This window comes from Undibacterium hunanense (assembly GCF_014284335.1).
Taxonomy (GTDB): Bacteria; Pseudomonadota; Gammaproteobacteria; order Burkholderiales; family Burkholderiaceae_D; genus Undibacterium; species Undibacterium hunanense.
In genome coordinates this window covers 1-57,671 of sequence record NZ_JACOGF010000008.1, presented here as the reverse complement: position 1 = coordinate 57,671, position 57,671 = coordinate 1, and the positions used below count along the sequence as shown (strand labels likewise).

At 51.5% G+C, this 57,671-nt stretch carries 42 protein-coding genes (1 of these 42 running past the window's edge); 20 read left to right on the top strand and 22 right to left on the bottom strand.

Going from position 1 to position 57,671, the window contains the following annotated elements; all coding sequences use genetic code 11:
• From hutH to H8L32_RS15855, 4 genes are all read left to right on the top strand, one after another.
• Positions 1-1,309: the 3' portion of a histidine ammonia-lyase gene (gene hutH / locus H8L32_RS15870; RefSeq protein ID WP_186948242.1), read on the top strand. 233 nt of this gene lie to the left of the window's left edge; the window shows 1,309 of its 1,542 coding nt (coding positions 234-1,542); its start codon lies beyond the left edge, outside the window; it ends in the stop codon at positions 1,307-1,309.
• Positions 1,310-1,423: 114 nt separating this feature from the next.
• On the top strand, positions 1,424-2,032 hold the full coding sequence (locus H8L32_RS15865) for a HutD/Ves family protein (RefSeq protein WP_186948241.1): 609 nt from the start codon (positions 1,424-1,426) through the stop codon (positions 2,030-2,032).
• Positions 2,032-3,252 (top strand): imidazolonepropionase, encoded by a 1,221-nt coding sequence (gene hutI, locus H8L32_RS15860; RefSeq protein ID WP_186948240.1) that lies wholly within the window; start codon positions 2,032-2,034, stop codon positions 3,250-3,252. Before H8L32_RS15865 ends, hutI begins: the two co-directional genes overlap by 1 nt.
• 297 nt (positions 3,253-3,549) lie before the next feature.
• Complete coding sequence (locus H8L32_RS15855; RefSeq protein WP_186948239.1) at positions 3,550-7,383, top strand: DUF748 domain-containing protein; 3,834 nt, start codon at positions 3,550-3,552, stop codon at positions 7,381-7,383.
• 60 nt (positions 7,384-7,443) lie between these two features.
• Here the strand turns inward: H8L32_RS15855 and H8L32_RS15850 are convergent, their stop codons facing one another.
• Complete coding sequence (locus H8L32_RS15850; RefSeq protein ID WP_186948238.1) at positions 7,444-9,084, bottom strand: M28 family peptidase; 1,641 nt, start codon at positions 9,082-9,084, stop codon at positions 7,444-7,446.
• 412 nt (positions 9,085-9,496) lie between these two features.
• Here H8L32_RS15850 and H8L32_RS15845 point away from each other — a divergent pair, with 412 nt between their 5' ends.
• From H8L32_RS15845 to H8L32_RS15830, 4 genes are all read left to right on the top strand, one after another.
• Positions 9,497-9,889 (top strand): response regulator, encoded by a 393-nt coding sequence (locus H8L32_RS15845; RefSeq protein ID WP_186948237.1) that lies wholly within the window; start codon positions 9,497-9,499, stop codon positions 9,887-9,889.
• The gene (locus H8L32_RS15840) at positions 9,890-11,533 is read left to right on the top strand and encodes a diguanylate cyclase (protein ID WP_186948236.1); all 1,644 of its coding nucleotides are present in this window, start codon (positions 9,890-9,892) and stop codon (positions 11,531-11,533) included.
• 173 nt (positions 11,534-11,706) lie between these two features.
• Positions 11,707-12,588, top strand: a complete 882-nt coding sequence (locus tag H8L32_RS15835; protein ID WP_186948235.1) for a phosphatidate cytidylyltransferase — start codon at positions 11,707-11,709, stop codon at positions 12,586-12,588.
• A gap of 43 nt (positions 12,589-12,631) precedes the next feature.
• Positions 12,632-14,452 (top strand): bifunctional alpha/beta hydrolase/class I SAM-dependent methyltransferase, encoded by a 1,821-nt coding sequence (locus H8L32_RS15830; RefSeq protein ID WP_186948234.1) that lies wholly within the window; start codon positions 12,632-12,634, stop codon positions 14,450-14,452.
• Here H8L32_RS15830 and H8L32_RS15825 read toward each other — a convergent pair.
• Complete coding sequence (locus H8L32_RS15825) at positions 14,400-15,020, bottom strand: CDP-alcohol phosphatidyltransferase family protein (RefSeq protein ID WP_186948233.1); 621 nt, start codon at positions 15,018-15,020, stop codon at positions 14,400-14,402. The genes H8L32_RS15830 and H8L32_RS15825 overlap by 53 nt on opposite strands.
• Positions 15,021-15,060: 40 nt before the next feature.
• The gene (locus H8L32_RS15820) at positions 15,061-16,254 is read right to left on the bottom strand and encodes a phosphatase PAP2 family protein (protein WP_186948232.1); all 1,194 of its coding nucleotides are present in this window, start codon (positions 16,252-16,254) and stop codon (positions 15,061-15,063) included.
• Between the two features lie 41 nt (positions 16,255-16,295).
• Between H8L32_RS15820 and H8L32_RS15815 the strand changes: the two genes are divergently transcribed.
• Both H8L32_RS15815 and H8L32_RS15810 read left to right on the top strand, forming a co-directional pair.
• Positions 16,296-17,390 (top strand): patatin-like phospholipase domain-containing protein, encoded by a 1,095-nt coding sequence (locus tag H8L32_RS15815; RefSeq protein ID WP_186948231.1) that lies wholly within the window; start codon positions 16,296-16,298, stop codon positions 17,388-17,390.
• The gene (locus H8L32_RS15810; protein WP_186948230.1) at positions 17,387-18,115 is read left to right on the top strand and encodes an SDR family NAD(P)-dependent oxidoreductase; all 729 of its coding nucleotides are present in this window, start codon (positions 17,387-17,389) and stop codon (positions 18,113-18,115) included. The genes H8L32_RS15815 and H8L32_RS15810 overlap by 4 nt, the downstream gene beginning before the upstream one ends.
• Before the next feature lie 501 nt (positions 18,116-18,616).
• Here the strand turns inward: H8L32_RS15810 and H8L32_RS27995 are convergent.
• The 8 genes from H8L32_RS27995 to H8L32_RS15775 all read right to left on the bottom strand — a co-directional run bounded on the left by H8L32_RS27995 (position 18,617) and on the right by H8L32_RS15775 (position 31,084).
• The gene (locus H8L32_RS27995) at positions 18,617-18,739 is read right to left on the bottom strand and encodes a hypothetical protein (RefSeq protein ID WP_268977637.1); all 123 of its coding nucleotides are present in this window, start codon (positions 18,737-18,739) and stop codon (positions 18,617-18,619) included.
• Between the two features lie 800 nt (positions 18,740-19,539).
• The gene (locus H8L32_RS15805; RefSeq protein ID WP_186948229.1) at positions 19,540-20,295 is read right to left on the bottom strand and encodes a carbonic anhydrase; all 756 of its coding nucleotides are present in this window, start codon (positions 20,293-20,295) and stop codon (positions 19,540-19,542) included.
• 95 nt (positions 20,296-20,390) lie between these two features.
• Entirely contained in the window at positions 20,391-22,109 is a 1,719-nt protein-coding gene (locus H8L32_RS28180) for a methyl-accepting chemotaxis protein (RefSeq protein ID WP_186948228.1), read from the bottom strand.
• Between the two features lie 112 nt (positions 22,110-22,221).
• A complete protein-coding gene (locus tag H8L32_RS15795) occupies positions 22,222-22,617 on the bottom strand; it encodes a response regulator transcription factor (protein ID WP_230412259.1) in 396 nt (131 codons plus the stop codon).
• Positions 22,618-22,816: 199 nt separating this feature from the next.
• A complete protein-coding gene (locus tag H8L32_RS15790) occupies positions 22,817-23,437 on the bottom strand; it encodes a response regulator transcription factor (RefSeq protein ID WP_186948227.1) in 621 nt (206 codons plus the stop codon).
• Positions 23,434-26,478, bottom strand: coding sequence for a PAS domain-containing sensor histidine kinase (locus tag H8L32_RS15785; protein WP_186948226.1), 3,045 nt, complete (start codon positions 26,476-26,478; stop codon positions 23,434-23,436). The genes H8L32_RS15790 and H8L32_RS15785 overlap by 4 nt, the downstream gene beginning before the upstream one ends.
• Before the next feature lie 229 nt (positions 26,479-26,707).
• Entirely contained in the window at positions 26,708-29,035 is a 2,328-nt protein-coding gene (parC, locus tag H8L32_RS15780; protein ID WP_186948225.1) for a DNA topoisomerase IV subunit A, read from the bottom strand.
• Between the two features lie 57 nt (positions 29,036-29,092).
• Entirely contained in the window at positions 29,093-31,084 is a 1,992-nt protein-coding gene (locus H8L32_RS15775; protein ID WP_186948224.1) for a DNA topoisomerase IV subunit B, read from the bottom strand.
• A gap of 149 nt (positions 31,085-31,233) precedes the next feature.
• On the opposite strand from H8L32_RS15775, the gene H8L32_RS15770 reads away from it, so the two are divergent.
• A complete protein-coding gene (locus H8L32_RS15770) occupies positions 31,234-32,061 on the top strand; it encodes a response regulator (RefSeq protein WP_186948223.1) in 828 nt (275 codons plus the stop codon).
• An 802-nt stretch (positions 32,062-32,863) separates the two neighbouring features.
• Here H8L32_RS15770 and H8L32_RS15765 read toward each other — a convergent pair.
• On the bottom strand, positions 32,864-34,033 hold the full coding sequence (locus tag H8L32_RS15765; protein ID WP_186948222.1) for a vWA domain-containing protein: 1,170 nt from the start codon (positions 34,031-34,033) through the stop codon (positions 32,864-32,866).
• A 46-nt stretch (positions 34,034-34,079) separates the two neighbouring features.
• On the bottom strand, positions 34,080-34,673 hold the full coding sequence (locus H8L32_RS15760; protein WP_186948221.1) for a GNAT family N-acetyltransferase: 594 nt from the start codon (positions 34,671-34,673) through the stop codon (positions 34,080-34,082).
• Positions 34,674-34,974: 301 nt separating this feature from the next.
• Between H8L32_RS15760 and rpsT the strand changes: the two genes are divergently transcribed.
• Entirely contained in the window at positions 34,975-35,241 is a 267-nt protein-coding gene (gene rpsT / locus H8L32_RS15755; RefSeq protein WP_186948220.1) for a 30S ribosomal protein S20, read from the top strand.
• A 253-nt stretch (positions 35,242-35,494) separates the two neighbouring features.
• Here the strand turns inward: rpsT and H8L32_RS15750 are convergent, their stop codons facing one another.
• The 3 genes from H8L32_RS15750 to H8L32_RS15740 form a co-directional block, all read right to left on the bottom strand.
• On the bottom strand, positions 35,495-35,698 hold the full coding sequence (locus tag H8L32_RS15750; RefSeq protein ID WP_186948467.1) for a hypothetical protein: 204 nt from the start codon (positions 35,696-35,698) through the stop codon (positions 35,495-35,497).
• A gap of 207 nt (positions 35,699-35,905) precedes the next feature.
• Positions 35,906-36,457: a pseudouridine synthase gene (locus H8L32_RS15745; RefSeq protein WP_186948219.1), complete on the bottom strand. Its 552-nt coding sequence runs from the start codon at positions 36,455-36,457 to the stop codon at positions 35,906-35,908.
• A 69-nt stretch (positions 36,458-36,526) separates the two neighbouring features.
• Positions 36,527-37,510 carry a DUF1028 domain-containing protein gene (locus H8L32_RS15740; protein ID WP_186948218.1) on the bottom strand — a complete coding sequence of 328 codons (984 nt, stop codon included), beginning with the start codon at positions 37,508-37,510 and terminating at the stop codon, positions 36,527-36,529.
• A 620-nt stretch (positions 37,511-38,130) separates the two neighbouring features.
• Here H8L32_RS15740 and icd point away from each other — a divergent pair.
• From icd to H8L32_RS15725, 3 genes are all read left to right on the top strand, one after another.
• The gene (gene icd / locus H8L32_RS15735; RefSeq protein WP_186948217.1) at positions 38,131-39,384 is read left to right on the top strand and encodes an NADP-dependent isocitrate dehydrogenase; all 1,254 of its coding nucleotides are present in this window, start codon (positions 38,131-38,133) and stop codon (positions 39,382-39,384) included.
• Between the two features lie 473 nt (positions 39,385-39,857).
• Complete coding sequence (locus H8L32_RS15730; protein ID WP_186948216.1) at positions 39,858-42,626, top strand: DUF3857 domain-containing transglutaminase family protein; 2,769 nt, start codon at positions 39,858-39,860, stop codon at positions 42,624-42,626.
• A 75-nt stretch (positions 42,627-42,701) separates the two neighbouring features.
• On the top strand, positions 42,702-43,958 hold the full coding sequence (locus H8L32_RS15725; protein WP_186948215.1) for a hypothetical protein: 1,257 nt from the start codon (positions 42,702-42,704) through the stop codon (positions 43,956-43,958).
• Between the two features lie 96 nt (positions 43,959-44,054).
• On the opposite strand, the gene H8L32_RS15720 is transcribed toward H8L32_RS15725, so the two are convergent.
• From H8L32_RS15720 to H8L32_RS15710, 3 genes are all read right to left on the bottom strand, one after another.
• Complete coding sequence (locus H8L32_RS15720) at positions 44,055-44,735, bottom strand: response regulator transcription factor (RefSeq protein ID WP_186948214.1); 681 nt, start codon at positions 44,733-44,735, stop codon at positions 44,055-44,057.
• Entirely contained in the window at positions 44,732-46,099 is a 1,368-nt protein-coding gene (locus H8L32_RS15715; RefSeq protein WP_186948213.1) for a cache domain-containing protein, read from the bottom strand. Before H8L32_RS15715 ends, H8L32_RS15720 begins: the two co-directional genes overlap by 4 nt.
• Before the next feature lie 146 nt (positions 46,100-46,245).
• A complete protein-coding gene (locus H8L32_RS15710) occupies positions 46,246-46,449 on the bottom strand; it encodes a cold-shock protein (RefSeq protein WP_162021162.1) in 204 nt (67 codons plus the stop codon).
• Positions 46,450-46,846: 397 nt separating this feature from the next.
• Between H8L32_RS15710 and clpS the strand changes: the two genes are divergently transcribed.
• The 3 genes from clpS to H8L32_RS15695 all read left to right on the top strand — a co-directional run bounded on the left by clpS (position 46,847) and on the right by H8L32_RS15695 (position 49,968).
• On the top strand, positions 46,847-47,155 hold the full coding sequence (clpS, locus tag H8L32_RS15705; protein WP_186948212.1) for an ATP-dependent Clp protease adapter ClpS: 309 nt from the start codon (positions 46,847-46,849) through the stop codon (positions 47,153-47,155).
• Positions 47,152-49,452 (top strand): ATP-dependent Clp protease ATP-binding subunit ClpA, encoded by a 2,301-nt coding sequence (gene clpA, locus H8L32_RS15700; protein ID WP_186948211.1) that lies wholly within the window; start codon positions 47,152-47,154, stop codon positions 49,450-49,452. The genes clpS and clpA overlap by 4 nt, the downstream gene beginning before the upstream one ends.
• 237 nt (positions 49,453-49,689) lie before the next feature.
• Positions 49,690-49,968 (top strand): hypothetical protein, encoded by a 279-nt coding sequence (locus H8L32_RS15695; protein WP_186948210.1) that lies wholly within the window; start codon positions 49,690-49,692, stop codon positions 49,966-49,968.
• 135 nt (positions 49,969-50,103) lie between these two features.
• Here the strand turns inward: H8L32_RS15695 and H8L32_RS15690 are convergent, their stop codons facing one another.
• A complete protein-coding gene (locus tag H8L32_RS15690) occupies positions 50,104-50,508 on the bottom strand; it encodes an OsmC family protein (RefSeq protein WP_186948208.1) in 405 nt (134 codons plus the stop codon).
• Positions 50,509-50,537: 29 nt separating this feature from the next.
• On the bottom strand, positions 50,538-51,404 hold the full coding sequence (locus tag H8L32_RS15685; protein WP_186948466.1) for a pirin family protein: 867 nt from the start codon (positions 51,402-51,404) through the stop codon (positions 50,538-50,540).
• 307 nt (positions 51,405-51,711) lie between these two features.
• Here H8L32_RS15685 and H8L32_RS15680 point away from each other — a divergent pair, with 307 nt between their 5' ends.
• Together H8L32_RS15680 and H8L32_RS15675 are read left to right on the top strand one after the other, a co-directional pair.
• Positions 51,712-53,745, top strand: coding sequence for a lipase family alpha/beta hydrolase (locus tag H8L32_RS15680; protein WP_186948206.1), 2,034 nt, complete (start codon positions 51,712-51,714; stop codon positions 53,743-53,745).
• 31 nt (positions 53,746-53,776) lie between these two features.
• Positions 53,777-54,301: an NADPH-dependent FMN reductase gene (locus H8L32_RS15675; RefSeq protein ID WP_186948205.1), complete on the top strand. Its 525-nt coding sequence runs from the start codon at positions 53,777-53,779 to the stop codon at positions 54,299-54,301.
• Between the two features lie 1,230 nt (positions 54,302-55,531).
• Here the strand turns inward: H8L32_RS15675 and H8L32_RS15670 are convergent.
• Positions 55,532-57,043, bottom strand: coding sequence for an ankyrin repeat domain-containing protein (locus H8L32_RS15670; protein WP_186948203.1), 1,512 nt, complete (start codon positions 57,041-57,043; stop codon positions 55,532-55,534).
• Between the last annotated feature and the right edge of the window lie 628 nt (positions 57,044-57,671).

Below are 57,671 nucleotides of genomic sequence, written 5' to 3'. Positions count from 1 at the left end.
GCGCAATCTCATCCTGTCGCATTCCGTCGGTTCTGGTGAACTGATTGCTGATGAAGTTGTGCGGCTGATACTGGCGATGAAAATCGGTAGTCTGGCACGTGGCTATTCAGGCATACGTGCATCAGTCATCGACAGCATGATCGCCATGTATAACGCAGGCATCATGCCGACTATCCCGGTCAAGGGGTCGGTCGGTGCATCTGGTGATCTGGCACCCTTGTCGCATATGACCCTGGCTTTGCTGGGGGAAGGCGATGCCCGTGTTAACGGTAAACTGGTGCCAGCCAAAGAAGCACTGGCCGCAGCGGGTATCCAGCCTGTGGTGCTGGCCGCCAAGGAAGGTCTGGCACTTATCAACGGTACACAGGTATCGAATGCACTGGCCCTGAATGGCCTGTTTTTGGCAGAACGCCTGCTGGAAGCAGCCACCATTACCGGTGCGTTGTCGGTCGATGCGGCCAAGGGAAGTGACGCGCCATTTGATCCGCGTATCCATGCCAGCCGTTGCCAGCCCGGCCAGATTGCGACGGCACAGATTTATCGCAGCCTGTTACAGGGTAGTGAAATCCGCCAGTCTCATCTCGTCAATGATGAACGCGTGCAAGACCCGTATTGTCTGCGCTGCCAGCCGCAAGTCATGGGTGCCTGTCTTGACATCATCAATAATGCAGCCCGTACCTTGCTGATCGAAGCCAATGCGGTGACCGATAATCCACTGGTGTTTGTGGAAACCGGTGAAGTCATTTCTGGCGGTAACTTCCATGCAGAACCTGTGGCTTTTGCAGCAGATACCCTGGCGCTGGCGATTGCAGAAATCGGCTCCATTTCCGAACGCCGCATTGCCTTGTTGATAGATGCCTCGATTTCTGGCTTGCCACCTTTCCTGGTGCCTTCGTCAGGCTTGAATTCCGGCTTCATGATTGCCCATGTGACGGCAGCGGCACTGGCGTCCGAAAACAAATCACACGCCCATCCTTCCAGCGTCGATACCATACCGACATCGGCCAACCAGGAAGACCATGTCAGCATGGCCACCTTTGGTGCCCGCCGCCTGCATGAAATGGCGCACAATACTGCCACCATCGTCGGCATAGAATTGCTGGCTGCGGCTCAGGGCATAGATTTTCATGCCCCCTTGCAAACCTCAGGTATGCTGAAGCAGGTACACCAGCTGTTGCGTGACAAGGTGGCTTTCTATGACAAAGACCGTTTCTTTGCGCCGGATATCGAAGCTGCGAAAACACTGGTGGTAGAGGGGCAATTGAGCGCACAATGTCAGCAGTTGTATCAGAATCTATACTTATTTTGAACTTGTATTTGAGCCTCTATTTGGGGCGAAATAAGATAGTGGCTTCTTCAGTTTGAAGAAGCCACCCTGTGCATTCTGTTGCGCTGCCAATTTGCCTCACCATTTTTGAAAACTATGCGTAAGTGGACAAGACAGGATTATCAAACCATGCCATGGAAAAATGGCGGTGGCAGCACGACTGAGCTGGCGATTTTTCCATCTGGTGCCAGCCTGGATCATTTTGTCTGGCGCTTGAGTACGGCTGAAGTCAGCAGCAATGGCCCGTTTTCTCATTTCAGCCAGATTGACCGGACGCTGGCGATATTGTCAGGCGATGGCCTGATTTTGCATGGCGATAGCGAGCAAAGCCATGGCGGCAGCATATTCCTGAAAAAAGACAGCCTGCCGCATCAGTTTCAAGGCGAAACCCCGATCAATGCCGAACTCTTACATGGCACAGTGCTGGATTTGAACATGATGACGCGGCGTGATGTCTGCACCCACCACATGCAAAGACTGGAAGCCGGCAGCCATTTCATCGAAGCCAATGATGCCCAGCAGCTCTTGCTGTTTTGTGCAGAGGGCAGTGCCCGTCTGTCCACGGGTGAAGTCTTGCAAGATTATGATTGCTGCCTGTTTGATGAAGAGCATGAACACGGCGGCATACGCCTGAACCTGCATGCTAGTGAAGGGGCAGTGCTGTATATGATGCGTATACAATTTCTGAATATGGGTGACAGCTGATGGCGCAAATAGAATCATCCTGGGACAGTTTGTGGATCAATGTGCACCTGGCCTGCATGACTGATGGCTATGCAGAAATCAAAGATGCAGCCATTGCCGTCAAGGATGGCAGGATTGCTTGGCTGGGTTTGCAGGCTGAACTGCCAGCGGGCTATGCCACGACCAAAACTCATGATGGCAAAGGCTGCTGGCTGACACCCGGTCTGATTGATTGCCATACCCATCTGGTCTACGCAGGCAATCGCAGTAATGAATTTGAAGCACGCCTGAACGGCGTCGCCTATGAAGACATCGCCAGGCAGGGCGGCGGCATCAATGCCACCGTGCGCGCCACCCGTGCCGCAACCGAAGATGAATTGCTGGCAGCCAGCCTGCCACGTCTGCATGCCATGCTGGCCGAAGGCGTGACCACGCTGGAAATCAAATCCGGCTATGGCCTGGATCTTGAAACCGAGGCACGCATACTGCGGGTGGCCAGACGCATAGGGCGTGAATTTCCGGTGCGTGTCAAAACCACGTTTTTAGGCGCACATGCCTTGCCTCCAGAATATGCAGGCAGGGCCGACGATTACATCGACCTGGTATGTACACTGATGTTGTCGGCCCTGGTGGCCGAGGGCCTGGTCGATGCCGTTGATGTGTTTTGTGAAAAGATAGGTTTCACTCCAGCCCAGACTGAACGCGTGTTCCAGGCGGCACAGGCACTGGGCCTGCCAGTCAAACTGCATGCCGAGCAGTTGTCTGATCAGGGCGGGGCAGCCTTGACAGCAAAGTACCAGGGCCTGTCTGCCGACCATCTCGAATACCTGTCGGATGAGGGCATTGCCGCCATGGCCGCGAGTGGCACGGTGGCTGTGCTCTTGCCAGGGGCTTTTTATTTTTTGCGCGAGACCAAATATCCGCCACTGGCTGCATTGCGTACGGCTGCAGTACCCATTGCGCTGGCAACGGATTGCAATCCCGGTACTTCCCCCATGACTTCATTGTTGCTGACCATGAATATGGCATGCACCCTGTTTCGCATGACCCCGCTGGAAGCCTTGCAGGGCGTAACCTGTCATGCCGCCCGTGCGCTGGGTGTAGGCACAGAAATTGGCAGCCTGGAAGTTGGCAAGGCAGCCGATTTTGCCTTGTGGGCCATCGCCAGACCTGCCGATCTGGCTTACCACATCGCAGGCAATCCGGCGCAGGCCAAGGTTTTTGCTGGCATGGTGTGTTAGAACCTGTTCACGATCTTACTGCGCGGGCGCAATCAGAGATCACGCGAGGCTCATGCGCTGCTCAAAATGCTCATGTACTTAGAGTACATTCCGCTTTTTGCGCTGCTCTTAGTTACCCTGACCCCGCTGATCCCGTTGACGCGGGCTCGCTACAGATCGTAAACAGGTTCTTAGAAATTTCTTTGCTGATTGACATTCTTTAACCCCGTTCAGACGGGGTTTTCTCTTGCTTCCCTGCCTATCATTGCCCGTGGCGACTATAATGTTGTTCAGGTAGACACAAGCAAAGAATTGATCATGACAACAGTAAAGCAAAAAATCACGAATGCCAATCAGCGCTGGCATCTGGGCCGTTGGGCAATGGGTTTCTTTGGTTTGCTGTTATTGCTGGCGGTGTTGAGCTGGGCCTTCCTGCCGGGTGTGGTCAAACGCATTGCGACTGAAGAAGTGCAGCAGCAGATCGGTCGCAAGCTGGAGATGACCGATATCCGCTTTTCACCTTTCCGCCTGGCACTGACGATAGAAGGCTTGAGTCTGTATGAAGCCGACCAGCGCACCCCCGCAGTCAAAGTCAAAGAACTGGTGTTGAACCTGTCGCTGGCATCCCTGTTCCGTCAGGCGCTGATTGTTGATGAAGTCAGGGTTACCGAGCCTTATGTACACATCATTCGCACCTCGGGTGAAGGCTATGGTCGGTATAACTTCAGCGATATTCTCGATAAAATCGCGGCTATGCCCAAGAGCGATTCCCAGGCACGCTTTTCACTGGCCAACCTGCAGGTGGCAGACGGCAAGATCGATATCGACGACAAGGTCGTCAAGGAACAATTCAAGGTTGAAGCGCTACAGATCGGCGTGCCCTTTGTGTCCAATTTCCCGAATCAGGTGGAAAGCTTTGTCGAACCCATGCTGTCGGCCAAAGTAAATGGATCGAATTTTGTCCTGAAGGGCAGGGCCAGGCCATTTACCAACAGCCTGGATACCTCTCTGGCGATAGACCTGGATAAACTGGACCTGACCCAGTACCTGCCGTATGTGCCGGTGGCGCTGCCGGTACAAATCCAGAGCGCAAAATTGTCGACCAAACTGGATCTGATTTTCAGTCGCAAAAATGCCCATTCAGAATTATTGCTGGCAGGCGATGTACATCTGGATGAAGTACACGTCAATGACAAGACTGATGCACCTTTGCTGAAACTGGCCAGCCTGCATGCGCAGCTCAAGCAAGTCAATGTCATGACGGCCGCAGCCAGCATCAGCAAGCTGGAATTGTCAGCACCGGAAATCTGGCTGGATATCAATCAGCAGGGCCAGTTGAACTGGGCCAGCCTGGCGACTCCTGCTAATGCCAGCACACCAGCCATCCCAGCCAAAGACAGCAAATCAAATAATAAGAGTGCCATAGCGCCAGCGGTGGCTGCTGTTTCAGCATCGTCCACAGCTGTGAGCGTAGCAAAGCCGGTCGCTGCCGTGCAGCAATTGGCAGAACTGCAGCTGTCAAAAGGGATGTTGCATTTCCGTGATGCCAGGCACGCCAATCCTGCACAGACCGTCAACCTGAAAGATATCAGCCTGACAGCGCGTGGTTTGTCGTCTGCAACTGACGCCAAGGCTGCCGTGTTCAAGTTTGCACTCAACGGCGAAAATGATGAAAGCCTGAAACTGGAAGGCGAGATGCAGCCGCTGATTGGCACGGCAAAAGCACAACTGGCTTTAAGTTCATGGTCCTTGGCTACTTATCAGCCTTTGCTGAGCAATTATTTACTCGCGAGCGTCAGCGGGAAATTTGATGTGAATGCACAATTGCAAGTGCAAAAAGGCCTGGTGCAAGTCGATGATCTGGGTATGAAACTCAGCCAGTTCGCTATCAAACCCAAGTCTGTCGACGATGGCAGTTTCAACCTGAAAGCATTGACGGTAGATAAACTGACCCTGAACATGGAAAGCAAGCAAGTCAATATAGGCAGCGTACTGTTTGACGGCCTGGTGACGGATGTGCGACGGGATGAGCAAGCCGTATTGAATCTGAAGAAATGGCTGAAATCCAGCGCTGGCACCAGCAGTATCAGCAGCAGTGCCAGTGGTACTAGCAATAGTAGTACCAGCGTCACCCCAACTGCACCTGTAGCAGATATTGCTACAGCCAGCAAGGCTGGCACGACAGCTACGGCTGTCTGGAAAGTTAATCTTGCCAGCCTGGATTTCAAGGACAGTGCTGTCAGCTTCAACGATAAATTCATGTCACCAGAAGTAAAGATAAAACTGGATGCCTTTAATCTGCATGTAGAAAAACTCAGTAGTGATATGTCGCAGCCGGTCAAAATGAATCTGGTGACGAATATAGGAAAAAAATCCAGACTCAGTCTGGATGCGACAGCTTCCGCCCAGTTGAAAAGTATCAGTTTGAACCTGGATGGGCAGGGTTTGCCGGTATCCGCCTTGTTCCCTTATGTATCGCCGTATGTGAATGCGGCTCTGACACGCGGGCGTGCAGATATCAAAGGCAAACTGAATCTGAATAATGTGCTCGACAATAGCAGGCAGATCAATTATGAGGGTATGCTGGCGCTGAATGATTTCCACCTGCTGGAAAACGGTGCCGATGAAGATTTCCTCGAATGGAAAAACATCGCCATGGAAGGCATCAGTGCCCAGATTGGTGGCGACAAACAACTGGTGACCCTGAAAAAACTGGCACTCAATGATTTCTATGCACGCGCCATCCTGTCTGCCAAAGGCAAACTGAATATCCAGACCATACTCAGCACCAAGAAGGCTGATGCGGAAGAGGGTGACGCCGCATTGTCAGCAGTATCAGCAGTGCCAGCAACGCCCGTGGCACAAGCAGATGATGCTGCAGCCAAACCCGTCACCAGCAAGACGGCGACCACGACGATTGTCACCGTACCTTTGCCAGCCAAGCCGGAAAAAGCCAATCCTGTCGTGATACGCATAGCCCAGACCACGTTAAAGGGCGGCAATGTCAACTTCACCGACAACTTCGTCAAGCCCAACTACAGCGCCAACCTGACCGGGGTTGCCGGCACCATTGGTGCAATTGCCTCTGACAATCCACAACCCGCCACCATAGAATTGACTGGCAAGGTGGATGATGATGCCCCGCTGGTGATTTCCGGCACTCTGAATCCACTATCCAATCCTGTCTTCATGGATGTCAAAGCCAGCACCAACGGGCTGGAACTGACCCGGCTGACACCGTATGCCGCCAAGTATGCTGGCTATGTCATCGAAAAAGGCAAGCTGTCCATGCAGGTAGCCTATCGCATAGAAAATCAGCAATTGCAGGCAGAAAATGATGTGCGGCTTGACCAGTTGACCTTTGGTGAACGGGTAGAAAGCCCGACGGCGACCAAGCTGCCAGTCATGCTGGCAGTAGCCCTGTTGCGTGATAACCAGGGTCGCATTGCGATTAACCTGCCGATCACCGGTTCTTTGTCTGATCCGCAGTTTTCCGTCGGCGGAATTATCTTCAAGGTGTTTGTCAACATCATCACCAAGGCGGTGACATCGCCGTTTGCCTTGCTGGGTTCTATGTTTGGCGGCGGCGAAGAACTGGCCTATACCGAATTTTTACCTGGACAAACCAGCCTGACCCCTGCCGCTACCGCCAAGCTCGACAATCTGGCCAAGGCACTCAAAAACCGCAGCGGCCTGAAGCTGGACATCATAGGCCGCGTCGAACCGGCAACGGATTCCGATGGCATACGCCAGATCTTGTTGTTGCAAAAAATGCGTGAACTGAAATGGAAAGACGTGCACCAGAAAGACCGCACCGTCAAGAAAGACGATATCGTCATCACGGACGCAGAAAAAGCCAGGTATGTAGAAGAAGTCTATCAGGCAGAAAAATTCACCAAGCCACGCAATGCCATAGGCATGGCTAAGACCCTGCCAACCGCAGAAGCTGAAAAAATGATACTCGCCAACACCCAGGTCACCCCGGATGCCTTGCGCAGCCTGGCACAGAAACGTGCCGATGCCGTGCGTGATTATTTGGAAGATGTATCAGGTGTCGAGCGTGAAAGACTGTTCCTGATCGCCCCTAAACTGAGTGCAGATGGCATCAAGGACAAAGGCAGTCCGAACCGGGTGGATTTTAGTTTGAAGTAGGGGGGCACTTGCAGCAATGCGGGGGTGCTGTCGATAGTCATCGCCCCCGCTGCACGCCAGTCACCGCGCTACACGCCTGTACGTCCCTTTCTTATTCCAGACTGGCAATGCGGCATCGTTAGCAACCGCATAGCCCAGATTCAAGGTAAATTGCGCCTGTTGTACCATGCCGCTTAAATCCCATGCCGGGTTGTAACGATCGCGCGGGGTATGGTAGTCTTTTTTGAACGCTTTCATTTGTGCTGCTTCTTGTTCTGCGTCGTGATCGAAGGCAAACGATCCATCACCAGAAAACACGGCAGAGCCGACATTAAATGCTGGCACACCCGCCCGCACAAAGTTGAAATGATCGGCGCGAAAGAAGGCTCCACCTAAATCGGGAACAGATGGCGCAATGCGTAAGCCCATTTTCTTTGCAATGGATGTGGCACTGTTAAACAGGCTGCTGTGTTCACTGCCTGCTACGCCGATGTCCTGCGTTTTACCGACAAAATTCATGCTGTCCAGATTGAGATCAGCCGCAGTTTTTGCCAGTGGCCATAATGGGTATTGAACGTAAAATGCGCTGCCAAGCAAGCCCTGTTCTTCCGCAGCAGGCCATAAGAAAATCTGCGTGCGTTTCGCCGGGTGGGTCACCGCAGCCTGCGCCATGGCCAGCAAAGCAGCTGCACCGGAAGCATTATCCACCGCGCCATTCCAGATTTGTGCAGGTTTGCCGGGTTCTTGCACGATGCCCAGATGATCCCAGTGTGCGGAATACAGCACTGCCTGATCTTTCAGTTTTGCGTCCTTGCCAGGTACCATACCGATGACGTTTTGCTGCTCCACTTTACGTACGCTACTGCGCAAGCTGACATGAATCCTTGCATCGATTGCGACAGGTTTAAATTCACGGGTTTCAGCCTGTGCGCGCAAGGCATCCAAATCCTGTCCTGCCGCAGCGAACAAGGCTTTGGCACTATCTTCCTGTATCCAGCCTTCCAGTGCATTGCCGCTATTGTCGTTGTTGCCATCCTTGCCAAGACTAAAGCGTTCGTGGCTGAAAGATGTCTGTGGCACGTTCCAGGCATAGCTCGCTGACGGCGTAGTGTGTATCAATAGCACACCTGCGGCACCTTGCCGTGCGGCTTCTTCAAACTTGTAAGTCCAGCGGCCATAATAGGTGAGCGCCTTTCCGCCAAAGCGATTGGGTTCCGCCAGGCTCGGCTGCGGGTCGTTGACCATCATGATCAGCAATTTGCCTTTAAGATCGATTCCTTTGAAATCATCCCAGTGTTCTTCTGGCGCGCGCACACCGTAGCCGACAAACACCAGCGGCGCATCGAAATCATTGTCAGCTTTGCCGTTGGACGAGCCATACACAATGTCGGTCCCCAGAACTGGCGTGAGTGCGGCCTTGTTTGTTTCAAAACGGAGTTGACTACTGCCAAGCGTCTGGCTGCCGACCAGCGTCACAGTTTGGCGATAGCCATTTGCGCCCGGCATCTGTACCAGACCCATTGCTGCCGCTTGTGTTTCGAGGTAGCGCACTGCAATATCACCGCCGCGCTGCCCGGTACCGCGTCCTTCCAACAAGTCGTCAGATAAAAATGCCAGATGCGCACGCAAGGGTGCTTCTTGTACTTGCTGCGCCTGAGCCACATGGCTGGCTACAGCAAAATTCAAAACCATACTGGATATGGCGATCAGCATGAGACGCATCAGAACTCCTATAAAATCATTTAATTTGACGCCAGATCATATTACAAAGGCGGTGTTTTTTTAAACAACGACATCAAGTCCCCACAAAAACAGGAAAACAGTTATTTTGTAGTATTGGCCATTTTGGCTTGCGCGCTACAGATCATCAACATGCCCAAAAAGCGATGCTGCTGTTTATTTACTGCTTACCTTGCGGCAATCATAATTTTGATTGCTTGGCGAACAAGTGAATAATTATTTCAAAAAATACATTTATTTTGGAAACAAAAAGAAGGATTTAAGCCCTGACTTGTTGCCGATGGCTCGTTGAATGATGATTATCCTGATAATGAACAGGATTTATTGTTGTTTTGCGAGTAATCTTGATTTATCCTGAGACCATCCGTTTTACCTATCGCAATAAGGAGTAGCAATGACTTCTGCAACGCTCGCCAACATTCTGTATGTGGAAGACGATGCTGACATACAAACCGTGGCCCAGATAGCGCTGGAGGTTGTTGGTGGTTTCAGCCTGAAAACCTGCAGTTCGGGTGCCCAGGCCATTACTGAAGTCAGTGGTGGATTCGTACCTGACCTGCTGCTGCTGGATGTCATGATGCCAAACATGGATGGACCGACCACGCTGGCTGAATTGCGCAAGCTGGCAGGGACCCAGGCCACGCCCGTGATCTTCATGACCGCCAAAGTACAGTCAACCGAGATGGAATTTTACAAGTCACTGGGTGCCATAGGCGTGATTGCCAAGCCATTTGACCCCATGGAACTATCGACGCAGGTGCGTAAGTTATGGCAGGAGAAGCCGTAGATGTCAGACAAAAATGATAGCCTGCAAGAAAAGCTGCGTGCCCTTGAAGCCGTTTTCTTGCAGAAACTACCGTCAAAAATACAAGAAATCCTGAGCACCCTGCAGGCTGTGCAAGACCGTCCGGACGACAAGGAAGCCATGATCGTCCTGCACCGGCACTTGCATACCATGGCCGGTTCTGCCGGGACATTCGGTTTTGCCGAAATCGGCTCGCAAGCCCGGGTTTTTGAATCCGTGCTCAAGCCGCATCTGGAAGGCAAGCCCTGGACGGTGGGAGAGCTGAATGCCTATTCCGCCGACATGAACCGTTATTTTGACTATGCCCTGAAGCATGACACCACACCAGTGAATGGTGTGGCAGAGAGCGTGCAGGAAGAAGACCGGCATGTCAGCGACCCCCACCTGATTTATCTGGTGGATGAGGACGAAGCGCAAAATCAGGAAATTACTGATCAGCTTGAACATTTCGGCTATGAAGTCGTACGTATGAACCATTTGCGGGCATTGGCGGCGGCAGTGGCCACCAGACGCCCGCACGTGATCGTGATTGAACTCAGCTTCCCTGAAGGCAAGGTCGCTGGCGCAGAAGAAATCGCCCGTATCAAGCAGATAGAACGTTTCCGCATTCCTACCGTGTTCGTTTCGCGTTCCAGCAGTTTTGATTCGCGTTTGCTGGCCGTACGTGCCAGCGGTGACGGTTATTTTACCAAACCGGTCGATGTGGTAGCCCTGACCGAACGCATAGAAGGCATCCTGCAGCTCAATGAAAACAAGAGCTACCGCGTGCTAATCATTGATGATGACGCCGTTACCTCGAAGTTTTACGGTGCAATTCTGCGTGATGCAGGCATGAACGTTTACTTGCTGAACGACCCTACCCAGCTATTGACGGTGATGACTGATTTTCGTCCCGAACTGGTGTTGATGGATGTCTATATGCCGGTCTGTAACGGGGTTGAATTGTCGCGCATGATACGTCAGGATAATTCCTATGTTGATGTCCCCATTGTGTTCTTGTCCAGCGAGGCTGATCGTACCAAGCAGCTGGATGCCGTACGTGCCGGTGCCGATGATTTCATCACCAAGCCGGTCGCGCCAGAATATCTGAAATCATCATTGTCCAGCCGGGCAGAGCGCTATCGTTCCCTGCGCGCCCTGATCATGCGCGATGGTTTGACTGGTCTCTACAACCATACTGCCATCAAGGAGCAACTGGCCGCCGAGATATCGCAAGCCGGTCGCAATGGCGCACCATTGGCGCTGGCGATGATAGACCTTGATCACTTCAAGGAAATCAATGATACCTATGGCCATCCAGCCGGTGACCAGGTTTTGCGCACGCTGGCACGCCTGCTGCGCCAACGCCTGCGCCGCAGTGATATCGTTGGACGTTACGGCGGCGAAGAATTTGCCGTGATCTTCCCTGACACCACTGCGACCATGGCGCGCAAGGTACTGGATCAGGTACGGGTCGCATTTACCAAGATACAGCAGCATTGTGAAAATGGTCATTTCGGAGTCAGTTTTTCTGGCGGTGTAGCTGATCTGGAATCAACCACCGATGCCGACGAATTGATTGATGCCGCCGATGCAGCCATGTATGTATCCAAGCAAAGTGGCCGCAATCGCATCAGCATGGCTTAAATCTTTGCGGCGGAATAAAAAGGGCTACGGGCTACCATCGCGGTAGCCCTTTTAGTATGAAATGTGCGTGCAATAGCATTTAATATTTGTTTCTTCTGCTTACATATTAAAAAAGCAAGTGCGGCCTGCGTCGGTGTACACTGGGGCATCTTTATCGTTGTCCAGGTTGATGCGTGTTTTCCAATTTTCTTGCCGGCAATCCTACCGTAGGTGCCATGTTGATGCTGTACCTGTTGCTGGCTTTCGCGAGTGTAGGCGTTGGCAGACATAGCGCGCCCCAGAGCCAGTTGCGCAAGCAGGTGAATGCCTGGTGGTTTATTTTTCCGGTAGTCAGCCTGAGTCTGTTTTTATATCCCGTTGGGCCTTTGCTGATGGCACTGCTGATCGTGGTGCTGGCGGTGCGTGAATTGTCGCTGCACTATACGGGGCCACGCTGGCGCTTCCTGCTGTCTTGCCTGGTGCTGGTGTTGCTGCAAGTCGGCCTGCAGTATGTGAATGCCTTTGATGCCAGCCTGATTTTACCTGCCTTGTTATGCCTGCAAGCCTTGCAGTTCTTCATCTGGCGGCAGCGCAATCAATTGTTGCTGATGCTGTTTCTGCTGCTGTGCTACGGTCTTAGTTTCATGCTGAATTTATTGACCCTGCCATTTTCAAATGAAGTCCGGCTGGCCTGGTTTTTTTATCTGTTTGTTGTCACCGCCCTGAATGATATCGCGCAGTTTGTCAGCGGAAAAATATTTGGCAAACAGACCATCGCGCCCACCATCAGCCCGAATAAAACCCTGCAAGGCTTACTGGGTGGTGTGGTGGTGTCCATGCTGGTATCGACCGGCCTGGGCAGCTACCTGCATCTGGCGACCCCCTTATATCTACTGTTGATGGGCATCTTGCTGTCGGTTGGCGGTTTTGCCGGTGACCTGATTTTTTCAGCAGCCAAACGCTATCTGAAAATCAAGGATTTCTCTGAACTGATACCAGGCCATGGCGGCATACTGGACCGGGTAGATAGCTTGGTACTGACTGCGCCATTGCTGTATCTGGGCTTGCTGTTTTAAAAAACAGCACTTACAAAAAATTATAGCTAATGAAGGACAAGGCATGACAACACAACTACAAACCAAATGGCTATGCAGTGAATCCGGCTTTGATAGTCACAGCAGCCACGATGGCACGCGTCTGTTTTATCGCATCTGGAAGCCCCTGGCGATTCCCGCAGAGCAGTCACAGAAACCACAGAAAGCACTGATATTTTTACACCGTGGCCATGAGCATTCTGGCCGCATAGGCCCGCTGGTTGAACAGTTTGGTTTTGTGAATGACTGGGCCTTTGCCTGGGATGCACGTGGCCATGGCAATTCGCCGGGCGAGCGCGGTGATGCGCCTGATTTTCAAACCATGGTACGTGATTTTGACAATTTCATTAATCACCTCAGCAGTCACTATGGCATCGCCAAAGAAAACATGCTTATCGTCGCCAACAGTGTGGGCGCGGTAATCGCTGCAACATGGCTGCATGATTATGCCCCGCGTGTGCGTGGTGTGGTCATGGCGGCAGCGGCATTCGACATCAACCTGTATGTGCCGCTGGCAAAGCCGGCGCTGCGTTTTGCCACCTGCTTCAAGCCGGATCTGTTTGTTACCAGCTACATACGTTCGTCCATGCTCACCCATTCGGCAGAGCAGGCAAAAGCTTATGATGCTGACCCGCTGATCACCAAGAATATTTCTGCCCGTGTTTTGCTGGACCTGGCCGATACTGCCAAGCGCGTGGTGCAGGATGCACAGGCAATAGATGTACCCGTACTGATGCTGGTTGCGGACAAGGATTATGTCGTCAAACAGGCACCGCAAAAGCAGTTTTATGACAGCATTTCTTCGACCTTGAAGCGCTATGTCGTAATAAAAAATTGCCACCATGCGATTTTTTACGAAAGCGACGCCCAGGTGCAGCAAGCCATACAGGAAGCCAGGGATTTTATCGTCGCATGTTATGCACGTGATTTACCGCCTTTGCAGCAATACTTTAAAGCCGATACACAAAGCCAGAGTGCACAGCAATATCTGGCGCTACAGCAGGGCAAGCTGGGTGGCGCGCTGGAAAATGCTTTTTATGGCCTGCAAAAATTCATGCTGAGCCATCTGGGCAAACTCAGCAATGGCATGACTATCGGTCTGCAGCATGGTTTTGACTCTGGTGCCTCGCTCGATTATGTCTATCGCAACCAGGCCGGTGGACGCTTGCTGATAGGCGGTATGATAGATCGTGGCTATCTTGATGCCATCGGTTGGCGTGGCATACGTCAACGCAAAATGCAGATGCAGCAGACATTGTCTGATCTGATACAGCAATGCCCGGCAGACCAGCCTGTGCGCATACTCGATATTGCTGCCGGTGGTGGCCGCTATGTGCTGGAAACTATCAAGCGTTTTCAGAACCGCGATATAGAAATCAGCCTGCGGGATTTTGACCAGGCCAATATGGATCAGGCGCGTCAACTGGCGGAACGTCTGCAATTAAAAAACAAGATCAGCTACCAATGTCGCGACGCCTTTGCCGGTACCAGCTATCCGGCAGAAGAAGGGCCATATGACATCGTCATCGTATCCGGCCTGCATGAATTATTCAGCGACAATGTACTGGTGCTGGCGTCATTGCGGGGCATACAGCAGCAATTGAAAATGGGTGGTCATCTGGTCTATACCGGCCAGCCCTGGCATCCGCAACTGCTGATGATCGCCAAAACCCTGAATAATCACCGGGGGCAGTCGTGGCAGATGCGACCACGGCCACAGGCAGAAATGGATGCCCTGGTGGCCAGCATAGGTTGCCGCAAAGTGGCGACCAAGTTAGGTATTGCCGGGATATTCAGCGTGTCGGTGGCACAGCGGGATGCAGCAATGCCCGTTTTATCCGATTGAACAAAGTCCATAGCAAGAGCAACAGGACTATACCTAATACGGCATTCAGCCAGACGGCAGTTATTTGAAAGGCTACCAGCAGGGCCAGCACGCCAAAGGCAAAAGCGCGGTCGCTTTTGCCCATGGGTCCATCAAAGCGACGGCTTGACCCTGCCAGCAAAGCCGCCACGCCGGCAAATTCCACCAGCAGCGCCAGCATGGCAACAGCAACAAGCAGGGGCAGGTGGATGCCGCTTACCAGCGCAAAAGGCAGGACCAGAGCTGCATCTGATACCTGGTCAGCCACTTCATTCAGGATGGCACCAAAGGGCGTTTTTTGCTGGGTAAAATTGGCCAGCATGCCGTCTATTGCATTCAGGGCCATGCGCACAAACATGAATACCGGCAGACCCAGCCACAATCCCGCATTTTGCGGGAAACAGGCCAGCGCAATGCCATAGGCGATGGATAGCAACATCGCCAGCAGTGTGATCTGGTTTGGCGTGATCTGTCGTTTTGCCAGACCGTTCAGTACAGGTTGCAGCAGTTGCTGGAAACGGGGTTTCAGTTGGTAGATGGAAAAGCTCATTGTCTGCTCATTGCTTGCTTGTTGCCTGCTTGTTGCCTGCTTATGGCCTTATCAAGGTCCCTTGTGACATATACAGTTTGGCCAGCACTATACATCGGCTGTAGCCCATGGCGCAATGCAGGTAAACAGTCTTGCCGCCATCCATTTCCGCACGCATGTGTAGCAATATCTCGCGCACGGTATCAGGTGGTGGTGTCTGTAAATCCATCAGTGGAAAATACCGATAAGTGTGAGCACGCAAAGCCCTGGTTTCGCTTAGTTCATTGGCCAGGTCTATGATGCTGCAATCGGCCGGTAACTGGCTGGCTTCCGCATTGCTGAGACGGCGGCCCACCCATAATTGTTCTGTCAGCTTGATGACCACCGGTTTGCGCCGTTCACGCCAGACCACCGCATGCCAGGTCAGCCAGTAGCCCAGCAAATAAGGCGCATACATGAGCCAGATCCACCAGGCGTGCAAGCCATTGCGCTTGTGTAAAAAGTTGCAGTCACGCCGGAAATACGCCAGGCTGACCAGCAGCAAACTGCACATCAGGTACAAGGCCAGCGGTAAATGCCAGGCCAGCACGCCGGTAGACAATAGTGCACATGCTGCCACCAGGTAGTAAAAAGCCACATGCGGCTCGGTTTTTCTGGGGGTAATCATGATGATGCAGAAAAACGCCAGCAAGGCACCACCCACCAGATCCAACACATGGTGCTGATAAGTGAACAGGGTAGAGAGCGCCGTCAATATTAGCCAGCCGGCTAGCAAGCTACGGGCCGGGCCGGGTTGTATCTGTGGGCGCAAGGCGCTCCAGAAAAGGATGCAATAACTTACATGCAGTGAGGGTAACTGGTTATACGGTTTGTCCATCAGCGTCAGCGACGCATACAGATAGGCCCACCAGGGTGATTCGATGACAGGCCTGGGCCAGCTGAATTGCAGCGGGTAGATTACAAACAGGATAGCTGCCACCACCGTTGCCAGCAACAGGCGCTGGCTGATGACGCGCAACTCATCCTGCGTCTTTACCATGAAAAACACCAGGCAAAAAAACACACTGGAACTCAGATAAGGCAGGATCATCCATTGCAAAAATGGAATGCTGCTTTCAAATGGCAAGGCGGCATGACGCACTATACCCTGCTGTTGAGCCAGCAAATTGGCGGTCAGGTAGCACAGCGCAAACGTCAAGGCATTCAGCAGCAAATGACGCAAGCGGTGTTGCACAGTTGCAGGTAGGGACGGCATTTAAGGTGCGAATAGTCTTAACAGTGTGCTATTTTAGCAGTATGAATCAAGTTAAAAAATATAAACGCTGCATGGTATTGGCAGGCGGTGGGTTTCGTTTTGGCATTTATCTGGGAATGTACGCCGCTGCCGTTGAAGCAGGCCGGGCACCCGACATCCTGCTGGCAAGCTGCGGCGGCGCACTCGCGGCCAGCATTATTGCGGGTTTGCCAGACGATGCACAACGCAAGGCCTGGCTCAGTTCCAAAGACATGTACCATTACTGGGGTGGTCTGACATCATCACCCAGGGCAGGCATCGTCCGTACACTGGCCATGGCTGCCAAGCGCGGTTTCATCCGCGATTCAGCCACCGTCATTCCCGATCTGTTCAATGAATACCTGTTTGAAATCCCGCCCAGGCTGCCATTGCCGGAGGTCGCTGCCGGTGAACAGTCTGTCGCTACTGCCATCATTGGTGGCAAGCTGTTGTTTGATGAAAGCGAAGCAGGGCAGCTACGCGGCCAGCGTAAACTGTTTGCCGAAACCGTGTTTTGTGAACCCAGGGCTGCGTCCCTGCTGGCAGGCATGCCGTCTCCACTGGCAGACCCGCGCTGGGGCGAGCATGCCATTTCAGACGAATTGCTATGCGACGTGAATACTCCCACCAGTCTGGCAGCACGTATTTCCATTACCGACATGTTTTATTTCCGCTGCCATGCACATACTGATGGTAATTATTTTGGCGGCGTACTGGATTTATTCCCCATCGAAGTTGCCAGAGCCCTGGCCGACGAAGTGATGATGGAGTTCAAGCAAAGTTTTGATCAGGCCTTTTCCATCCCTGCCTGGCGTACCGTGCTTGGCCTCGACGGCAATGCCCGCCTGCGCTACGTGAATGGCCAGCCAGTCGATGTACGCATCGATACCTCAGATGTGGCAACCGTGCTGGACAAGGAAGCCGTACAAAAGAAACTGGATTGGCTACAAAACCGCATCAGCCTGCAAATACCCAAAGATTACGCCACCTATGTCGCCTATATGGATGCCCAGTGGCAGTATGGCTATACCCGCGGCATGGAAGCGTTTACCCGGCAAACTGCCTATGACGAAGCACATATTCGTAATAGCGACAAGTACAGCCGGGGCTGTGCATGAACATCATGATCGTGGGCGGGACCAGCGGCATCGGTCTGGCCCTCGCACGTTATTATTTGCAGCGTGGTGACAGAGTGGCCGTATGTGGCCGTGACCTGCAACGCTTACCGGCTGATCTGCATGACGCTGTCGGGGCTGTGACCTTTCAGTTCGACATTGCCGACCGCGCTGCTGTGGCACAAGCCATGGATGACTTTGCAGTGCAAGGCCTGGACATATTGATCGTCACGGCCGGCATCTACTTCAACACCCGCAGCCACTTGCTGGACGAAGCCACAAGCCTGCGCATGTTGCAAACGAATGTCAGTGGCCTTAACCATGCGTTTGAGCTGGCTGCGACCAAAATGTTAAAGCAAAAATCTGGTCAACTGGTGGCCATTTCATCCATCGCAGGTTTGCTGCACGATTACCCAGGCGCATCCGTCTATAGCGCCACCAAACGCAGCGTGCTGAGTCTGTGTGACACCTATCGCATGGCGCTGAAACCATTTTCCATTGCTGTGACTGCGATAGTGCCCGGGTATGTGGATACCGCCAAATTGCGGGCCCTGAATGAGGGTGATGCCAGTCATAAGCCGTTTATTATGTCTGAGCAAAAGGCAGTTGGCCTGATTGCGGATGCGATTGCAGGGCGCAAGGACAGGCTGGTGTTTCCATGGCAAATGAAGTGGCTGGTTGGGGTGTTGAATTTATTGCCTAGATGGGTGTTGAGGGTGAGGAAGTAGGGGGGATTGCAGATATTTAGACAGATTGCAGCTTGTTCGGATAAGGGCGGGTTTTCACGATAAGCGGCAATCATCATATCGTCGCTCCAGCGCAGGCTGGAGGCTACCGGGCTGGCGCTCCAGTGGCGTTCGTTTTATGCTGTGTCGTTAATTAAACCGATTGCCCTTCGTGGATTCAAGCCGGGTTTGGGATGATTAATGGCAATCATAGCTTCGTCGCTCCAGCGCAGGCTGGAGCCTAGTGGCGTTCGTTGTATACCTTCGTTGTTAGTTAAGAAGATTGCCCTTCGTAGAACCAGGCCGGGTCTCGGCCCGGCGGCCGAGATACTTTCTTTTGCTTCGCCAAAATAAAGTATCCAAAGAAAAGGCGACCGCAGACTCGCCCTACGGGTGCTTACGCTACGCTTCAGCATAATTTGTGCATCCCAAAAAATGGGAAGATCCGCAACTCGCTTCGCTCAGACATCGGATCTTCTTTTTCCATTTTCTGTGACGCACAAATTACATCGTCCCAAGCGGATTAAGGTCAAAAGCAACGGCGAGGTCAAAAGCAACGGCAAGGTCAAAAGCAACCACGACTTCAAAAACAACTGCAACCCCCACACCTTCGTTAATTAACGGCATTCAAATAAATATGAATGAGGTTGTGTTGACGTTGGTTTTGACTTTGGGGTTGTTTTTGATTTTGGGGTTGTTGTTGAAGTTGTTGCTGTTTTTGACGTCAATCCGCTTGGGACGAAGCCATTTTCTGCACTACACAAATGGGCACTCCCGCAGGGAGCGAGTCTGCGGTCGCTTTTTCTTTGGATACTTGCTTTTGGCGACGCAAAAGAAAGTATCTCGGCCGCCGGGCCGAGACCCGGCTTGCATCCACGAAGGGTAATAGATTTAACCAAAGTACGGCACGCAACGAACGTTGCTGGGCTCCAGCCTTCGCTGGAGCGACGATATGATGATTGCTGTTGATTGACTGAGACCCGGCTTGTGTCCACGAAGGGCAATCGCATTAATTAACGACACGGCATACCACGACAGACACTGGGCTCCAGCCTTCGCTGGAGCGACGATATGATGATTGCTATTGATTGACTGAGACCCGGCTTGTGTCCACGAAGGGCAATCGTTTTACACAAAACACAATATGCCACGACAGACACTAGAGCGTCAGCCCGGCAGTCTCCAGCCTGCGCTGGAGCGACGAAGCTATGATTGCCGCTTATCGAAAGATACCCATCCCCACCCTAACCCTCTCCTTGAAGGGGAGGGAATTTCAATTGGGTCGATAGACAACAAACGCCGCCGGGATCAAACCCGACAGACTCCAGCCTGCGCTGGAGCGACGATATGATCAAAAGAAGCGCATTTCCATCCCAAGCTGTTCATCGCTGCTTGCAAACCGTCAGGATGGAGCAAGCCCACCTCACTCACTCACTCACCTCAACCACCCGCCCATTCAATGGCTGCACCGGACGCGCATTCATTTTGTACAGTTTGTGGAAGGCAGCGATCTGGCTGCTTGAGAGTTCGACAGGTTGTTTCAGCACTTGCCAGCGCACGCCGTCGCTGCATGGTGGTGTTGTCAGCGAGCCTGCGAATTTGTAGTACGCGCGTTTTTCTGGCAGGACGGCTGAAGGGTCGAAGCTGCTTAAAGGAGTGGGTTTGCCTTCGGCAGGCAAGGCTGCAAATACAGAAGCCAGGGCGGCGTTTTCCTTGCCCTTTTTAAACAGCACGGCAACGACAGACAATTTACCGTCTGGCAGTTTGTGAACGAAATGCGCCACCATGGGATAGTTGACGCCATTGATTTTTTCTTCGCTGGGTGTGTGGAAGTGGAATTGCAGCAGGTTGGCTTCTTCATCGCCGGTTTTCAGGCTGTTGCCCACAGGCAAGCTGACCTGGATGGTGTGACCATTGTTGATCACTTCTGCGCTGCTGCTGACGTACTTGAAATCCAGAGGCTGCAGGGTCGCTTTTTTGGTGTTGCTGTCAATGATATTGATAGGGGATTGTTCTTTACTGATTTTGCAGGCACTGTTGGCTGCGTCCAGTTCGGCCCAGTGTGCCGGTGCAGTCTTGCCCTCGTAACTCCAGTGCGGGGTATGTGGCTTGTCGTCGGCCTGTGCGGCGTTGACAGAAAAGACCAAAAGGCCAGCCAATGTTGTATTGATTATTTTATTCATTTTTCTCTCTTTTTTAAAAAATGGATCAATCGGGGGCAAGACTTTATGATATTAATAAATATTTATGAAAATACATTATCAAATAAGTAATAATGTTAAAATTCATTCCATTCACCGGCCGTGTCGCTATGGCTTGATGAAGCCTGTTTGAAAGAGCGCACATTATTGGGCAGGTGTTTCGTCTGGTTGTTGTGGTTAACATGCTTTCTTGCAGTTGAGACGGCGGCCTTATGGCGATGGACTTCCGGAGTCGCGAATGATGTTTCCTGACTGCCCGGCATTTTGAAGACACTGACAACCTCTGCCAGGATATGTGCCTGTTCTTCCAGTGAGGCTGCGGCAGCGGCGGCTTGTTCCACCAGCGCTGCATTCTGCTGTGTCGTCTCATCCATTTGTGTCACTGCCTGGTTGACCTGCTCTATACCGGAGGTTTGCTCCTGACTTGCGAGCGTGATTTCACCCATGATATCGGTGACGTTTTTGATGCTGGATACGACAGATTCCATGGTTGAACCGGCCTGATTGACCAGGCGGGAACCGATGTCAACCTGTTCGACAGAATCATTGATCAAGGTTTTGATTTCCTTGGCTGCTGCGGCTGAGCGCTGTGCCAGTGTGCGTACTTCACTGGCTACCACGGCAAAGCCCCGGCCCTGTTCGCCTGCGCGTGCCGCTTCGACAGCGGCATTTAATGCGAGGATATTGGTCTGGAAGGCAATGCCGTCAATCACACTGATAATATCGACGATCTTTTTCGATGAGGCGTTGATGGACCCCATCGTGTTGACTACTTCTGTGACGACTGCACCACCTTTGACGGCGACTTCAGATGCTGAAATGGCCAGTTGATTGGCTTCCCGGGCATTGGCTGCATTGTGTTTGACTGTGGATGTCAATTCCTCCATGGAAGATGCGGTTTCTTCCAGAGAGCCGGCCTGTTGTTCTGTCCTTGATGAAAGATCCAGATTGCCGGATGCAATTTCGCCAGTGGCTGTTGTGATCGTATCGGTACCGCTACGCACCTTGCCAACAATATTGACAAGGTTGTCGTTCATGTCCTTCAGCGCCTGCATGAGCTGACCTGTCTCATCCGTCGACGTCACCTGGATATCGCTGGTCAAGTCTCCTTTGGCGACGGTCTTTGCCACATTCACGGCAATAGCAATCGGTGCCGTGATGGTGTGTGTACTGAACCAGGCAATGCCGGCACCTGCAACAAAAGCGATGCCGGTGATGATGATCATCATGCTGAATGCGGACTGATAAGCGGCAGCGGCTGCTTGTTCGTCGCTTTGATTTTTCTTTTCCTGGAGATCAATAAATTCCTGAATCGCATCTTGCCATTTGGTATTCACAGGCCCTGCTTCCTTCAACAAAAATAGCGTGGCTTCATCTCTGTTTGTCTTGGCCATGTCGGCAAACTTGTCATTCAGTGTTCTGGCTGCAATCTGGTCTTCCTTGATTTTTGTGATAAAAGCTTTTCCGGCTTCATCAAGTGGCATTTTTTCCAGTGCAGCAAGTGCGGTGTTATAGCGTGCCCGTGCATCATCAATTTTCTTGTGTTCGGTGTTTGCCCTGGCTTCGTCTGAAAGCAGGGCAATCGTGCGGATGACACGCGAGACGATATGTACAGATTTCGACATGTCTTCAAGCACTTCTATTTTCTTTACATTGACAGCCACTACATGGTGCAAAGCTTCATTGGAACGGTTCATTCCGTGTATTCCAAGATACGCGACACCCAGAAGCAATATCAGTACAAGGGCAAAGCCTGCGCCAAGTCGTGTGCCTATGCGTAAATTTGCGAGTTTCATAAATGCTTTCGAAGTTTTTGTTTGCAAAATGTTGTTGCCTGATATGTGCTGCTATTGTTTCTATTACTGCTGGAATACAAAGATGATCGAATGCTGTTTTTTAAAATTGAGTTCAGGCTTGATCAAAATGAAGCGTTCTTACTGCACCTGCAATCGTCTGTAACAATGCCTGGTCATTGACTGGTTTTTGCAATATCGCGACGGCGGAAGACAAGCTGTTGTTCACGTGGGCAGCCGTAATCTGATGTGCTGTCAGAATAATGACGGGGATATCTGGCGCAATAGCTTGAAGTTCATCAAGGACGGCAAAACCTGACATCTCGGGCATATGTAAATCCAGTACGACACAGCAAGGCTGGCGATCTTGCAAGCTTGATAAAAAAGCTTTTCCTGTTTCAAACGCTTGCGCATCCAGCCCGACTGACCGGAACAGGCGCAGCAAGGCACGACGAATGCTTTCTTCATCATCAATGACTGCTATCCATGTCGTATTGTTGCTCATGGGCATGATGATATGACCTGACCGTTTTCAGTGGTATTGGACCTTGGTCGTATATCGTTGGGCGGCAACAAACATGCCGCAGCCCGGAAGTGGCGGTGAAGAGTGCTGGTTGGCACAGAATGGGGATTTATTGGAGAGGTATTGTCCTGCTCATGCGGTAATGCGGTACGGCAGTTCCTGCCTGGTATTTTAGTATTTTGTTACCTTAGCTGAGCGTTGATTTTTTCAGTTTTTCCATCTGGTGAATGAGGGCAGCAAGTGATTTTGCACCCATTTTACTCATGACTCTGGCGCGATGGACTTTAATGGTTTTTTCTGCAATACCCATGTGGTCAGCCACCTGCTTGTTGAGTTTGCCTTCAGAAATCAATAGCAAAACTTCGTGTTCGCGTGGTGTCAGAGAGGCGATGCGGAGAGAAACATCATCGCGTTCGGCACGTACCTGACGTGCCTGCTGGTTGCTGGCAAAAGCTGTCTGGATGGCGGCCAGCAACTTGTCACTGTCAACGGGCTTGGTCAGAAAGTCTTGCGCCCCCATTTTCATGGCCTGTACGCTGCTATCGATGCTGCCATTGCCTGTCAGGAAGATGATTGGCAGATCACTCGACATACTGACCAACTGCTGTTGCAGGTTCATGCCGGTCATGCCGGGCATGGCAAGGTCAAGCACCAGACAGCCTGGTGCGTTGGTATTGCCGCTGTCGAGAAAGTCTTGCGCCGAGTGAAAGCTGGTGACATCCAGTTCTGCCGATATCAGCAGACGGGATAAGGCTTTTAATATGGCATCCTGGTCGTCAACCAGAAAAACACGGGGCTTGGTAGTCATGGCGTATCCTGACGGTCACTGGCCAGCAAACGGAAATGGAAACTGGCACCTGCGGTAGCGTTATTTTCGCACCATATATGGCCGTGGTTGCTTTCTATAATATTCTTGCAAATGGATAAACCCAGGCCCATGCCTTTTTCTTTGGTGGTATAAAAGGCGTCAAACACGGAAAGTATGCTTGTGTCTGCGATGCCTGGCCCCTGATCAATGACACTGAGAGCGACATACCCGTCTTTACGGTCTGTGGTGCGGACGATGATGGTCTTGTCCCGGACATCAAGATCTGACATGGCATCACAGGCATTGATGATCAGGTTGATGAGCACCTGCTGTAATTGCACAGGGTCTGCAACAACTTGTGGCAGCATGCAATTGAATTCGGTGATCAGATTGACGCCACGGTTGATCATGTCGTTGCGTAACAGGCGGCTGACATCCACTGCCAGGGCATTGATGTCTACCGCCTGAGTCTGGGTTTCATTTTTGTTGAACAACTGGCGCAGGCGATGAATGATTTCTCCGGCGCGTTTGTCTTCATCGATGATATCTTTCAAAATTTCGCGCAGTTCATTCAGATCAACATCATCACGCATCAGGAAACGCTGCGCTGCCTGGGCATTGCTCAGTATGGCGGTCAGTGGCTGATTCAATTCATGCGCCAGTGCACCTGATAATTCACCCAGTGTGGCGACGCGCGACAAGTGCGTGACTTCGACCCGTTTCTGTTCAAGTTCTAGTTCGGCCTGCTTGCGCGAGGTAATATCGAGCACCACGCCGCGACTGAATTTTGCATTTTGTTTGTCGTCAAATTCCACTTGCCAGATTGCAGAAATCCAGCGGATTTTGTCATTTTCCAGCCTGATACGAAATTCGGCCTGGTAGCGTGACTGCTTGTGCAGATGAAAGTTGCGCGTCAGTTGCTGCATTGAATTCAGGTCAGCAGGATGTATGCGTTGTAGTACATCGCCGATACCCAGAGACTGGTCCGGCTGAAAACCAAAGATGGCACGCCATTGTGGTGATGCCCATATTTCATCCCGCTTCAGGTCGCGTATCCAGACTCCCAGGTTCGCCGCATCACTTGCCAGTGTCAGGCTTTGCTGTATGTCGCGCAAATCATTTTCGCTGACCTGCAAGCGCTGGTTCAATTGTAATTCATGCTGGCGGCGTTCACGTTCTATGTCCGTGATGTCACGAATGATGGCAATTACGGTATCCGGGTTACTGGGCGCTATCCTCGCTTCGTGGATCAACTCTTTTCCGCTGGTACCGGGCAAGCTGTATTGGATCTCCTGTACTGTGCCGCTGCTGAGCGCGGTGTTGATGGCGCGCATGAAATCGTTGGCGATATGGGCCGGCAAGACATCCGGTAATTTTTGATGCAGAAAGTTTGCGGGCCTGTCGAACATGAGCTCTGGCCCGGGAGCATGAAAATCGAGGTAAGTGCCGTCATGCCCGATGATAAAAATCAGATCGGGTATTGCCTGTAACAAGGCGCTGTTTTTTGCTTCACTGTCCAGCAGGGCTGCTTCGGTCTGCTTGCGTATGCTGATGTCGCGCACAACGCCGATAAAATCAGCCGTGTCATCCGATCTGTCGTGTACCGGTGAAATACTCAGCTCATTCCAGAATGCCTCTCCATTTTTCCGGAAATTCAGGATTTCACCGGTGAAGGCGGTTTGGTTGTCGATGGCGAAGCGAATCGCTGACCTGGTCTTCTGATCTGTTTCTGGTCCTTGCAGGAATTTGCAGGATTGCCCGATTACTTCTGCTTCTGTATAGCCGCTGATCGTTAAAAATGCAGAATTCACAGAGCGGATAATGCTGTTGCTATCGGTGATGATAACGCCTTGCGAAATCGCTTTCAGGGCGTTGGCGCTGACGCGCAATTGTTTCTCCGCCTTTTTATAGGCACTGATGTCCTCGCCCACAGCCTGGAAAGAAATCAGTTCATTATGCGTATTAAAGAATGCCTGGCTTGTCCAGCGATGGTAGATATGGTCGCCATTCGACGCGGGATAGCAGTGTTCATGGGTGGCAAATGGCTGTGTATGCGTGAGTGCTGCCAACTGTGTCTTTACGGTTGTTCCGTTGTCCGGTAGCAAGAAATCAAAGAAATTCTTGCCAAGCAGCTTCGCCCGCGTAGATGCCATGGAATTGACCAATAACTTGTTCACATAGGTCAGGGTGCCATCAGGCAAGAAAGTGCTCACAAACAGGGGCATGTCTTCTGCCAGTGTGCGGTAATGCTTTTCGCTTTCCAGTAATGCGGTCTGGGTGCGCTTCAACACAGTGACATCCGTCGCCAGGGCAAAGAAACCAAGCACCACACCATCTACCTTGTGCGCAATATATTGCGTCCACAGGTGACCAATGTCGCCATTGGCTTTGATTAATGAACGTTCAAATTCCTGGTCCATGCCGTTTAAAACGCCATTTACATAGGCAATGTTCTTTTGAAACAGCTCCGGACCAAACAGGTCTCGCATGCTGACGTTGCGCATTTGATCTATGCTGCGGCCAAACCAGCTCAGATAGGACTGATTGGCAAAGGTGCAATGTAAATCGTTGGTCCAATACCCCAGCATGCCAGGAATATTATTGGCAATGAGCCGGCTCAGTTGCTCTCCTTCGGGCAAGGTCATTCCGGGATTTTGTCGTTTGCTGATGTCCGATAAACAGATGCTGATCCATTGTGTACTGTCTTCGTTATCCAGTCTTTCACAACTGAATTGCAGCAAGAGCGGATAGCGGTCTGCTCTCATGACGCGCAACTCACATTGTTGCGTGTTGCCGGTAAGCATGATCTGTCGGCACACCTGGTCGAAGGTGACAGCGTCTGCGTCAAAGAAATAAGGATAAAGGTTTTGCTGCAACAAAGCCCGGGAGGCAATGCCAAACAGTGCTCCTGCAGCCAGATTGGTCTGCATGACTGTACCGTCTGCTGCAATAGCCAGGTGTGCCTGGGCTGAATGCTGGTAAAAATGCTGATGCAGTGTGTGCCCTTGGTGTCCTGCCAGGGGCCTGGCTTGATCAGTCATTGACGTCATCCCTTTCACTCATCGACTCGCGCGGTGTCAGTATCCTGTATGCGATTTAGTGTACGAACAGGTGCTCTGTTTGTAAATCATAATGCAATACAGTGGGGGATGAAACTTCATTCAGGGGACCGTTCCCTGAATGAAGTCTATAACGCAACAAGAGCGCAACAAGAGCGCAACAAGATGGAATGAGCGGAATGATCCTGTATCATTCTGATTGCTGCTGGGATTACTCCTTCGCTGCTATCCTTTGCAGGCCGCTGGCCTTGATCCTGGCTTCCAGCGCCTTGCCCTTGCGTGCACGGGTACCGATGTGGATGCCCAGGCCGCTGGCACTGAGGCTGACTTCCTGTGGTTTGCCACCACGGCCCAGGCCGATGACGCGTACGCCGCGCTGGCTGATGGCCTGGGCGGCCAGCAGGCTTTCCTTGTCTTCCAGTTGCATCAGGATGACGCCACGACCACCGCTGGACAGTTGTTTGATTTCTGTCAGACCAAATACCAGCAGGCGGCCTTTTTCTGACAGGCAGGCAATCGCGCTGGCGTCACCGGCGACAATGGCCGGTGGCAGTGGCAGGTCACCTTCTTCCAGTGTCATGAAGGCTTTACCGGCTTTCATACGACCCACCATGTCGCCCAGTTTGGCGGTGAAGCCATAGCCGGCGCTGGAGGACAGCAGCAGGCTGATATCAGCACTGCCGGCAAAGTAATGCAGTATCTTCGAGCCGGGTGCCAGGTCAATCAGCGTAGTGACCGGTACACCATCGCCACGGGCACCGGGCAGGGCAGCGACAGGCACGGAATACACACGACCATTGGAACCAAACACCAGCATCTGGTCTACCGTGCGGCATTCAAACGTGCCGTACAGGCTGTCGCCAGCCTTGAAGGTGAACTGGGCATTGTCATGGCCATGGCCGGTACGGGCACGTACCCAGCCTTTTTCAGAGATGACGACAGTCACCGGTTCATCGATCACTTTTTGTTCTACCGATGCCCTGGCGGCTTCTTCGATCACGGTGCGGCGGGCATCACCATATTGCTTGGCATCGGTTTCGATTTCCTTGATGATCATGCGCTTCATCGAGGATGGATTGTCCAGCAGGTCGTGCAAATTCGCTTTCTCTTTACGTAGTTCCGCCAGTTCCTGTTGTATCTTGATGGCTTCCAGTCTGGCCAGTTGGCGCAGGCGGATTTCCAGAATATCCTCAGCCTGACGATCAGATAACTTGAACGCCTGCATTAACGCCGGTTTGGGCTCATCAGATTCACGGATGATGCGTATGACTTTGTCGATATTCAACAGCACCGCTTCACGGCCTTCCAGAATATGGATGCGGTCATCCACCTTCTTCAGACGGAACTGGGTACGGCGGGTGACGGTCGTAAAGCGGAAAGATATCCATTCAGTGATGATGTCGAGCAAACCTTTCTGACGCGGGCGGCCATCGCCACCTATCATCACCAGGTTGATCGAAGCCGATGTTTCCAGCGAGGTATGCGCCAGCAGCATTTGCATGAACTCGGTTTGGTCCTGGTTTTTGGATTTTGGTTCCAGTACCAGGCGTACCGGTGCATCCTTGCCTGATTCATCGCGTACCGTATCCAGTACAGACAGGATGACCTGTTTCAGTGCCTGTTGTTCCGGTGACAGGGCTTTCTTGCCCAGCTTGATTTTTGGATTGGTCAGTTCTTCGATTTCTTCCAGCACTTTTTGTGAAGACGTGCCTGGTGGAAGTTCTGTCACTACGGCCTGCCATTGGCCACGTGCCATTTCTTCTATCTTCCAGCGCGCCCGCACCTTCATGCTGCCACGGCCAGTGGCATACATGTCATTGATGGTGGACTGCGGCGTGATGATTTGTCCGCCACCGGGGAAATCCGGGCCGGGTATATATTCCATCAGCTCGGCATGTTTCATGGCCGGGTTGCGTATCAGGGCCACGGCGGCCTTGGCTACTTCAGTCAGGTTATGCGAAGGGATTTCTGTTGCCATACCAACCGCAATGCCGGATGCGCCATTCAGCAAGACAAAGGGCAGGCGGCTGGGCAGTAGTTTGGGTTCTTCCGTGGTGCCGTCATAGTTGGGCTGGAAATCCACCGTACCCTGGTCGATTTCATCCATCAGCAAGCGCGAGATCGGTGTCAGGCGGGCTTCGGTGTATCGCATGGCCGCTGCACCGTCACCGTCGCGTGAGCCGAAATTGCCCTGGCCGTCGATCAGCGGATAGCGCAGCGAAAAGTCTTGCGCCATACGTACCAGGGCGTCATACACAGACTGGTCACCATGCGGATGCAGCTTACCCAGTACATCACCCACCACAGCGGCGGATTTACGCGGTTTGGCAGCAGAGTTCAGGCCCAGTTCATTCATCGCATACAAAATGCGGCGCTGTACCGGCTTTTGGCCATCGCAGACATCGGGCAGGGCGCGGCCCTTGACGACCGAGATGGCGTAATCCAGATAGGCACGTTCGGCGAAAGTCGCCAGGGTCAGTGCTTCACCATCGCTGGGTGGTGGTGGGGCTTGATCAAATAAATTTGCTTGTTCGCTCATAATTCTTTTTCGTATTTTTGATGCTAGTGTTCGATTCTGTTCGCGGCAGGGTGCTGATTAGATATCGGCTTCAACAGTATTCCCATGCTCTTCCATCCAGGCACGGCGGGCGGCGGCTTCACCTTTGCCCATCAGCATATTGAAACGATCTTCAGAAAATGCCTGATCAAATTCACCCAGCGAGACTGGCAGCAGACGGCGTGTGTCTGGGTTCATGGTGGTTTCCCATAATTGGCCGGCATTCATCTCGCCCAGGCCCTTGAAGCGGGAAATAGCCCATGCGCCATCCTTGACACCATCCTTGCGCAATTTATCTTCTATTGCAGTCAACTCGCCCGCATCCAGGGCATAGATTTTCTGCGCCGGTTTTTTGCCACGCGCAGGTGCATCAACACGGAACAGCGGTGGACGTGCTACGCAGATATGGCCGCGCGCGATCAGTTGCGGGAAATGTTTGAAAAACAGCGTCAGCAACAAAACCTGGATGTGCGAGCCGTCCACGTCCGCATCTGACAGGATGCAGATCTTGCCATAACGCAGATTGCTCATGTCGGCAATTTCATTGAGACCATGTGGATCAACACCAATGGCCACCGAGATATCGTGGATTTCATTGTTGGCAAACAGGCGGTCACGTTCAGATTCCCATGAATTCAATACCTTGCCGCGCAGTGGCAAGATAGCCTGGAATTCTTTATCACGACCCATCTTGGCAGAGCCACCGGCAGAATCACCTTCGACCAGAAACAGTTCATTGCGGGTAAGGTCGCTGGATTCGCAATCCGTCAGCTTGCCTGGCAAGACGGCTACGCCGGAAGATTTTTTCTTTTCGACTTTCTGGGCTGAACGCAGGCGTGACTGGGCTTGTTTGATGACCAGTTCAGCCAGCTTCTTGCCGTATTCAACGTGGGAATTCAGCCACAGTTCCAGCGGTGGTTTGGTGAATGACGATACCAGGCGCACCGCATCGCGTGAATTCAGCCTTTCCTTGATCTGGCCCTGGAACTGTGGGTCCAGTACCTTGGCGGACAAGACAAAAGACACGCGGGCAAACACGTCTTCCGGCAACAGCTTCACACCTTTTGGCAGCAGCGAATGCATTTCGGCAAAGCTCTTGACGGCGCCAAACAAGCCTTCACGCAAACCGGATTCATGCGTACCGCCAGCCGGGGTAGGGATGAGGTTGACGTAGGATTCACGCACGACATTGCCTTCTTCCGTCCAGGCTACTACCCACGATGCACCTTCGCCTTCGGCAAAGCCCTCACTTTCAGAGGTGGCGAACTGCTCACCTTCAAACAGCGGGATCAAAGGTTCGCCATGCGAAGACTGGGCCAGGGCTTCCGTCAGATAGCCGCGCAAGCCCTGGTCATATTGCCAGGTCTGGCTTTCGCCGGTTTTGGCATGGGTCAGGGTGACCTTGACGCCGGGCAGCAGTACTGCCTTGGAACGCAGCAGGCGTTGCAATTCGCCCTGTGGGATATTGGCGCTGTCAAAATACTTGGCATCCGGCCAGATGGTGACGCGGGTACCGCTCTTTTTATCGCCGCGTGCCAGTGGCTGGCTGCGCAGCGGCTCTATCACATCACCATCAGCAAAAGTCAGCTGGTGCAGGCCAGCCTCACGCCAGACCGTGATTTCCAGACGCTTCGACAGCGCATTGGTGACCGACACACCAACGCCATGCAAGCCACCGGAGAATGCATACGCACCGCCAGAACCCTTGTCGAACTTGCCACCGGCATGCAGGCGGGTAAAGACGATTTCTACCGTGGGCACGCCTTCTTCAGGGTGCAGGCCGACCGGGATACCACGGCCATCATCTTCAACGCTGATGCTGCTGTCGGCATTGATGGTGACGAGAATGTGTTTACAATGTCCGCCCAATGCCTCGTCTGAAGCATTGTCGATGACTTCCTGGATGATATGCAGCGGGTTTTCGGTGCGGGTATACATCCCCGGTCTTTGTTTGACCGGTTCCAGGCCTTTGAGTACTCGGATGGATGATTCGCTATAGTCGGACGGAGAAGTATTTTTTTTAGTGGCCATGCGAATGAAAATCTGTTGTTTTGGTTAATCTTGTGATGATATTTTGCAATTTTTTTCTCTGGCTGGCAGAATAAAGCTGTATTCTGGCAGCGTTTTTGCAGCTATTGTAGCTGCAATGATTGTAGCCGCAATAAGTAGGTGGAAAAACGATGTCAACAAAAACTCCAACGATCGCGATCCGACTGCTTGGATTTTCCCCAAAAGAGGAAGAAACCTTTTCAACCGTTCTTGCCGTTCTTCGCGAGAAGGGTTACCGCTATCTGGTCTTAAAAACCGGTAGTCTACAAGATCCGGACCTGCATATTGTCAATGCAGAGGATATTAAAGCATTGGCGACCCTGTCGGACTTAAATCTGGGTGATGCACAGCCAGTGTTGCTTATTGGTAAAACCACCATCAGTTTGCCTTATCCATTCATGCCGCGCCCCATACGCTGGCGCAAATTGTTTGATGTGCTGGATGAACTGGTCGATCGCCGCCAGTTGTTACTGACCACCCTGAGTGCCTATAGCGCTGTCGCCGTTCCAGAACGCCGTCGCCGTGAACGCCTGGACCTGGATCTGACCGACCCCATCGATTACCAGAAGATGCGCCGCCCCACAGTTACCCGTGGTGGCATCATGATCGTCGATAAAGACATGCGTTTCCGCGAATATGTGGCCATGATCATGGACAGATACAATATTTCAGTCACCCTGGCCTGCGACGAACGCAGCGCCCTGATGCTGGACAAGAACAACCGTCATGCAATGACCATGATCAACACCTCTACCCCGGGGCTGGACCCGTATCGCCTGTGTAGCGAGCTGAAAAAGCAAAACACGGACCGCAGGACGACGGTGATTTTTTTGGTGGATAAGACATTTACTTATAAAGTTGCTAATGCGCAACAGGCGGGTTGTGAGGGGTTTTTGACCAAGCCTTTGTCGCGTAAGCAGGTGTTGTCGACGATACAGAAGTTTTTGGAGTTGAGGTAGTTTTGGTCTGTTTCCGGCATTTGTTGCTTTGTCGCTTCGGCGAAGGATGGAGTTTGCAGTGCTAGGTCTAAGTGGCTGTTGCTGTAAGTATCATTCCAATTGAAATTCCCTCCCCTTCAAGGGGAGGGTTAGGGTGGGGATGGGTATCTTTCGATAAGCGGCAATCATAGCTTCGTCGCTCCAGCGCAGGCTGGAGCCCAGCGGCGTTCGTTGTATGCTGTGTCGTTAATTAAACCGATTGCCCTTCGTGGGCACAGGCCGGGTTTTGGGTAATTAACGGCAATCATGGCTTCGTCGCTCCAGCGCAGGCTGGAGCCTAGTGGCGTTCGTTGTATGCTTTCGTCGTTAATTAAACCGATTATCCTTCGTGGACACAGGCCGGGTCTCGGCCCGGCGGCCGAATTCCTTTCTTTGCTTCGCCAAAGAAAGGAATCAAAGAAAGGCGACCGCAGACTTGCCCTTCGGGTGCTTACGCTACGCTTCAGCACAATTTGTGCATCACAAAAAATGGGAAAGCTTCGAAACTCGCCTTCGGCTCAAACACGAAGCTTTCTGATCCATTTTCTGTGACGCACAAATTGCTACGGTGTAGCAGGGAATTCGGAATGCATGCATTCCGCCTGCGCAACAACATCGCCTTGCAAGGCGATGTATCTCCCTTCAGGGACACAGGGCCCAAGCGGATTAGCGTCAAAAGCAACCCCAGCGTCAAAAGCAACCCCAACGTCAAAACCAACCGCAACCCCAACGTTATTACGACCGGAATTTATGTTGCTTTGTTGTGCTCCTGCGCCGCTAAACCTCACTTACTCAACAACCTCATCCCCCGCTCCAGCCCCTCTATCGTCACTGGAAACATGCGGTTACTCATGATCTGCTTGATGACGGAGATCGATTGCCGGTATTGCCACAGGCCTTCAGGTTCAGGATTGAGCCATATATATTTGGGGAAGGCGGATGTGAAGCGTTGTAGCCACGTGGCGCCGGCTTCTTCGTTGTTGTATTCGACGGAACCGCCAGCCTGCAAGATTTCGTACGGGCTCATGGTGGCGTCGCCGACGAAGATGACCTTGGTGTCGGGGGTGTATTTGCGCAAGATATCCCAAGTCGGGAATTTTTCTGCGTGACGGCGGCGGTTGTTTTTCCACAGGTAATCGTAGACGCAGTTGTGGAAATAAAAGAACTCCATGTTCTTGAATTCGGTCTTGGCGGCGGAGAATAATTCTTCAGTCTGGGCGATGTGGTCGTCCATGGTGCCACCTACGTCCAGCAGCATAAGTACTTTGATATTGTTCTTGCGTTCTGGCTGCATCTTGATATCAAGGTAGCCAGCGTTATTTGCGGTGGCCTTGATGGTAGCGTCCAGTGCCAACTCTTCTTCTGCACCCTGACGTGCGAATTTGCGCAGGCGGCGCAGGGCGACCTTGATGTTGCGGGTCCCGAGTTCACGTTCATCGTCATAATCGCGGAAAGAGCGCTCTTCCCATACCTTGACTGCGGTACGGCTGCCGCCTTTGCCGCCTATGCGTATGCCTTCGGGGTTGGTGCCGCCATTGCCAAAGGCCGAGGTACCGCCTGTGCCTATCCACTTGCTGCCACCTTCGTGGCGCTCTTTTTGTTCTTTTAACAGTTCCTGCAATCTGTCCATCAGCTTGTCGTAGCCAAATTTCTCGATGGCGGCTTTTTGCTCATCGGTCAATTCGCGTTCCATGCGCTTTGTCAGCCAGTCCAGCGGAATGTCGGGACGCTTTTCAAAGATGGTGTCTATGCCTTTGAAATACAGGCCAAAGGCTTTGTCGAACTTGTCATAATGCGCCTCATCCTTGACCATGATGGTGCGGGACAAAAAGTAAAAGTCGTCGAGCGACATGCTGACCAGGCCTTTTTCCATGGCTTCCAGCAGCATCAGAAATTCCTTGATGGATACCGGGATCTTGGCGTCTTTCAGGGTAAAGAAAAAATCGATCAGCACTTGTCAGTCTCCATAGGTTCAGCGCTTGTACTTTGCTTCGTACGTACTACGCTTCATATTTGGTATGCATGTATTGCAAATTCTTTTTCACACCCGCCCATTCAGAATTCAGGATGCTGTATACCACCGTATCACGGATGCGGCCATCGGGCAAAATCATGTGATTGCGCAAGACAGCATCACGCTTGGCTCCCAGGCGTTCTATCGCGGCCTGCGAGCGGCGGTTGAACCAGTCAGTGCGGAATTCGACGGCAATACAGCCAAATTCTTCAAAGGCGTGGCCCAGTAACAGCAGCTTGCACTCGGTATTCACCGGGCTGCGCTGCACACGCTGCGCGTACCAGGTGTAGCCAATTTCCAGGCGTTTGTTATTGATGTCCATATTACAGTATCTGGTGGCACCGATAATCTGGCCGCTGGTGTTTTCGCGCACGACAAAGGGCACGGCTTTTTGCTGCTGTTGCATTTCCAGCGCGATATTGAGCCAGTTCTGGGTATTCTCTGGGGCCGGGACCGAGGTAAAAAACAGCTTCCATAATTCGCCGTCGGCAGCGGCGGCCTGGATGTCGGCGATATGATGCTGTTCCAGCGGCTCCAGCGTGACGTGTTTTCCGCGTAAGGTCAGGGGTGTGCAATTCATGGGCGGCTTTCGCATATAAAAAGGGTGGGGCAGGCAAGTCGGCGGTAAAATAGGGCCTTGACTGCTAGTTTTGCATCGTTTCACCTCCTGCGCATAGATACAGTCAGGCATTTATTGAGCATGACAGTTGCGTAAATCTCGCTTTATCGCGACAAATCGGCACGTCTGTTGCAAGATTCAACAGGAATGCTTGCTAACAAAAATAAATCCAGTTATACTGCAAAGCTGTATAGAATTTTTGCGACGTGGCATTTAATCAAATGTTTTGACCTCGTCGCTTTGACCACGTTTAGGAAATCTCATGGCAAATACCGCACAAGCACGCAAACGTGCTCGTCAAGCAGTTAAACTGAATGCACACAACTCCAGCCAGCGCTCCACGCTGCGCACAGCGATCAAAGCTGTTCGTAAAGCAATCGAAGCTGGTGACAAAGCTGCTGCAACTACAATTTTCCAAAGCTCCGTATCGGTTATCGACCGTATCGCTGACAAGAAAATCATTCACAAAAACAAGGCAGCTCGCCATAAGAGCCGCCTGGCATCTGCTTTGAAAGCACTGGCTGCTTAATTTTTAAGCCTGCTTGCAAAGCTTTCGCTTTGGTAGTGCATACTGCCGAGCGTAGCCTGAAGTGAAAAAAAACCGCAATGTATTGCGGTTTTTTGCTTTTTTACTTTGCTATTCTCGTCGTTGTTCCAGGCATTGGCTCTTAAGGTGCATATGTCTGCGCAATAACCATTTTGCTTAAATGCGGACGAAAATCTGGGCGAAAAAAAAGGCAGGGGATAAACCTGCCTTGCTCTTACACCAAAAAGTGTAAAAATTACATAGATGCAGAAGCGGAAGCAGATGCTGCTTTTGCTTTTTTATGTTTTTTCGCTTTTTTAGCTGGTTTGGATGCATCAGTAGATGCAGCCGCTGCGGCAGAAGCTGCAGGAGCAGATGCTTTGGCTGAAGGAGCAGAAGCTTGGGCGAAAGCGGCAGAAGCAAACAGACCTGCGACCAGAGCGGCGATCAATTTTTTCATTTTAATGTCCTTCATCAAGAGTTGGTTGCGGTGATAGATGATCATTGATTCAATTGAATCAAGGTAAATAACGCGACCAGTTGCCCGGGCGTTGACAGGAATTCTAATTAATTTATACGTTTTCGGGAACTTTTTCTGAAATTCCGTGCAAGTTTTATTGAAAGCATAACTTCTACAGCGTATTTGCTAAATACTTACTCGCTAAACTCATTTGCCAAGACTAACTTCCTGCCATTCGCCCGGTAACAAAGGATGGGTTTCCAGTGAATAACCACCGATGCTACTTCTGACCAGGCGCAGGGTGGGCAGGCCGACTGCCGCTGTCATGCGCCTGACCTGGCGATTTTTCCCTTCCGACAAAGTCATGCTCAACCAACTGGTGGGGATACTGGCCCTGTCGCGTACCGGTGGCGTGCGCGGCCATAGCCATTCGGGCGGGTGGATGTGCTTGACAATGCAGGGTTGGGTTACAAAATCACCCAGGTCCAGCGGCTGACGCAGTTTTTCCAGCGCTGTTTTGTCTGGCGTACCTTCCACCTGCACCAGATAGGTCTTGGGTTGTTTGTGATCGGGATGGCTGATGCGGTTTTGCAGTTGACCGTCGTCAGTCAGTAGCAGCAGCCCTTCACTATCGGCATCCAGCCTGCCAGCCGGATAGATATGTGGAATCCTGACGTAATCAGCCAGAGTAGGGCGGGTGGGGTGCGCAGAGAACTGGCACATCACATTAAAAGGTTTATTGAGCAAAATCAGTTTCATGGGGCATTATGGTAACCGTAAAATGCCCACAGCAAAACTGTAAGCCCGATTCTGTCTGATAGGGCCGAATCAGTTATTCCATGATTTGAACAGCGCATTAGTGCGCAGGGGCTGGTAGATACTGTCCCGGATTTCCATGCGTCCCCAGACAGGATTGATAGCAAGAAAAACGCTGAGGTAATCCAGCGCGCGGTCCGTATCCCCCATCGTCATTGCCAGGCGCGCTGCCCGTCGCCAGATACGATCCCAGCCGTGACATCGGTGCAATGCTTCCGAAATCGAGGTACGGGCATCACTGATGGCGCCTTTTCTGACTTGGCGTTCTGCACGCAGGATGGCTTGCAGGGCGTAATGTTGCTCTAACAAACGCCGCAAATCCCTGACCGGCTCTGCGGCACTATCAATACGCAGGTCAATGTCTTGCCAGGCTCCCTCTGGCGTTTTTAATAGCAATGCAGCCGACAGCCTGCCCGTGGTTTGACCGCCTGCCTTCTCCCCGGCTTCCAGGCTGGCCATCAAACGCTCTGCCAGCGTACCAGTGGAAGACAGGAAGACGCGTTTCATGCTGGACAGCACCTGTTCACCTGCGAGACCATTGCCCTGAATCGAAAAACCGTCGCCGTGCTCTGCACCTGCCCATGCGGAACTTAAGGCTTCAGCCCCCGTATACGTTGCCGAGCGCCCTCTGGCATCGACCATGCCAATTTGTCGCGCCGTGATGCCAGAGTTGTCGAAATTATTATCTCCATCCAGCAGTATCCTGATCGCGGCATCTGGTGATTGTCCGGATGCCAGCAACGCCAGTCCCTTGGGGCCATAGGTGGGATTGGTCTCGAATTGGGAAACCAGTGCACCTACATGTGCCTGCGCATACGGAACGCTGGCCCCGACGGCAAGATTATTGGTTGCTACCGCGGCCCCGCAATTGCCATTCCGGTCACAGGCAACGATAGAAAAGGTGGCCGATGCCAGAGAGGGCACAGCCAGCAATACGACGCCAGATAGTCGCAACACATATGCAGCAAGCCTGGCTTTGGCTACCTTGAAGGGCATGGACATATTCCTTGGTTAAGATTGCTTGGGGCGGGCAGTGTGCCGTATGTCAGTTTTTATATCCCGGCACTTGCATCTCAGTTCCCCTCAGTTTCTATATCTCAGTTCAGAGCGTCGGCAGACGGTAAAGTTCAGGTATCGACCTGTCCGCAATAAAGCGCCAATTAGAATTTTCACATAATATTGTTAAAACAACATTTAATTTGGCAAGTGGCATTGAAAAAATGCCCCTGATAATCTTGCTCTGCTTGATTATGAACTTTATGATAAGAATAGTAGAGCGCAGCGATAGATAAATTTATCCCTTATCGGGGTGTTTTATTGAATACAGGCCAACCTTCAGGCCGTGCAACGACTATGATGGAGGTTGCCGGAGGCAGGCTTACAGCATAAATCAGGCATACCCTGATGCCAGCAAAGCTGACAAACTGATGGCATACAGTAAAATAGTAGTGCATAATACGAAATGATGGTCTTGTGTCTTATAGAAGAGTTAATGCAAAAGTCATGCTGCCCTGATCTACCTGATCAGACAAATTGACGGCTGGCAACATATCGGCATGCAAGACAAATGAAGAGAAAAGCGCGACCCGCTTGATCGCCCAACTACGGAGAAAACGATGTATCAACATATTCAAGTACCTGCTGAAGGTAAACAAATTACCGTCAATGCTGATTTTTCACTGAATGTTCCTGACAATCCTATCATCCCTTTCATCGAAGGCGATGGCACTGGTGTTGATATCAGCCCGGTCATGATCAAGGTCGTTGATGCGGCCGTAGCGAAAGCCTATGGCGGCAAACGCAAAATCAGCTGGATGGAAATCTATGCGGGTGAAAAATCCACCAAAGTTTATGGTCCTGACGTCTGGTTGCCAGAAGAAACACTGAAAGTCTTGAAAGACTACGTTGTTTCCATCAAAGGCCCACTGACTACGCCAGTTGGCGGCGGCATCCGTTCCCTGAACGTGGCCCTGCGTCAAGAGCTGGATCTGTACGTCTGCCTGCGCCCAGTGCGTTATTTCAAAGGCGTGCCATCTCCAGTGCGTGAGCCAGAAAAAACAGACATGGTCATCTTCCGTGAAAATTCTGAAGATATCTATGCCGGCATTGAATTCGCTGAAGGTTCTGACCAGGTTAAAAAACTGATCAAGTTCCTGACCGAAGAAATGGGCGTCAAGAAAATCCGTTTCCCAGAAACTTCCGGTATCGGCGTCAAGCCAGTATCCCGCGAAGGTACAGAACGTCTGGTACGCAAAGCGATTCAGTACGCCATCGACAATGACAAGCCATCTGTGACTATCGTCCACAAAGGCAACATCATGAAGTACACCGAAGGTGGCTTCCGTGACTGGGCGTATGCTTTGGCACAAAAAGAATTCGGCGCAGAACTGATCGACGGCGGCCCATGGTGCAAATTCAAGAATCCAAAAACAGGTAAAGAAATCACTGTCAAGGATTCCATCGCTGACGCGTTCCTGCAGCAAATCCTGTTGCGTCCGGCAGAATACAGCGTTATCGCTACACTGAACCTGAACGGCGACTATATCTCTGACGCGCTGGCAGCTCAGGTTGGTGGTATCGGTATTGCTCCAGGTGCCAACCTGTCTGACTCTATCGCGATGTTTGAAGCAACTCACGGTACAGCACCTAAGTATGCCGGTAAAGATTATGTGAACCCAGGTTCCCTGATCCTGTCCGCAGAAATGATGTTGCGCCACATGGGCTGGCTGGAAGCGGCTGACCTGTTGATCAGCTCGACAGAAAAAGCCATCACTGCCAAGAAAGTCACTTACGATTTCGCCCGTCTGATGGAAGGCGCTACCCAAGTGTCTTGCTCCGGTTTCGGCGATGTCATGATCGAAAACATGTAAATTCCAAGACGGTGATATGGCTTGCATCAAGCCGTATTACCTGTAAGGAAAGCAATAAAAAAAGCCCTCTGTCGCGAGACAGGGGGCTTTTTGCTGGCTGCGAGTTTTTAGCATAAAAATAATTCAATCTGATAAAATTATCATGACAAACAAATCTCGAAGTTGATTTTCAGAGCAGGCATAGATTGTTGGATCATGGCTTCGGGACTCCGGCACGACCATAGTGGATACGGGTCTGTGTTTTCATGGCTGTTGATCATCATAATCCGCAATAATGCCACTCGCTTTTCTTGATTGTACTTTCAAGGCAGTGAATCATTTTTTGCATACTTATGACGCCATCTATAATAATTAAAATAGCAATCCAAAAAATAACTGCAGCAACAATTCAGGCAGGATTGCCTTCCAGTCTGAATCGACGCTTCAACAACGGCTTTTTCCGCATCTTCTGCGTTTTCGTAAGTTGTGTAGTGATGCTGGCCTTGCTGGGCAATGGTCTGGCGCATGCTGCTCAAACAGACAATCCGGGCACAGGCAAATCACAAGATCCGCAACGGTTTGAAAAAAACCTGACACGCGGCGAGGCAGTGCCTGCCTGGGTTGAGCAAGATCAGGGAAGCCAGATCGCCGATGCCAATACCGCAGCGCCGCTGGTGGTGCGTCTGTCGGATGTGCAGATGTATGTCGACAAGCCGTCCACGACCTATGTCCATCGCATGACGCAGGTGAATGAAGCATCCATGCTGGCCCAGGTGGGGCGGATTGAAATTCCTTTTCACCCGGAATATCAGCGGGTTGGCCTGCACAGCTTGCGGGTATTGCGTGGCGCTAGCGTATTTGATAAAACCACGACGGCCGACATTCGCTATCTGCAAATGGAAAGCGATCTCGACTCTGGCATCTTTACCGGGTCTGTCACTGCCTCCATCGTGATTGATGACATACGAGTTGGTGATATTGTCGATATTGCCTATTCCACGACAGGGCAAAATCCGGTTTTTGACGGTAATTTTTTCCAAACCACGTTGTGGGATAACACCTTTCCCACCTTGCGCAAGCGCATACGGTTAAGCTCGCCCATCAACAGGCCCATCAATTACCGCGTAATAGGACAGGGTAACGGCACCATCCAGACCAGGGAAGAGCAAGTCGCTGGCCGGAAAATTACAACCCTATCTGCCGGACCAATGAAAGCGGTCGAATATGAGCTGTATGTTCCGCGCGATGTATTCCAGTTCCGGGCGATACAATTTTCTGAATTTTCTCAATGGCAGCAGGTCAGTTTATGGGCGCAAAACCTGTTTGATGTGAATACCACCAGTGCCGATGTCGAAAAAGTCGTCGCCAGCCTGCGGGGGGCGGCCACTTCCGACGAAACGGTGCAGCAGGCGCTGGCCTATGTGCAAAATGAAATACGCTATCTGTCGATTTCCATAGGCGAGAACTCGCATAAGCCTTTTCCGCCGGACGTGGTGCTGGCCCGCCGATATGGTGACTGTAAGGACAAGTCGTTGTTGCTGGTGACCATTTTGCGCAAACTGGGTATAGAGGCATCGCCGGTATTGATTTCTGCCAGTAATCCAAAGCTGGCCGGAAAAATGCTACCTACGCCCCTGGCCTTTGATCATGCCATCGTCAGGGCCAGGGTGAATGGCAAGACCTATTATCTGGACCCTACCCGCGCTGCCCAGTACGGCCCCCTGGCCAATATGGGGCAGGTGCATGAAGGGGCGGAAGTACTGGTGATTCAAAAAGATACCCATGACCTGGCCGTTGTCCCGAAAAAGGAAGAAGGCACGCAGACCATCAACGGCAGGGTAGAGAAAATCCGCTTGCAGAAATTTGATGGGCTAGCAGATTTCAAGCTCATTCATCAATACTCTGGTGTTGAGGCGGAACAGGTGCGTTATTATCTGGCACGTCAGACTAGGGAACAGATCAAAAGTGGTTATATTGCTTCTGTTTTAAGGCGTTACCCGAATGCCGAGCTGCGATCCGGTCCCACTGTGACAGACAATCGCCAGGCCAATACCCTGAACATAGAGTTGAATTTCGAGATTCCCGGCATGCTGGAAAAAACCGCTACCGGCTGGCAACTGCGCTATCAGGCTTCGAATATGCGTGAACGTTTTGTCTTGCCAGAAAACCCCAAACGCACCCAGGCGCTGATGGTGGCTGGCCATACGCCATTGATTCGTTATGATCTGGAAATCAGTCTGCCCGAAGAAATCAATGCGAATTACACGCCATCGACTTCAAAAATCAACAATGCGGCGTTCCAGGCCAGCGAGGTGTTGACGTTCAAGGCGAATGTATTCCGCGCTTCAGTAGAACTCCGCATGCTGAAAGACCGGGTAGCGCCGCAAGAAGTGGTCGAATTCATGGCAGATACACGTAAGTTTGGCATGATGCTGGAAGGTGCGGCGAACGTGCGCAAGACTGATTTGCGTGAGGCGCCAGACCGCAAGCCAGTCACCGACTTGCCGTTGAAGCAAAGAATTAGCGAGCAGTTGGAAGAAAGCATACGCAGCAAGACCAGGCTCATTAATGAAGCACGTGCCAATGGCAGCAACGCCGGCATCGCTTTATGTGAGCGTGGCCTGTCCTATGCCCGCATGGGCAGAAAATCCGACGCCAGTGCCGATTTGCAGGCCCTGCAAAAAGAAGCACTGGATACGCAGGTGTCCTTGCGTTGTCGTGCAAAGATTTATTTTGCCATTGGCGATTTCAAGAATAGTGAAAGCGACGCCGGGCGTTTGCTGGCGCAAGGCACGGTAGACGGCGATGTCCACATGCTGCGCGGCATGTCCTTGTTTGCCCTGGCGAAATGGCGTGATGCCGCAGACAGTTTTGCCCTGGCAGCCGATCACAGCAATGCTGGCCGCACGAAACTGCGTGCCAACATCATGCGCCAACTGGCGCTGAAACGACAGAATCCACAGGCTACCCTGACGAGCACTATCGATAGCGGCGATGACTGGCTCAACGACATGCTGGCAGCGACCAACACCGGTGGAAAATCTGAAGACCAGATACTGCACCAGGTGCACAAACGTACAGGGGATGAGCTCGATGCCGCTCTGGCAGAAGCTTATTTCTATATCGGGCAATTGAATATTATCAGTGGCAACAAGATCAAGGCCATGGTGTATATACAGCGTTCTGTTGAAAAAGGGATGTTGACGGCTGAATACAGGCCTCTGGCAGAATTTGAAGCTGAACGCCTTAAGAAAAATAAGTAGTGTAATAAAAAATCAAAAAATCAAAAAATCAAAAAATCAAAAAATCAAAAATATAAAATGAATGAGGGAATGAAGATGTCTGTATGGCGATTATTAATAGTACTGTCCTTGTCCTGCCTGGCTTACATGGTTTCTATGGCCAGCATGGCTCCGGTGGCGCAGGCGGCGGTAATACCCGTAACTAATCCAGCCAGGGTTGAAGATGTGCAGCAGATCGTGCGCATTTTTGGTATTGATCAGGGGATACAGAATGTCATTCGGCGTGATCTGGAAAACAATAACCGAACCAAGCCTGAGACGTATCTGGATCAGGATATTTTCATGCGTCCTTTCACAGTGGACGCGATTAACCTGCACACGTCTACCGTGCTTGCCAAATACCTGTCGTCTGACTATGCGCAAAAACTGTTGAAGGAATTGCCCAAACCGATAGGGAAGATTTCTACGCGTCTGTGGCAAATAGAAATGAATCAAAACCTGGATGCAGCAAAAGCCGAATTCAATAAAATGCCGCCTGCTGACCGCAAAGCCTTGAATGAATTTCGTGCGACGCCCACTTTCCTGAGTATGCTCAATGCCTTGAGAAATAGTAAGGACGAGCGTAACGAAGAATTGGGTAACTGGTCCAAAAATGAAATGCAGGCGCGTGTGCGTCAGGCCCGTAAATCTATTGCTGAATTGATGGAAATAGGTCTCAAACTTGAAAAAGAAGAACTGGGCGATAACGTCAAGCTATCGGACCGCATTACCCTTACAGGTCAGCGCGTTTTTGATCAGGAAGCACGTCTGACTTTTGAATATTTGCGTGCAAACATCAGGCAGAATCTGCAGTTTTCTGAAGAGTTGAAAGCGCTGGATCTTGGCAATGTCTTGCAGCCTGCCAACGTGACGACGCGCCAGGGTCTTGAGAATGGCAATCTGACCCTGTTGTCAGCGGAAAACATGTTTGATAATAATTCAAAACGCTATGACAGCCTGCGCGCGACCTATACAGAAGCGATGGAAAGAATCGTCATGACGCCGCAGCAAAGACAGGAAATTGTTGCGGAAAATAAAAAGAATATGGAAGACATTCTTGAGCGCCGCTTACGCCGCAATGAACATTTGCGCGCCTTTATCGAATTGAAAAAGCAGGTGCTGGCCCTATGCGAAAGTCGCTTTGGCAAAATCAAATTTGAAGGCGGTAGCCTGATCTTCGAGAACGACCAGGATCTCAATCAGTATAACGGGCTGGTGAAGCAAATCAATGCCGAAAGACAAGCCTTGCTCGACGTGGAAAAAGAAGGCCTGGACGACAGAGCGCGCTCGCTGGAAGCGTACAAGAAGAAGTAGGCTCAATAAACCGGCTCGCAGGCCGGTTTATTGATTGGCGCGTATGGCTGACAGGTTTTGTATGCCTGCCAGAGAGCGGCTTGTGTAGTCACATTATTACGCAATCACATTATTCAACGCATACCGTATCAAATCCGCCTGCCCCTCGATATTGAGTTTGCGTTTGATATTCAGTCTGTGGGTTTCCACGGTTCTGACACTCAGCCCCAGTTCATTGGCGATGTGTTTGTTGGATTTGCCGGTGGCGATGCTTTTCAGGATGCCCTGTTCGCGCTGGGTCAGTACCTGGCTGTTGTCGGGTGTGCCGTTTTGTCTTTTCAGGCCGGAACTGAAATACATGCCGCCAGCGATGACGGTGTCGATGGCTTCGATGATTTCGACTGCCGGGGCATCTTTCAGCACATAGGCGCGGGCACCGGCCTGCATGGACTGATTCACATATTCTGCTTTTTCATGCATGGATAGCATGATGACGGCAATGTCCGGGTAGTCGGCTGTGAAGCGGGCTGTCAGGCCGATACCATTGCCGGCACCCAGGTTAATATCCATCAGCACCAGGTTGATACTGGTGGATGCAGCAATGGCCAGCGCTTCTTCGGCGCTGCCAGCTTCGCCGGCGACGTGGATGCTGGCGATGGTTTCCAGCCGGGCGCGCAGGCCATCCCGGACCAATGGGTGGTCATCTACCAGCAACAGATGGACCTGGGCGGGCTGCTCATGTGCGCTGTCTGGTTTGGCCTCTGTCAGCAATGGCTGGACCGTTTGTTGGTCGGTCATGTGTCTTCTCCGTTTGGAATGCGGGCAACGACGGTGGTGCCGTCAATATTGGATTGTAATTCCAGGCTGCCGTTGATGGCAGCCAGGCGTTCGCGCATATTGCTCAGGCCTATGCCGCGATGGGGGTGATTGGCTACTCCCTTGATGTCAAAGCCGCTGCCATCATCGGTAATGATGAGGCAAATGCTGCTACCTTCGCAATTGAGCTGCATGTGCACATGGCTGACTTTTTCGGCATGTTTGTGGATATTTGTCAGCGCTTCCTGCGCCACCCGGAACAGCACGGTGTTGCTGATTTCACTCAGGGCATGGAAATCGCCTTCGGCATGAAAGCTGACCGGCAGGGAGGTGGCGCTTTCAAATTCCTCCGCCAGATGGCCAAAAGCGGCCACCACGCCCAAATCGTCGAGCAGGGCAGGGCGCAGGTTATGGGAAATGCGTCGCACCTCGCTGAGGGCCTTGTTGAGCTGATCAGTGGCGCGGGCGAATGATATCTTGGCGGCGTCCGGGTTGCCATTGTTCTGGCCCAGCTTGACCAGACCGGATTCTATCTGCAGCTTGATAGATACCAGCAACTGGCTGAGGCCGTCATGCAGGTCACGCGATAGGCGGGCGCGTTCATCTTCCTGCGAGCTGACCACGCTTTGCGCCAGCACCTTGAGCTTGGCCTCGGCCAGCCGCGATTCACTGATATTCAGTGCCAGGCCGGACAAGGCAATCAGCAGGGCGCTGATAAGGGCAATACCAGCAATCCACGACATGGTGCTTTGTATGTTTTTCGCCACTTGTATGTCAATTTTATTGAGGGCGTTGTCTACGTCATCAAGATAAATGCCGGTACCCAGCATCCACCCCCATTGATCCAGCATGACCACATAGCCGAGCTTGGGCATGACCTTGCGCATGGACGGTTTTTCCCACATATAGCGAATGGCACCGCCACCGGATTTCGCCTTATTGATCAGATCCTGGATGGTGAAATTGCCTTGCGGGTCGGTCATGCCCCATAAATTCTTGCCGACCAGGTCGGGCTGGCGCGGGTGCATGAGATTATTCCCCTGCATGTCGTAAATATAAAAATAGCCATCGTCACCAAAATCCAGCGCGGCCAGGATCTTTTTGGCTTCTTCGCGGGTGGTGGGGCTTTGTTGCTTGCTCTTGTAGAGATGTGAAATGGCGGCGTTGCCGAGTGTTACATAGTGTTTGAGTTCGGCTTCCTTGCTGGCCAGGTAAGCCTGTTCAACGGTGTTTCTTTGCTGCTTGGCGAGAAAGGTAGCCTGATAAAACACGGCTAGCGCAATCCCGGCAAAGGACAACAGGAAAGGCGCAACCGCCAGCAGGATGATTTTGTACCTGAGTTTCATGAAACAATTCGCGTTCTGCTCACAGCGGCGATCAAAAAGAGTTCTACTGTAGCCTTGAACCGGATTTAAGGCAAAATGGATGTATGTGGGCGGCAGATGAAAAAAAACCCCGCCAAAGCGGGGTTTTTCATAAAACCAGAATCGTATTAAGGATTTTGGATGTTGGAAGCTTGCTTGCCTTTAGGGCCTTGCGTGACTTCGAACGTTACTTTTTGACCTTCTTTCAGGGTCTTAAAGCCGTTCATCTGGATTGCGGAAAAGTGGGCGAACAAATCCTCACCGCCGTCATCCGGAGTGATAAAGCCGAAACCTTTGGAATCATTGAACCACTTGACGGTACCTGTTGCCATAATGCATCTTTCAAATAGAAACTAATCACACGAGCCGTAAAAGCAAGAAACCTAGCACTATGCTACCTCCCCCTTGACCTGCTCACTTCATATTGACAATTTAATACTTATCTTGTCAATAATTATCATTCTTGGCGGAAAAAAAGCTAAAGTCAAGAAACTTTTGGTTACAAATGCCTTGGGGATGCAGTATTGTTGTATTTTTACTTAATGACAAGAAATTCCCGTAAATTAAACGGAAATAAATAGATTTTTAAAAGAAACTTGATCTGTGGGAATTAATCACCATCTGCGAGAAAAGCGGAAAGCGCGTAACATTTGATCAGGGCGAGAACTAAGCTGTTTTTATTCGCTTATTATTTGTCTCTGGAATGAATCAACGTACTAGAATATACGTATGGGAAACAAGCAAGGAAACGGTACGATACTGGAACGTCAGGCTCAGAAGCTAAAGCCGCCTTCCATGTACCAGGTGATTCTACTCAACGATGACTACACTCCTATGGAATTTGTGGTGGCCATCGTACAGGAATATTTTAACAAGGATCGTGAGACTGCCATGCAGATCATGCTCAAGGTGCACAGGGATGGCAAAGGGATATGTGGCGTTTATTCCAAGGATATTGCGCTGACCAAAGTGGAACTCGTTTTAACGCACGCTCGTAAGGCAGGACACCCCCTGCAATGTGTGATGGAGGAAGTATGATTGCGCAAGAACTGGAAGTTAGTCTGCATATGGCCTTTGTCGAGGCCCGGCAGGCTCGTTATGAATTCATCACGGTTGAGCATTTATTGCTGGCCTTGCTGGACAACCCTTCCGCGGCGGAAGTCTTGAGGGCTTGCGCTGTCAATATTGACGATTTGCGCAAAACCCTGGGTAATTTTATTACCGACAATACACCTACCGTACCAGGTACCAGTGAAGTCGATACCCAGCCGACGCTGGGTTTCCAGCGCGTGATTCAGCGGGCCATCATGCATGTGCAGTCGGCATCGAATGGCAAGAAAGAAGTCACCGGTGCCAATGTGCTGGTTGCCATCTTTGGCGAAAAAGATTCCCATGCTGTGTATTATTTGCATCAGCAGGGCGTGACACGTCTGGACGTGGTGAACTTCATTTCGCATGGTGTGCGCAAGGATCGTCACAATGAACCGGCCAAGGCACCAGAGGGCAACGAAGAAAACGCTGCCGAAGCCCAGGTCAAGGAAAACCCGCTCGACCAGTTCACGCAAAACCTGAACAAGGCTGCTGCCGAAGGCAAGATTGATCCTTTGATCGGCCGTGACAGTGAAGTGGAACGTGTGATCCAGATCCTGTGCCGTCGTCGCAAAAACAACCCGCTGCTGGTGGGCGAAGCCGGTGTTGGCAAAACTGCCATCGCCGAGGGCCTGGCATGGCGCATCACCCAAAGTGATGTACCTGATATTTTGAGCAATGCCGTCGTCTATTCGCTGGATATGGGCGCTTTGCTGGCCGGTACCAAATACCGTGGCGATTTCGAGCTGCGCCTTAAAGGTGTACTGAAACAGCTGAAAGACACGCCCAACGGCATTCTGTTTATTGATGAAATCCATACCATCATCGGTGCCGGTTCGGCATCGGGTGGTACGCTGGATGCATCCAATCTGTTGAAACCGGCGCTGTCCAGCGGCCAGTTGAAATGCATTGGTGCGACAACTTATACAGAATACCGTGGTGTGTTTGAAAAAGACCATGCCCTGGCACGTCGTTTCCAGAAAATTGATGTCAATGAACCAACCGTGGAACAAACCGTGCAGATTCTGCGTGGCTTGAAATCCAAGTTTGAAGAACACCACAACGTCAAGTATTCTGCATCGGCGCTGGCGACTGCGGCTGAACTGTCTGCCCGTTTCATCAATGACCGTCATTTGCCTGACAAGGCTATCGACGTGATCGATGAAGCTGGTGCAGCACAACGTATTTTGCCCAAGTCCAAGCAAAAGAAAACCATAGGCAAGGCCGATATCGAAGACATCATCTCGAAAATCGCCCGTATTCCGCCACAGACCGTCAATCAGGACGACCGCAGCAAGCTGCGCACCATAGAACGCGACCTGAAAAACGTGGTCTTTGGTCAGGAGCCTGCAATTGAAGCGCTGTCATCTGCCATCAAGATGGCACGTGCTGGCCTGGGCAAGACAGACAAGCCTATCGGTTCTTTCCTGTTCTCCGGTCCTACCGGTGTCGGCAAGACTGAGGTGGCCAAGCAACTGGCGTTCACCCTGGGTATAGAACTGATACGCTTCGACATGTCGGAATACATGGAGCGCCATGCCGTCAGCCGCCTGATCGGTGCGCCACCGGGTTATGTTGGTTTTGATCAGGGTGGTTTGCTGACCGAAGCCATCACCAAAAAACCACATGCCGTGCTGTTGCTGGATGAAATTGAAAAAGCCCATCCGGATGTGTTTAACATCCTGTTGCAGGTCATGGACCATGGCACGTTGACGGATAACAACGGTCGCAAGGCTGATTTCCGCAATGTGATCATCATCATGACCACCAATGCTGGTGCTGAAAGTCTGCAGAAACGCTCTATCGGTTTCAATGACAGCAAAGAAGCCGGTGATGAAATGGCTGATATCAAGCGCATGTTCACGCCTGAGTTCCGCAACCGTCTGGATGCCATTATCAGCTTCCGTTCGCTGGATGAAGAAATCATCCTGCGTGTGGTCGACAAGTTCCTCATGCAGCTCGAAGAGCAATTGCATGAGAAAAAAGTTGAAGCCACATTTACCGAGAATTTGCGTAAATTCCTGGGCAAAAAAGGCTTTGATCCGCTCATGGGTGCCCGTCCTATGGCACGTTTGATACAGGATATGATACGCAAAGCCTTGGCGGATGAGCTTTTGTTCGGTAAGCTGGTGACTGGTGGTCGTGTGATTGTCGATCTGGATGACAAAGACCAGGTCAAACTGGAATTTTCTGAAGGCGATGCAACTCCACCAGAAACATCACAAGAGGTGGTTGAAGTCGAATAAACTGCCTGTGTGCCCCGTACTTGCTCAGCTGTACGGGGCCTTTTCAGGAAGCTGTTTACGATCTGTAGCGAGCGTCAGCGGGAGTCAGGGTAATATAAAGCGCAGCGCAAAAAGCGGAATGTACTCTGGTACATGAGCATTTTGAGCAGCGCATGAGCCCCGATCACGCTCGCGCAGTAAGATCGTAAGCAGGTTCTAACAACAATGAGCAACGGTTGCATATCAAAGGAGACAAGTATGGCTGGTTTCACACTCCCGACCTACGTACTGGAATATACAACCAAGACTATCGATGCCGTCTTGTCACAGGCCGCACTTGAGGGTAATGAAGTTGAGATCGATGTGTATGAACGCAGCGACGTCAACAAAAAACATACGGCATCCGGCAAGCGTTTGAAAGATGACAACGACATGTTTCGTGTGTCGGTGACAACGCCAGGTGGCCAGCATAGTGATGACTGGAACTACACCATTCTGCGGGAATCCGCAGGACGCAGTCGCAAGATGAAAAAATAAGTGAAGAAATAAGTGAAAAAGTAAGTGAAGAAATAAGCAAAGCAAAAAGCCCGGATACTGTCCGGGCTTTTTGCTTTGGGGTTCAAACTGCTTGTGTCTCTTTGAACCTGCCTGAGTTTGCTTGCTTTTGCTTGCCTAACCTGCGCTAGTGATGATTGTCGGTGAGCTGGTAATGGTCTTGTGTACCGGGCATTTGCCTGCGATGGCAATCAGGCGGGTGCGCTGTTCTTCTGTCAATTCTGCGCCATGCAGGATGACTTCTTTTGTGAATATATCCTGCACGCCTTCCTTGTGGTGGGTCAGATTGACTTCCACCCTGTCCAGTGGCCATGCATGTTGACGGGCATACCAGCGCACGGTCATGGCGGTGCATTCACCCAGTGCCGCCGTCAGCAGATCATATGGGGCAGGGCCCAGGTTGCCACCTTCCACGTCCAGCGGTTCGTCACCTTTGATGTGATGGCCTGATACGGCGATATCGACAGCAAAATTGCTTTCGCCCGTTTCGATGACGTGGGCAGAGATGGTTTTGTCGCTCATGGTCTTGTTCCTGTGTTGATTGATGGCGCTTATTCAGGGAGAGGGATGAATTCATCATCACCCGGCACTTTGCCAAGGAGGCCGGCTTTCCAGTCGTTCTTGGCCTGCTCGATGCGTGCTTCAGAGGTGGAGACAAAATTCCAGAAGATATACCGCTGCTCAGGCAGCGTAGCGCCGCCCAGCAAAACCAGATGGGCATCGCTGGTGGCAGTGATCGTTACTTCGGCACCTTCTTCAAATACTGGCATGCTCAGTTCTTGTATGGTTTCATCACCGATACGCAATTCTCCGGAAACCAGGTAGAGGGCGCGTTCGGCATATTCGGCAGGCACCTGCAACTGGCTACCGGCTGGCATTTTTGCTTCGACATAAAACAGTGGACTGAATATTTTGACCGGTGCTGTATGACCATAGGCAGAACCGGCGATCAGTTTCAGTGCCACCTGCCCAATGTTAAATGCGGGCAGGCTGTCTGCTGCGTGGTGATGAAATTCTGGCTCTACTTCTTCAAATTCTTTGGGCAGGGCAACCCAGCTTTGCAAACCGTGCAGGGTACGTGTCTGCAGGCGCTGTTCCGGACTGCTGCGCTCGGAATGCACGATGCCACGCCCGGCCGTCATCCAGTTGACGGCACCGGCCAGAATTTCCTGTTCCGACCCCAGGCTGTCACGGTGGTACATATTGCCTTCAAACAGATAGGTGACCGTCGCCAGGCCTATATGCGGATGCGGGCGCACGTCCATGCCATGCCCGGCTTCAAACTGGGCTGGTCCCATATGGTCGAGAAAGATAAATGGGCCCACCATATGCCGTTTGGCAAATGGCAGGATGCGGCCAACTGTAAAGCCTCCAAGATCCTTGACGCGCGGGCTGATGATCAGGCTGATGACACTCATATGCATGGTCCTTTCCGGATGTGTCTGATATGGAAGCCGGAGTGATGTCCCCGGCAAGCACGAACAGACATGAAAACTGGTTTTGCCATGGATTGTAATTCCAAAGCAGGCATCCTGCATTACATTGCACTGCAAAAAAACATTTAAAAACCGTTATATTTGATATAATTTTTATGTGCAGTATTGCACAGGTTTTTAATAACCGGTTTCTAATGGCTTCCATCTATTTCATCAATACGCCATCAATTTTCATTAGTTGGATATGACAGATTTGTGTCATCCACTCCCCACCCGACAACAGGTCACTATGCAGGCACCGGTAAAGCATCATGCACGCTTCTTCCACCGTATAGCGACATTTTTCAGGATGATGCGACGCCTGCCCATGTTGCCGATGCTGCCGAAATTTCATTGGCAATTGCTAAGCTGTCTCATCTTGTGTGGTGGCATGAGTGCCTGTTCCTTCGTCAAGCTGAATGACGAAGCCAAGGTTTTTTATTCGTCCACGGTATTTGTCGGCACCATATCGAGCGATGCGCCATGGGACAAGCCTGTTGTCGTTGCGGCCTACACAAAACGTGATGGCCGATTGGAAATTGCGCACTACACCGTGCTGCATGAGCCAGGTGCTTATGAACTGATCGTACCCAAGGGGCAGTACAGCGTGTTTGCCTTTGGTGACGCGAACGGCAATCTCAGGCTGGATGCCGGTGAACCTGTCGGCCAGTATATGTCGCCGACGATTGAGGCATCTGGAACCGGTGTGGTCGCCGAACTCAATTTCGTCATTTCTGCTGCGCAGACAGCAGCGTCTACAATCTCAGTACCTGTACCTATAGGCACGATGGTTGGCGAGACACCGGCCAGCGGCAAACTGCACAGCACACAGGTGGGGGCGATCGCCGAGCTGGATCAGGCAGTATTTTCGTCAGAATCCGGCAAGAGCGGTTACTGGACGCCGGTAGAGTTTTTCAAAAAAGCCGGTGGCAATATCTATTTTTTGGACAAATACGATCCGGCCAAAACGCCTGTCCTGTTTGTGCACGGTGTTGCCGGTTCACCGCAAGACTGGAAATACTTCTTTGAACATCTGGACCGCAGCAAGTACCAGCCCTGGTTCTTTTATTACCCGTCCGGCGCTTCTCTGGATTCCATGTCTTATCTGCTGTACTGGAAACTGGCCAATCTGCAAAGGCGCTACCATTTCGACAAAATCTACTTCACCGCGCACAGCATGGGGGGCATGGTGGTGCGTTCTTTCCTGAGCAATTATGGCGCACAATTCCCGGCGGCCAAACTCTTCGTTTCCCTTTCAACCCCCTGGGGTGGCGACACCATGGCCGACAATGGCGTGCGCTATTCGCCGGTGGTAGTGCCGTCATGGAATGACATGCAATCAAAAGGGCGTTTCGTACAAACCCTGTTCCAGAAACCGCTGCCACCTGACCTCGACTATTATCTGTTCTTTGGCCATGGCGGCAGTTATAGCTTGCTGCATTCCGCCAATACCGATGGCAGCATTACTCTCGCCAGCGAATTGCGGGCCGATGCTCAGGCAGATGCCAGGATGGTCAAAGGTTTCAACGAAAGCCACATCGGCATCCTGTCTTCACCAGAGGTATTTCGCCAATACACCGCCGTGCTTGCTGCTGCCGACAAAAAGAATGGCGGACGTGGTGATAAAGGTAATAACAATGGCAGCAATGCTAGTAGTGGCAATCTGAACATTGCTTTCACTTACGAAGTTACAGGTAGCATACCCAAGTCTGATCCCCTGTTGTTGCTGACCCCGGTCGACAGTAGCCGTGAAAAAATCACACTGCCCATGAGTACCCGCGACAGTGGCACACAACTGGGGCCTTTCCCGCCGGGTGAATACACGGCGAGCGTAGTTGCCTATGGTTTTAAAACCGTACCGGCGACCATACCGGTGGTCATTACCAACAGTAAAAAAGCTGAGTTGAAATTTTCATTCATGCCGCAAGGCGTGCTGTCAGGGTATATAGGTGCAGACGTCAAATCTGGTGATAACCCCGCGGGCAGCTTTCGTGCACCGCATCCAGACATACAGATAGAGTCGATCACCCTGGTGGGGGAAAAAGAAAGCCGTACGCTGACAGCGAAGGACGATATCAAGGAGCGTGACCGTGGTGCCGATGCCTACCTGGCTGGCCGCGACTATCGCTTTCAGTCTTTCTTTTCTTTCGTCGGCCTCAAAGAAGGGCAGTATGAACTGCTGATCAAGGCTAGCGGCTATCAGCCTTATAAACAAAGCTATCACATCGTCCCCGGGCAATATGCTTACCTCAAGCCTATCGACCTGATACCATTGAAAAACTGAAGCATCCAGATTATTAAACCAGAAAGCCATCATGAAACTACTCGCCTTCGCCGCCAGCAACAGTAAAAAATCCGTCAACAAGCAACTGGTCACCTATGCCGCCCACCTGGTTGCCGGTGCCGATGTCGAAGTGCTGGACTTGAATGATTATGAATTGCCACTCTTCAGCGTCGACAAGGAAGCCGATCTCGGCAAACCTGCGCTGGCCCTGGCTTTTCTGGACAAGATCGCCAGCAGTGACGCCATCCTGATTTCCTTCGCCGAGCATAACGGTTCGTACAGCGCTGCCTATAAAAACCTGTTCGACTGGTGTTCCCGTGCCAATGGCAAGGTCTTCCAGGGCAAGCCCATGGTCATGCTTTCCACATCCCCCGGCGCCCGCGGCGGTGCCAGCGTACTGGCATCTGCTACGACCTCCGCACCGTTCTTTGGTGGACAATTAAAAGCCAGTCTTTCTGTACCGACGTTTTACGAGAATTTTGATGTGGAGAAGCAGGAATTGAAGAATGAAGAGTTGAAGGAGAAATTGGTGGCGGCGTTGGCGGCGCTGGTTTAAGGGGACGCGGCTTATCGATCGGTAATCGTAGTATCGTCGCTCCAGCGCAGGTTGGAGTCTGCCGGGTTTGAGCCCTACGGCGATTGTTGTCTATAGGCCCAATTGAAATTCCCTCCCCTTCAAGGGGAGGGTTAGGGTGGGGATGGGTATCTTTCGATAAGCGGCAATCATAGCTTCGTCGCTCCAGCGCAGGCTGGAGCCCAGCGGCGTTCGTTGTATGCTGTGTCGTTAATTAAAGCGATTGCCCTTCGTGGACGCAAGCCGGGTCTCGGCCCGGCGGCCGAGATACTTTCTTTTGCGTCGCCAAAAGCAAGTATCCAAAGAAAAGGCGACCGCAGACTCGCCCTACGGGTGCTTACGCTACGCTTCAGCATAATTTGTGCGTCACAAAAAATGGGAAAGCTTCGAAACTCGCTTCGCTCAAACACGAAGCTTTCTGATCCATTTTCTGTGAAGCACAAATTACATCGTCCCAAGCGGATTAAGGTCAACAACAACCCCTAACGTCAAAGGCAACAGCAACAGCAACAGCAACAGCAACACCCACACTAACGTTAATTGACGGCCTTTAAATAAATATGAATGAGGTTGTATTGACGTTGGTTTTGACTTTTGGGTTGTTTTTGACGTTGTAGTTGTTTTTGACGTCAATCCGCTTGGGACGATGTAATTTGTGCTTCACAGAAAATGGAAAAAGAAGGTCCGATGTCTGAGCCGCAGGCGAGTTGCGGACCTTCCCATTTTTTTGCGACGCACAAATTATGCTGAAGCGTAGCGTAAGCACCCGTAGGGCGAGTCTGCGGTCGCCTTTTCTTTGGATACTTGCTTTTGACGACGCAAAAGAAAGTATCTCGGTCGCCGGGCCGAGACCCGGCCTGTGTCCACGAAGTGCAATCTTTTAATCAAAGTACGGCACGCAAGCAACGCCGCTGGGCTCCAGCCTTCGCTGGAGCGACGACATCATGATTATCGTTGATTGACCGAGATCGAATTTGTGTCTACGAAAGGCAATCGTTTTAATAACGATTCAAGCATGCAACGAATGCCGCTGGAGCGCCAGCCCGGTAGCCTCCAGCCTGCGCTGGAGCGACGATGTTACGATTGCTGTTTATAGATAGAAGCTCCTCTAGTCCATCTATTGCCCCGCTCGCAAGCGACTTAGATTCTGTCAGGATAAGCCACATTTTTTGAAACTCCGACATAGCAACTGTAACGCATCTACCAATCGCCTCAAACTCCATACTTCTTAAACAAGGCTTTCGCTTCCGTCACTTTGCTCTTGTCGATGTTTCGCAGCGCATATTCTCCCAGGGTTTCATCTTCGTAGGTAGGGACAACGGCTCCCATTTCCAGCAATGCGGCGATGTTGTTGAGGTGGCCTCTGCGGGCAGCGATGGATAGGGGGTAATCTTGCTCGTCATGTTCTATCAGTGCAGAAACGAAGCGCGCCCCCAGTTTGCCCAGCTTGCGTAATAGTGTGCTGGTGCCGTTATAGCCTGCCAGATAGACGGCGATGACGTCCAGGGTTGTGGGCTCGTGGGCAACAGCATCGATGATCATTTCAACAAAGTCGAAGTCGGCATTGTCGCCACTGCTAAAAATGAAGGGTGTTTCAAACAGCAGGATTTCGCGGGAATAAGCTTCATCGAACATATCCGTTTTTGCTACGCTCAACCAATCAATTTTTTTAACACTGTCCAGCCATTGCAGCACTTCCAGCGCCTGGCTGTAGATAGCTTTGCGCACGGCGATGTCATAGTCGGTTTCGGTAAAATGCGCTTTGAGCGTAGGCAGGTCGCCATGCTTTGCTGCTTCGGCGATGATTTCTTCATGCGAGAAGGTGTCATAAAAGCCCTCTGGCGCGATGGGTAGTGCCCCTTGTTGACGGAAGTATTTGGCCCCCGCCATATTTGATTGCTGGTAATACGCTTCCCATAAAGGACTGCCATCTTCAGACATAGGGTTGAGCTTGCCGGCGCATTGCGCTGCGACATAGCAGGCTGCGGCGATTGCGCCTGGTTTGTTGCAACACAACACAGCATGCAAGACAGTGCAACCACCGTCATCTGCGAGATAGGGATCAAGGCCTGATTCAAAAAACGCTTTTAATACATCCAGACTCCCCATGTTGGCAGCCTGGACGAACAAGGGTGTTGTGCCCCAGACGAGATGGTTCATGGGTATGACACCACGTTCTATCAGTATCAGCATAAGCTGGCTGGACGCAACGTCATCAATCAAGGGCACCAGCACTTCATCATCAAATTTTATATTTGCCAGATCGACCTGATCAAGCAAGGTCATGGCTTTTGTAAAATTGTATCTGCTAAGGGCACGATGGAATTCAAGGTTGACGTCGGGGATGATCAGGCTTTCATATTCCTTGTCAAATTCCTTGGTCTTCTTGACGCGCTTGCCTGCGGCGTAACGTTCAGTTTCATTGTATTCGTCGGCGCTCACGCGCAGCTTGAGCATATGCGCGCCTGCGGCAAATATGGCTTTGATGACTTCTTCGTATTCGTCCCGCGTGCCGCAATAAAATTCAATGTTGATGGCATTGCGATATTGTTTGAACAGGTCGATAGAAAATTCAAAATAATCTGCAGGCAGGGCCGGCGACACGCGCGCCAATGACTTATTGAGTGTCCATGCATCTGCTTCCAGATGCGGTTCTATGGCGGCAAAAAAGTGATTTGCCGTAGCTTCTTCTTTGAACAGGATATTGGCGCTCAGATATTTCATGAAAGGTCCAGACAATGATAATTTACAGACTATTAATAAAATGAGTGTTGAGTTTGGCTGTGCCAGTCTTTGTTGAATTGTGATTGGCATGACAATTTTTCATTGCTTTTACTTTAAACGACATCTTGCATAGGTGCAATGCATAGAATGGTCAAGTGCTGATCCGCGCGGATGACAGGGTGTCAAGTATGGTTTCTCTCGAAAAAATCAGATGGCTTGTGAGTGGTGTGGTGGGCAGATTGGGAATGGGTTTCTTTTAATTAACGGCAATCATCATATCGTCGCTCCAGCGCAGGCTGGAGCCTAGTGGCGTTTGTTGAATTGCCGTACTTTGATTAAAAGATTGCCCTTCGTGGATACAAGCCGGGTCTCGGCCCGGCGGCCGAATTCCTTTCTTTGCTTCGCCAAAGAACGGAATCAAAGAAAGGCGACCGCAGACTCGCTCCCTACGGGAGTGCCCATTTATGTAGCGCAAAAAATGGGAAGGTCCGCAACTCGCTTCGCTCAAACATCGGACCTTCTTTTTCCATTTTCTGCACTACACAAATGGCTTCGTCCCAAGCGGATTAGAGTCAACAACAACCCCAAACGTCAAAGGCAACATCAACAGCAACAGCAACAGCAACAG

Excerpts from the sequence above, each read along its gene's own strand:
- H8L32_RS15670 (WP_186948203.1), bottom strand. The coding sequence starts at position 57,043 with ATGAAATATCTGAGCGCCAATATCCTGTTCAAAGAAGAAGCTACGGCA.
- H8L32_RS15760 (WP_186948221.1), bottom strand. The coding sequence starts at position 34,673 with ATGAATTGCACACCCCTGACCTTACGCGGAAAACACGTCACGCTGGAG.
- rpsT (WP_186948220.1), top strand. The coding sequence starts at position 34,975 with ATGGCAAATACCGCACAAGCACGCAAACGTGCTCGTCAAGCAGTTAAA.
- H8L32_RS15865 (WP_186948241.1), top strand. The coding sequence starts at position 1,424 with ATGCGTAAGTGGACAAGACAGGATTATCAAACCATGCCATGGAAAAAT.
- hutI (WP_186948240.1), top strand. The coding sequence starts at position 2,032 with ATGGCGCAAATAGAATCATCCTGGGACAGTTTGTGGATCAATGTGCAC.
- H8L32_RS15685 (WP_186948466.1), bottom strand. The coding sequence starts at position 51,404 with ATGAGTGTCATCAGCCTGATCATCAGCCCGCGCGTCAAGGATCTTGGA.
- H8L32_RS15720 (WP_186948214.1), bottom strand. The coding sequence starts at position 44,735 with ATGACCGACCAACAAACGGTCCAGCCATTGCTGACAGAGGCCAAACCA.
- H8L32_RS15850 (WP_186948238.1), bottom strand. The coding sequence starts at position 9,084 with ATGCGTCTCATGCTGATCGCCATATCCAGTATGGTTTTGAATTTTGCT.
- H8L32_RS15770 (WP_186948223.1), top strand. The coding sequence starts at position 31,234 with ATGTCAACAAAAACTCCAACGATCGCGATCCGACTGCTTGGATTTTCC.
- H8L32_RS15695 (WP_186948210.1), top strand. The coding sequence starts at position 49,690 with ATGGCTGGTTTCACACTCCCGACCTACGTACTGGAATATACAACCAAG.
- H8L32_RS15750 (WP_186948467.1), bottom strand. The coding sequence starts at position 35,698 with ATGAAAAAATTGATCGCCGCTCTGGTCGCAGGTCTGTTTGCTTCTGCC.
- H8L32_RS27995 (WP_268977637.1), bottom strand. The coding sequence starts at position 18,739 with ATGCCGTTAATTAACGAAGGTGTGGGGGTTGCAGTTGTTTTTGAAGTC.
- H8L32_RS15690 (WP_186948208.1), bottom strand. The coding sequence starts at position 50,508 with ATGAGCGACAAAACCATCTCTGCCCACGTCATCGAAACGGGCGAAAGC.
- icd (WP_186948217.1), top strand. The coding sequence starts at position 38,131 with ATGTATCAACATATTCAAGTACCTGCTGAAGGTAAACAAATTACCGTC.
- H8L32_RS15805 (WP_186948229.1), bottom strand. The coding sequence starts at position 20,295 with ATGAATAAAATAATCAATACAACATTGGCTGGCCTTTTGGTCTTTTCT.
- H8L32_RS15725 (WP_186948215.1), top strand. The coding sequence starts at position 42,702 with ATGTCTGTATGGCGATTATTAATAGTACTGTCCTTGTCCTGCCTGGCT.
- H8L32_RS15825 (WP_186948233.1), bottom strand. The coding sequence starts at position 15,020 with ATGAGCTTTTCCATCTACCAACTGAAACCCCGTTTCCAGCAACTGCTG.
- H8L32_RS15740 (WP_186948218.1), bottom strand. The coding sequence starts at position 37,510 with ATGCCCTTCAAGGTAGCCAAAGCCAGGCTTGCTGCATATGTGTTGCGA.
- H8L32_RS15775 (WP_186948224.1), bottom strand. The coding sequence starts at position 31,084 with ATGGCCACTAAAAAAAATACTTCTCCGTCCGACTATAGCGAATCATCC.
- H8L32_RS15680 (WP_186948206.1), top strand. The coding sequence starts at position 51,712 with ATGCAGGCACCGGTAAAGCATCATGCACGCTTCTTCCACCGTATAGCG.
- H8L32_RS15810 (WP_186948230.1), top strand. The coding sequence starts at position 17,387 with ATGAACATCATGATCGTGGGCGGGACCAGCGGCATCGGTCTGGCCCTC.
- H8L32_RS15820 (WP_186948232.1), bottom strand. The coding sequence starts at position 16,254 with ATGCCGTCCCTACCTGCAACTGTGCAACACCGCTTGCGTCATTTGCTG.
- H8L32_RS15785 (WP_186948226.1), bottom strand. The coding sequence starts at position 26,478 with ATGACTGATCAAGCCAGGCCCCTGGCAGGACACCAAGGGCACACACTG.
- H8L32_RS15845 (WP_186948237.1), top strand. The coding sequence starts at position 9,497 with ATGACTTCTGCAACGCTCGCCAACATTCTGTATGTGGAAGACGATGCT.
- H8L32_RS15855 (WP_186948239.1), top strand. The coding sequence starts at position 3,550 with ATGACAACAGTAAAGCAAAAAATCACGAATGCCAATCAGCGCTGGCAT.
- clpA (WP_186948211.1), top strand. The coding sequence starts at position 47,152 with ATGATTGCGCAAGAACTGGAAGTTAGTCTGCATATGGCCTTTGTCGAG.
- H8L32_RS15675 (WP_186948205.1), top strand. The coding sequence starts at position 53,777 with ATGAAACTACTCGCCTTCGCCGCCAGCAACAGTAAAAAATCCGTCAAC.
- H8L32_RS15830 (WP_186948234.1), top strand. The coding sequence starts at position 12,632 with ATGACAACACAACTACAAACCAAATGGCTATGCAGTGAATCCGGCTTT.
- H8L32_RS28180 (WP_186948228.1), bottom strand. The coding sequence starts at position 22,109 with ATGAAACTCGCAAATTTACGCATAGGCACACGACTTGGCGCAGGCTTT.
- H8L32_RS15715 (WP_186948213.1), bottom strand. The coding sequence starts at position 46,099 with ATGAAACTCAGGTACAAAATCATCCTGCTGGCGGTTGCGCCTTTCCTG.
- H8L32_RS15795 (WP_230412259.1), bottom strand. The coding sequence starts at position 22,617 with ATGCCCATGAGCAACAATACGACATGGATAGCAGTCATTGATGATGAA.
- H8L32_RS15790 (WP_186948227.1), bottom strand. The coding sequence starts at position 23,437 with ATGACTACCAAGCCCCGTGTTTTTCTGGTTGACGACCAGGATGCCATA.
- parC (WP_186948225.1), bottom strand. The coding sequence starts at position 29,035 with ATGAGCGAACAAGCAAATTTATTTGATCAAGCCCCACCACCACCCAGC.
- H8L32_RS15730 (WP_186948216.1), top strand. The coding sequence starts at position 39,858 with ATGCTGGCCTTGCTGGGCAATGGTCTGGCGCATGCTGCTCAAACAGAC.
- clpS (WP_186948212.1), top strand. The coding sequence starts at position 46,847 with ATGGGAAACAAGCAAGGAAACGGTACGATACTGGAACGTCAGGCTCAG.
- H8L32_RS15815 (WP_186948231.1), top strand. The coding sequence starts at position 16,296 with ATGAATCAAGTTAAAAAATATAAACGCTGCATGGTATTGGCAGGCGGT.
- H8L32_RS15710 (WP_162021162.1), bottom strand. The coding sequence starts at position 46,449 with ATGGCAACAGGTACCGTCAAGTGGTTCAATGATTCCAAAGGTTTCGGC.
- H8L32_RS15745 (WP_186948219.1), bottom strand. The coding sequence starts at position 36,457 with ATGAAACTGATTTTGCTCAATAAACCTTTTAATGTGATGTGCCAGTTC.
- H8L32_RS15840 (WP_186948236.1), top strand. The coding sequence starts at position 9,890 with ATGTCAGACAAAAATGATAGCCTGCAAGAAAAGCTGCGTGCCCTTGAA.